Source organism: Nonomuraea sp. NPDC050227, from assembly GCF_044459705.1.
In the GTDB taxonomy this organism is placed as follows: domain Bacteria; phylum Actinomycetota; class Actinomycetes; order Streptosporangiales; family Streptosporangiaceae; genus Nonomuraea.
Genome location: NZ_JBITJF010000004.1, coordinates 662052 through 716773 on the forward strand (window position 1 = coordinate 662052; position 54722 = coordinate 716773).

At 74.6% G+C, this 54722-nt stretch carries 53 protein-coding genes (1 of these 53 only partly in view); 20 read left to right on the forward strand and 33 right to left on the reverse strand.

Features of this window, described 5'->3' with window-relative positions:
- Nucleotides 1-246: 246 nt before the first annotated feature.
- Both ACIBK9_RS20015 and ACIBK9_RS20020 read right to left on the reverse strand, forming a co-directional pair.
- A complete protein-coding gene (locus ACIBK9_RS20015) occupies nt 247-1074 on the reverse strand; it encodes an alpha/beta fold hydrolase (RefSeq protein ID WP_397160044.1) in 828 nt (275 codons plus the stop codon).
- On the reverse strand, nt 1071-2477 hold the full coding sequence (locus tag ACIBK9_RS20020) for a hypothetical protein (RefSeq protein WP_397160046.1): 1407 nt from the start codon (nt 2475-2477) through the stop codon (nt 1071-1073). Before ACIBK9_RS20020 ends, ACIBK9_RS20015 begins: the two co-directional genes overlap by 4 nt.
- Nucleotides 2478-2569: 92 nt before the next feature.
- Between ACIBK9_RS20020 and ACIBK9_RS20025 the strand changes: the two genes are divergently transcribed.
- Complete coding sequence (locus ACIBK9_RS20025) at nt 2570-3688, forward strand: LysR family transcriptional regulator (protein ID WP_397160048.1); 1119 nt, start codon at nt 2570-2572, stop codon at nt 3686-3688.
- A 19-nt stretch (nt 3689-3707) separates the two neighbouring features.
- On the opposite strand, the gene ACIBK9_RS20030 is transcribed toward ACIBK9_RS20025, so the two are convergent.
- Together ACIBK9_RS20030 and ACIBK9_RS20035 are read right to left on the reverse strand one after the other, a co-directional pair.
- Nucleotides 3708-4766 carry a spore photoproduct lyase family protein gene (locus tag ACIBK9_RS20030; protein ID WP_397160050.1) on the reverse strand — a complete coding sequence of 353 codons (1059 nt, stop codon included), beginning with the start codon at nt 4764-4766 and terminating at the stop codon, nt 3708-3710.
- Nucleotides 4763-5515, reverse strand: a complete 753-nt coding sequence (locus tag ACIBK9_RS20035) for a DNA-formamidopyrimidine glycosylase family protein (protein WP_397160051.1) — start codon at nt 5513-5515, stop codon at nt 4763-4765. Before ACIBK9_RS20035 ends, ACIBK9_RS20030 begins: the two co-directional genes overlap by 4 nt.
- A gap of 178 nt (nt 5516-5693) precedes the next feature.
- Between ACIBK9_RS20035 and ACIBK9_RS20040 the strand changes: the two genes are divergently transcribed.
- The 3 genes from ACIBK9_RS20040 to ACIBK9_RS20050 are packed head-to-tail and all read left to right on the forward strand — an operon-like array spanning nt 5694 to nt 13905.
- Entirely contained in the window at nt 5694-6152 is a 459-nt protein-coding gene (locus tag ACIBK9_RS20040; RefSeq protein WP_397160053.1) for a hypothetical protein, read from the forward strand.
- 21 nt (nt 6153-6173) lie between these two features.
- Entirely contained in the window at nt 6174-9644 is a 3471-nt protein-coding gene (locus ACIBK9_RS20045) for a hypothetical protein (RefSeq protein WP_397160055.1), read from the forward strand.
- A 1-nt stretch (nt 9645) separates the two neighbouring features.
- Nucleotides 9646-13905, forward strand: coding sequence for a hypothetical protein (locus ACIBK9_RS20050; protein WP_397160057.1), 4260 nt, complete (start codon nt 9646-9648; stop codon nt 13903-13905).
- Nucleotides 13906-14030: 125 nt separating this feature from the next.
- Here the strand turns inward: ACIBK9_RS20050 and ACIBK9_RS20055 are convergent, their stop codons facing one another.
- On the reverse strand, nt 14031-14867 hold the full coding sequence (locus tag ACIBK9_RS20055; protein ID WP_397160059.1) for an IclR family transcriptional regulator: 837 nt from the start codon (nt 14865-14867) through the stop codon (nt 14031-14033).
- A gap of 344 nt (nt 14868-15211) precedes the next feature.
- Between ACIBK9_RS20055 and ACIBK9_RS20060 the strand changes: the two genes are divergently transcribed.
- Nucleotides 15212-17221, forward strand: a complete 2010-nt coding sequence (locus tag ACIBK9_RS20060; protein ID WP_397160061.1) for an acyltransferase domain-containing protein — start codon at nt 15212-15214, stop codon at nt 17219-17221.
- Between the two features lie 124 nt (nt 17222-17345).
- Nucleotides 17346-17672, forward strand: a complete 327-nt coding sequence (locus tag ACIBK9_RS20065; RefSeq protein WP_352327231.1) for a hypothetical protein — start codon at nt 17346-17348, stop codon at nt 17670-17672.
- Between the two features lie 85 nt (nt 17673-17757).
- Here ACIBK9_RS20065 and ACIBK9_RS20070 read toward each other — a convergent pair whose 3' ends face one another.
- Entirely contained in the window at nt 17758-17883 is a 126-nt protein-coding gene (locus ACIBK9_RS20070; protein ID WP_397160064.1) for a hypothetical protein, read from the reverse strand.
- 72 nt (nt 17884-17955) lie between these two features.
- Between ACIBK9_RS20070 and ACIBK9_RS20075 the strand changes: the two genes are divergently transcribed.
- Together ACIBK9_RS20075 and ACIBK9_RS20080 are read left to right on the forward strand one after the other, a co-directional pair.
- Entirely contained in the window at nt 17956-18618 is a 663-nt protein-coding gene (locus tag ACIBK9_RS20075; protein WP_397160066.1) for an RNA polymerase sigma factor, read from the forward strand.
- Nucleotides 18615-19184 (forward strand): hypothetical protein, encoded by a 570-nt coding sequence (locus ACIBK9_RS20080; RefSeq protein ID WP_397160068.1) that lies wholly within the window; start codon nt 18615-18617, stop codon nt 19182-19184. The genes ACIBK9_RS20075 and ACIBK9_RS20080 overlap by 4 nt, the downstream gene beginning before the upstream one ends.
- Before the next feature lie 41 nt (nt 19185-19225).
- Here ACIBK9_RS20080 and ACIBK9_RS20085 read toward each other — a convergent pair whose 3' ends face one another.
- Nucleotides 19226-19717: a winged helix-turn-helix transcriptional regulator gene (locus ACIBK9_RS20085; RefSeq protein WP_397160070.1), complete on the reverse strand. Its 492-nt coding sequence runs from the start codon at nt 19715-19717 to the stop codon at nt 19226-19228.
- A gap of 93 nt (nt 19718-19810) precedes the next feature.
- Here ACIBK9_RS20085 and ACIBK9_RS20090 point away from each other — a divergent pair, with 93 nt between their 5' ends.
- A complete protein-coding gene (locus ACIBK9_RS20090; protein ID WP_397160072.1) occupies nt 19811-20308 on the forward strand; it encodes a hypothetical protein in 498 nt (165 codons plus the stop codon).
- A 67-nt stretch (nt 20309-20375) separates the two neighbouring features.
- Here ACIBK9_RS20090 and ACIBK9_RS20095 read toward each other — a convergent pair whose 3' ends face one another.
- The 3 genes from ACIBK9_RS20095 to ACIBK9_RS20105 form a co-directional block, all read right to left on the reverse strand.
- Nucleotides 20376-20975: an LGFP repeat-containing protein gene (locus ACIBK9_RS20095; protein WP_397160074.1), complete on the reverse strand. Its 600-nt coding sequence runs from the start codon at nt 20973-20975 to the stop codon at nt 20376-20378.
- A 77-nt stretch (nt 20976-21052) separates the two neighbouring features.
- Nucleotides 21053-21472 (reverse strand): DUF6294 family protein, encoded by a 420-nt coding sequence (locus tag ACIBK9_RS20100; protein ID WP_397160076.1) that lies wholly within the window; start codon nt 21470-21472, stop codon nt 21053-21055.
- A complete protein-coding gene (locus ACIBK9_RS20105; protein WP_397160078.1) occupies nt 21469-21957 on the reverse strand; it encodes a cupin domain-containing protein in 489 nt (162 codons plus the stop codon). The genes ACIBK9_RS20100 and ACIBK9_RS20105 overlap by 4 nt, the downstream gene beginning before the upstream one ends.
- 104 nt (nt 21958-22061) lie before the next feature.
- Between ACIBK9_RS20105 and ACIBK9_RS20110 the strand changes: the two genes are divergently transcribed.
- Nucleotides 22062-22685 (forward strand): TetR/AcrR family transcriptional regulator, encoded by a 624-nt coding sequence (locus tag ACIBK9_RS20110; RefSeq protein WP_397160080.1) that lies wholly within the window; start codon nt 22062-22064, stop codon nt 22683-22685.
- Between the two features lie 116 nt (nt 22686-22801).
- Here the strand turns inward: ACIBK9_RS20110 and ACIBK9_RS20115 are convergent, their stop codons facing one another.
- Nucleotides 22802-23203, reverse strand: a complete 402-nt coding sequence (locus ACIBK9_RS20115) for a DUF6223 family protein (protein WP_397160082.1) — start codon at nt 23201-23203, stop codon at nt 22802-22804.
- 213 nt (nt 23204-23416) lie between these two features.
- On the opposite strand from ACIBK9_RS20115, the gene ACIBK9_RS20120 reads away from it, so the two are divergent.
- Nucleotides 23417-24541 carry a sensor histidine kinase gene (locus ACIBK9_RS20120; RefSeq protein WP_397160084.1) on the forward strand — a complete coding sequence of 375 codons (1125 nt, stop codon included), beginning with the start codon at nt 23417-23419 and terminating at the stop codon, nt 24539-24541.
- Entirely contained in the window at nt 24538-25200 is a 663-nt protein-coding gene (locus ACIBK9_RS20125) for a response regulator transcription factor (RefSeq protein ID WP_357971711.1), read from the forward strand. Before ACIBK9_RS20120 ends, ACIBK9_RS20125 begins: the two co-directional genes overlap by 4 nt.
- Before the next feature lie 11 nt (nt 25201-25211).
- Here the strand turns inward: ACIBK9_RS20125 and ACIBK9_RS20130 are convergent, their stop codons facing one another.
- Together ACIBK9_RS20130 and ACIBK9_RS20135 are read right to left on the reverse strand one after the other, a co-directional pair.
- On the reverse strand, nt 25212-25883 hold the full coding sequence (locus ACIBK9_RS20130; RefSeq protein ID WP_397160086.1) for a CBS domain-containing protein: 672 nt from the start codon (nt 25881-25883) through the stop codon (nt 25212-25214).
- A 107-nt stretch (nt 25884-25990) separates the two neighbouring features.
- Complete coding sequence (locus tag ACIBK9_RS20135) at nt 25991-26845, reverse strand: universal stress protein (protein WP_358293618.1); 855 nt, start codon at nt 26843-26845, stop codon at nt 25991-25993.
- A 201-nt stretch (nt 26846-27046) separates the two neighbouring features.
- On the opposite strand from ACIBK9_RS20135, the gene ACIBK9_RS20140 reads away from it, so the two are divergent.
- Nucleotides 27047-27922 (forward strand): universal stress protein, encoded by an 876-nt coding sequence (locus ACIBK9_RS20140; RefSeq protein WP_397160089.1) that lies wholly within the window; start codon nt 27047-27049, stop codon nt 27920-27922.
- Nucleotides 27923-27938: 16 nt separating this feature from the next.
- On the opposite strand, the gene ACIBK9_RS20145 is transcribed toward ACIBK9_RS20140, so the two are convergent.
- Together ACIBK9_RS20145 and ACIBK9_RS20150 are read right to left on the reverse strand one after the other, a co-directional pair.
- Entirely contained in the window at nt 27939-28544 is a 606-nt protein-coding gene (locus ACIBK9_RS20145) for a hypothetical protein (RefSeq protein WP_397160091.1), read from the reverse strand.
- A gap of 224 nt (nt 28545-28768) precedes the next feature.
- Nucleotides 28769-29647, reverse strand: a complete 879-nt coding sequence (locus tag ACIBK9_RS20150; RefSeq protein ID WP_397160093.1) for a GerMN domain-containing protein — start codon at nt 29645-29647, stop codon at nt 28769-28771.
- A gap of 248 nt (nt 29648-29895) precedes the next feature.
- On the opposite strand from ACIBK9_RS20150, the gene ACIBK9_RS20155 reads away from it, so the two are divergent.
- From ACIBK9_RS20155 to ACIBK9_RS20170, 4 genes are all read left to right on the forward strand, one after another.
- A complete protein-coding gene (locus ACIBK9_RS20155; protein ID WP_397160095.1) occupies nt 29896-30870 on the forward strand; it encodes an Acg family FMN-binding oxidoreductase in 975 nt (324 codons plus the stop codon).
- A gap of 28 nt (nt 30871-30898) precedes the next feature.
- Nucleotides 30899-31693, forward strand: a complete 795-nt coding sequence (gene ppk2, locus ACIBK9_RS20160) for a polyphosphate kinase 2 (RefSeq protein ID WP_397160097.1) — start codon at nt 30899-30901, stop codon at nt 31691-31693.
- 135 nt (nt 31694-31828) lie between these two features.
- Nucleotides 31829-32500: an NAD(P)-dependent oxidoreductase gene (locus ACIBK9_RS20165; RefSeq protein WP_397160099.1), complete on the forward strand. Its 672-nt coding sequence runs from the start codon at nt 31829-31831 to the stop codon at nt 32498-32500.
- A gap of 77 nt (nt 32501-32577) precedes the next feature.
- On the forward strand, nt 32578-33768 hold the full coding sequence (locus tag ACIBK9_RS20170) for a MarP family serine protease (RefSeq protein WP_397160101.1): 1191 nt from the start codon (nt 32578-32580) through the stop codon (nt 33766-33768).
- Nucleotides 33769-33795: 27 nt separating this feature from the next.
- Here the strand turns inward: ACIBK9_RS20170 and ACIBK9_RS20175 are convergent, their stop codons facing one another.
- From ACIBK9_RS20175 to ACIBK9_RS20230, 12 genes are all read right to left on the reverse strand, one after another.
- Complete coding sequence (locus tag ACIBK9_RS20175; protein WP_397160103.1) at nt 33796-35292, reverse strand: carboxylesterase/lipase family protein; 1497 nt, start codon at nt 35290-35292, stop codon at nt 33796-33798.
- 363 nt (nt 35293-35655) lie between these two features.
- Complete coding sequence (locus tag ACIBK9_RS20180; RefSeq protein ID WP_397160105.1) at nt 35656-36756, reverse strand: alcohol dehydrogenase catalytic domain-containing protein; 1101 nt, start codon at nt 36754-36756, stop codon at nt 35656-35658.
- Entirely contained in the window at nt 36756-37673 is a 918-nt protein-coding gene (locus ACIBK9_RS20185) for a DMT family transporter (protein ID WP_397160107.1), read from the reverse strand. The genes ACIBK9_RS20180 and ACIBK9_RS20185 overlap by 1 nt, the downstream gene beginning before the upstream one ends.
- Before the next feature lie 27 nt (nt 37674-37700).
- On the reverse strand, nt 37701-38312 hold the full coding sequence (locus tag ACIBK9_RS20190; RefSeq protein ID WP_364334559.1) for a glycerol-3-phosphate responsive antiterminator: 612 nt from the start codon (nt 38310-38312) through the stop codon (nt 37701-37703).
- Nucleotides 38313-38322: 10 nt separating this feature from the next.
- Complete coding sequence (locus ACIBK9_RS20195; protein WP_397160109.1) at nt 38323-39876, reverse strand: FAD-binding oxidoreductase; 1554 nt, start codon at nt 39874-39876, stop codon at nt 38323-38325.
- The gene (locus tag ACIBK9_RS20200; protein ID WP_397160111.1) at nt 39873-41546 is read right to left on the reverse strand and encodes a glycerol-3-phosphate dehydrogenase/oxidase; all 1674 of its coding nucleotides are present in this window, start codon (nt 41544-41546) and stop codon (nt 39873-39875) included. The genes ACIBK9_RS20195 and ACIBK9_RS20200 overlap by 4 nt, the downstream gene beginning before the upstream one ends.
- Nucleotides 41543-43069, reverse strand: a complete 1527-nt coding sequence (locus tag ACIBK9_RS20205; protein ID WP_397160113.1) for an FGGY family carbohydrate kinase — start codon at nt 43067-43069, stop codon at nt 41543-41545. Before ACIBK9_RS20205 ends, ACIBK9_RS20200 begins: the two co-directional genes overlap by 4 nt.
- Nucleotides 43066-44502 carry an MFS transporter gene (locus tag ACIBK9_RS20210; RefSeq protein ID WP_397160115.1) on the reverse strand — a complete coding sequence of 479 codons (1437 nt, stop codon included), beginning with the start codon at nt 44500-44502 and terminating at the stop codon, nt 43066-43068. The genes ACIBK9_RS20205 and ACIBK9_RS20210 overlap by 4 nt, the downstream gene beginning before the upstream one ends.
- 197 nt (nt 44503-44699) lie before the next feature.
- Nucleotides 44700-45197, reverse strand: a complete 498-nt coding sequence (locus ACIBK9_RS20215; RefSeq protein ID WP_397160117.1) for a hypothetical protein — start codon at nt 45195-45197, stop codon at nt 44700-44702.
- A gap of 105 nt (nt 45198-45302) precedes the next feature.
- Nucleotides 45303-45836, reverse strand: a complete 534-nt coding sequence (locus tag ACIBK9_RS20220; protein WP_397160119.1) for a GNAT family N-acetyltransferase — start codon at nt 45834-45836, stop codon at nt 45303-45305.
- Nucleotides 45837-45846: 10 nt separating this feature from the next.
- Nucleotides 45847-46440: a hypothetical protein gene (locus ACIBK9_RS20225; RefSeq protein ID WP_397160121.1), complete on the reverse strand. Its 594-nt coding sequence runs from the start codon at nt 46438-46440 to the stop codon at nt 45847-45849.
- Nucleotides 46441-46515: 75 nt separating this feature from the next.
- Entirely contained in the window at nt 46516-47475 is a 960-nt protein-coding gene (locus ACIBK9_RS20230; protein ID WP_397160123.1) for an alpha/beta hydrolase family protein, read from the reverse strand.
- 469 nt (nt 47476-47944) lie between these two features.
- On the opposite strand from ACIBK9_RS20230, the gene ACIBK9_RS20235 reads away from it, so the two are divergent.
- Nucleotides 47945-48481, forward strand: a complete 537-nt coding sequence (locus ACIBK9_RS20235; RefSeq protein WP_397160125.1) for a hypothetical protein — start codon at nt 47945-47947, stop codon at nt 48479-48481.
- A gap of 35 nt (nt 48482-48516) precedes the next feature.
- Here the strand turns inward: ACIBK9_RS20235 and ACIBK9_RS20240 are convergent, their stop codons facing one another.
- Genes ACIBK9_RS20240 through ACIBK9_RS20260 form a run of 5 tightly spaced genes read right to left on the reverse strand, consistent with a single transcriptional unit; the run spans nt 48517 to nt 52685 of the window.
- Entirely contained in the window at nt 48517-49743 is a 1227-nt protein-coding gene (locus tag ACIBK9_RS20240) for a hypothetical protein (protein WP_397160127.1), read from the reverse strand.
- Nucleotides 49740-50405: an ABC transporter ATP-binding protein gene (locus ACIBK9_RS20245; protein ID WP_397160129.1), complete on the reverse strand. Its 666-nt coding sequence runs from the start codon at nt 50403-50405 to the stop codon at nt 49740-49742. Before ACIBK9_RS20245 ends, ACIBK9_RS20240 begins: the two co-directional genes overlap by 4 nt.
- On the reverse strand, nt 50398-50904 hold the full coding sequence (locus tag ACIBK9_RS20250; RefSeq protein ID WP_358293584.1) for a PadR family transcriptional regulator: 507 nt from the start codon (nt 50902-50904) through the stop codon (nt 50398-50400). Before ACIBK9_RS20250 ends, ACIBK9_RS20245 begins: the two co-directional genes overlap by 8 nt.
- A 51-nt stretch (nt 50905-50955) precedes the next feature.
- The gene (locus tag ACIBK9_RS20255) at nt 50956-51585 is read right to left on the reverse strand and encodes a response regulator (protein ID WP_397160132.1); all 630 of its coding nucleotides are present in this window, start codon (nt 51583-51585) and stop codon (nt 50956-50958) included.
- Complete coding sequence (locus ACIBK9_RS20260) at nt 51582-52685, reverse strand: sensor histidine kinase (RefSeq protein ID WP_397160134.1); 1104 nt, start codon at nt 52683-52685, stop codon at nt 51582-51584. Before ACIBK9_RS20260 ends, ACIBK9_RS20255 begins: the two co-directional genes overlap by 4 nt.
- An 87-nt stretch (nt 52686-52772) precedes the next feature.
- On the opposite strand from ACIBK9_RS20260, the gene ACIBK9_RS20265 reads away from it, so the two are divergent.
- Nucleotides 52773-53477: an ATP-binding cassette domain-containing protein gene (locus ACIBK9_RS20265; RefSeq protein WP_358293579.1), complete on the forward strand. Its 705-nt coding sequence runs from the start codon at nt 52773-52775 to the stop codon at nt 53475-53477.
- Entirely contained in the window at nt 53474-54214 is a 741-nt protein-coding gene (locus ACIBK9_RS20270) for an ABC transporter permease (RefSeq protein WP_397160136.1), read from the forward strand. Before ACIBK9_RS20265 ends, ACIBK9_RS20270 begins: the two co-directional genes overlap by 4 nt.
- An 86-nt stretch (nt 54215-54300) precedes the next feature.
- Here ACIBK9_RS20270 and ACIBK9_RS20275 read toward each other — a convergent pair whose 3' ends face one another.
- Nucleotides 54301-54722 carry the 3' portion of an EamA family transporter gene (locus ACIBK9_RS20275; RefSeq protein WP_397160138.1) on the reverse strand. 415 nt of this gene lie beyond the right edge of the window, so the window shows 422 of its 837 coding nt (coding positions 416-837); its start codon lies off the right edge, out of view; the stop codon is at nt 54301-54303.

Consider the following 54722-nt stretch of genomic DNA (forward strand, 5'->3'; position numbering starts at 1 on the left):
TGGGGGGGGGGGGGGGGGGCGGGGGGGGGGGGGGGGGGGCGGCGGCCCGGCGCGGGGGGGGGGGGGGGGGGGGGGGGGGGGGGGGGGGGGGGCGGCCGGGGGGGGGGCGGGCGCGGGGGGCCCCCCCCCCCCCCGCCCCAGGTCGGTTCGCCGGCGTGACGGCGCCGCCGGGCGGGGAGGCGGTCGGCATGGGGGCATGACGGCGGCGGGCCGGGGGCGGTCGGGCTGCTGTGTCGTCGCCGGGATTCAGCGCAGCCGGTCCAGCACCGCCCGCAGCACGGGGGCGAACGCGTCGGGGTCGTCGGCGAAGCCCGTGTGGTCGCCGGGGAACAGGACGGGGTCGAGCCCGAGCGCCTGCCCCAGGGCCCGGGAGGCGCGGTCGCACAGCTGCCCGGCCGACTCCTCGCCGATGCCGATCACCAGACCGGGCGTCGCGCGCAGCCGGTCCAGGTCGGGCGCCCAGTGCGTGGTGGCGTGCAGCTCGTGGGCGAACCAGCGGCGCTCGTCGGCGACGTCCCGCGGGTCGCGCGGGCCGCCGAACATCATCTCCAGCGCGCCGTCCGGCACCGTGATGCCGGCCTGGCCCATGACCCCCGCCCAGGCCCCGACGACGTCGCCGCTCAGGTAGGCGGCGATGAGCTCGTCGGTCTGGCGGTGCAGCTCGTCGCGGTCCGGCAGCAGCTCGATCAGCGGCGGTTCGTGGGCGACGACGCCGCGCACCTGCTCGGGACGGGCCTGCGCCAGGGTCAGCGCGGTGACGGCCCCGCCGCTGGAGCCGAAGACGACGGCCGGACCGGCGTCCACGTGCGCCAGCAGGCGGGACAGGTCGTCGGCGCGCAGCCGCGGCGTGGAGTCCTGGGCGGGGTCGTCCAGCGGGCTGTGCCTGATGCCGCGCGGGTCGGTGGTCAGCACCGTGTGGTCGCCGGCGATCAGGTCGGCCAGCGCGGCGAAGGAGCCGGCGTCCATCGGCGCGCCGACGAGTGCGACGAGCGGGCCCTGGCCGCGTACCTCGAAGTGCAGGCGGGCGCCCGGGACGTCGAGCGTGGAGACGGTCGTGGAGACGGTCGCGGTCATGATGTCCTCCTGGAAGCGACGGCCCTGACGTGGGCCGCCGGATGGTCGGCCGCGGCCGCGGTCGTGACGACCGCGTCCAGCAGCGGTGGTGCGGCGACGGCCACGAGCAGCGCCAGGGCTGCCGGGATCACCAGGGCGAGGGGCAGCGACGCCGTCGTGGCGACGTACCCGATGAGGGCGGGGCCGACGAGGCCGCCGCCGTAGCTGACGGTGGTCACCGCGGACAGGCCGCGCGCGGCCCCGCCCACGGTGCCGAGCAGGCTGGCCACGACCGGCCAGACCACGGCCACGCCCGCGCCGGACAGCGCCCAACCGGCCATGGCGCAGCCCAGCCGGACGGCCGCCCCCACGGGCAGGACGCCCGCGAGCAGGACGAGCCCGTAACCGGCGGTGGCGGTCGCGCCGGCCAGCCGGATCGTGACGCGGACGCCGAGCCGCGTCCTGACGGCGTCGCCGGCGAACCGGACGAGCGTCATCGCCACGAAGAAGACGGTGTAGACGAGCGACCCGGTGGCCGGGTCGGCGCCCAGGACCCGGGTCGCGTGCACCCCGGCCCAGTCGGTGGCGGCGCCCTCGGCGACGAACGCGGCGGCGCCGATCACGCCCAGCATGGCCAGCACCCCCGGCCTGAGCCGAGCCACCCCCCGCCCCTCCGCTCCGCGCACCCCGCCCGCACCCCCGCGGGCGGCCCCGACGGTGGTCCTGACAGCGCCCCCAACGGTGACCCCGACGGTGGTCCCGGCAGCGCCCCCGACGGTGGCCTCGACGGTGGTCCCGGCCGTGCCCCCGGTGACGGTCTCGCTCGTGGTCCCGGTGGTGGTCCCACCCGTGGTCCCGGTGGTGGTTCCGGCCGTGGCCCGGGTGGCCGCCATGGCGGCGCCCCCGACGGCGGCCATGGCGGCGGTCAGCGCTGTCGCGCCCACCAGCATCAGCACCCGCACGTCGGCCCCCGCACGCAGGGCCGCCGTGACGAGCGCGCCGCCCGCCACCGCGCCGAGCGTCCACGTGCCGTGCACCGTGGCCATGATCGGCCGCCCGAGCCCCCGCTCGACGGCCACCGCCTGGACGCTCAGGGCCACGTTCAGCAGGCCGAAGAGCGCCCCGAGCAGAGCGGCCGAGACCATCAGCGGCCCGGGACCGGCAGCCAGCGCCGGGCCGGCCAGCGCCAGCGCCGCCGCCGGTGCGCAGACCCGCAGCAGCCCGCCTCCGGACCACCGGTCGCACAGCCGTCCGGCCACCGGCATGGCCACGAGGGAGCCGGCGGCCAGCACCATGAGCAGCGCGCCGAGTCCGCCGGGCCCGAGCCCGAGGCGCGCGTCGGTGGCGGGCAGCGTGGCGGCCCACACCGCGTTCGTGACGCCCGTCAGCCCGTAGCAGAGCGTGATCGTTCCTCGTCCGGCCATGTCCTGATCCTTGCGGTGGCGCGGCGTCCGGGTCCAACACCTGTTCGAACGCGATTCACGCGCCGGCAGTGTGAATCAGGTAGGAAGGTGGCATGCCGGACGACGTGGAGATCCGCCTGCTGCGCCACTACGTGGCCGTCGCCGAGGAGTTGCACTTCAGCAGGGCCGCCCAGCGCCTGTACGTGGCGCAGCAGGCGCTCAGCCGCGACGTCCGCAAGCTGGAGGACCGGGTGGGCCGCCGGCTCCTGGAGCGCACCACCCGCAAGGTCGCCCTCACCCCGGAGGGACGCCTGCTGCTGACCCGGGCACGGGAGATCCTCGCCCTGTACGACGCCACCATGCTGGACCTGCGCGGCCGGCCCAGGTCGCTGACGGTCGACGTCGTCGGCGCCGGTCTGACCCCTGCCCTGGTGCTGGCCGCGGCCCGCGCCCACGCGCCGGGGGTGGAGTTCTTCGCCCGCTTCCACAGCGGCACCGAAGCGGCTCCGCCTCTGCTGGCCGACGGCCGCCTGGACGTCACCTTCGGCCGCAGCCCCGAACCCCCCGGCTCCGGAATGCTCAGCTCCGGAACGCTCGGCTCCGAAGCACTCGGCTCAGGAACGCCCGGCCTCGGAGCGTCCGGGCTCGGAGCGGCCGGCCTCGGAGCGGCCGGGCTCGGAGCGTCCGGGCTCGGAGCGCCCGGCGTCAGAGCGCCGGGCCTGGGAGCGTCCGGCCGCGTGCGGTGGCGGCCGGTACGCCACGAGCGCATCGCGGTGCTGCTGCCCGAGCGTCACCCGCTGGCCCGGCTGCCCATGATCCCCCTGGAGTCGTTGCGCGGCGCGAGCCCGTGCATCCGCGCCGGCGACCACGCCACGCCCGGCTGGGAGCACGCCGTCCTGCAGCTGCTGGCCCCCTTCGGCGTCGACGCCGCCCTGGCCCACCCGCACGTGCGCGGCGGCGACGAGCTGGCCCAGCACCTCCGCGACCGCGACGCGCCCATCCTCACGCTCACCACGCAGCCCGACATCCCGGGGGCGGTCCTGCGCCCGCTCGTGGACCCGGTCGCCATGTTCCCCTGGACGATGATCTGGCGCGCCGACGACGACCATCCCGGCCTGCAAGCCCTCCACCAGGCCGTGGACGAGCTGGCCGCCGCCCACGACTGGCTCGGCGTCCCGGACGGCGCGTGGTTCCCCGGACCCGAGGCCGGGCCAGCCCGTCAGAAGGCGTAGCTGTCAGAAGGCGTAGTCGTCAGAAGGCGTAGCGGATGCGGCAGTAGGGGAGCCTGGCGGCGATCAGCCCGGTCAGGGCGGCGACGTAGCGGCCCTTGTGCCCGTTGCGGTAGCGGACGTTCCAGCCGCCCGTCTCCGACCGTTTGGCCTGCTGCAGCTCGGGCCGCCACAACACCTCCTCGGCCTTCGGGTGCCAGCCCAGGTTGACCTGGTGGAGCCGGTCGTTGTGGGTCAGGAAGATCACCTCGGCGGCGAGCTGGGCGCGGGCCTCGGGCGACAGCGCGTCGTCGAGCCGCTCCAGCAGCTCGGCCCAGTCCTCCAGCCAGCCGTCCCGGACCACCACCGGGCTCAGGTTGACGTGCACCTCGTAACCGGCCGCGACGAAGTCGTCGATCGCGTCGATGCGCTCGGCGACCGGCGAGGTGCGGATGTCCAGGAGCTTGGAGTCGGCGGCGGGCATGAGGCTGAACCGCACCCGCGTACGCCCGCGCGGGTCCCAGCCGAGCAGGTCGCGGTTGACGTACTTGGTGGCGAAGCTGGCCTTGGCGTTGGGCAGGTCGCGGAAGAGCTCGACCAGGTCCCGGACGTTGTCGCAGATCGTGGCGTCGAGCGAGCAGTCGGAGTTCTCGCCGATGTCGTACACCCACAGGCGGGGATCGACCTGGTCGGGCCGGGGTTTGACGCCCTGGCGGGAGGCGTGCCGCCGCAGGTAGCCGGTGATCTGGTCGATGTTGGCGAACACCGTGATCGGGTTGCTGTAACCCTTGCGGCGGGGCACGTAGCAGTAGGCGCACGCCATCGCGCAGCCGTTGGCCGTGGAGGGCGCGATGAAGTCGGCCGAGCGGCCGTTGGGCCGGGCGGTCAGCGACTTCTTGACGCCGAGCACGAGCGCCTCGGTCTTGATCCGCACCCAGCGGGCCACGTTCGCCTCGTCGCCGTACAGCTCGGGGATGCGGTGGTGGCTCTCGACCTCGACGATCTCGGCGCCGGGGAACCTGGCGAGGATCTCGCGCCCGCGCGGCAGCGCGGCGGCCGCGGGCTCGGCGTAGATCCGCCGGACGTCGAGGAGGCCGGTCACGGTCGCTCCGGCTGTTCCATGGGGCAACAATATGCGGTCCGCGACGCGAGTTGCCAGGTCAGCACGGGTGCGCCGCAACTTCGGCAGTGCTCGCGCCGGTACACCCAGCGCTCGGAGGGGGCGTCCGGGTCGCTCACCACCTGCCCGGCGTCCCGGCCGAGAGCGAGATACCGGACCGCCGTGTCCCACAGCCGCCCGGCGGACTCGGCGCAGACGCCGCGGGCGTTCGGATGCAGGCCGACGAGGAACAGCAGCTCGGCCCGCCACGCGTTCCCGATGCCCGACCACACCTTCTGGTCCAGCACGGCCGCGCCCACCGGCCCGCCGAACGCGGTCAGCCGGGCCACGGCCTGCTCCGGCACGGCGTCCGCGCGCAGCGGATCGGGCCCGAGCGAGTCCCGCAACGCCGTCACCTGCCCGCGGGTCAGCGCCTCGCACCGCGAAGGCGCGATCAGGTCGTAGGCCACGTTGCCGGTCGCCAGCCGCAACCGGGTGCCGGGCCGCGGCGACGTCCCCGGATCGTCGTACCGCAGGAAGACGCCCCGCATGCCCAGGTGGACGTGCACGGTCGGCGCGTCCGCGAAGTGGTACAGCAGGTGCTTGCCGACCGCCTCCACCTGCGTCAGCACCCGCCCGTCCCACGGCCGCGCGTCGAACCGCCCCTGCGGCCCGGCGGCGAGCACCGTCCGCCCGGCCAGGTCCGCGTGCTGCCCGGCGGCGTGCCGGTGGATGAGATGTCCTTCGGGCATGCCCGGGCCCATACCCCCGTGAGCTGCGCCGACGCGCCGCGCGCGGCCGGTCCACTGAGTGGACCGAACGTTGCCCGCCGCCCTTCCACCCCAACAGCATGGACGCGTTGTAAGTGATCGCTCACATAGAGCGACGATCACTCGGGCGATCAGACCGTCCCACGGAAGGACGAGCACGATGAACGACAGAACAGCGAGAGCCCTGTCCCGGGCCCTCATCGCGACGGTGGTGGCGGGGGCGGCGGTGACGGCGGCCGGCGCGGCCGATGCGAGCAGCGTCCGGGCCGCGGCCGACCCGACGTGCGGGAGCTGGGTCTCCAGCGCCGTCTTCCCCGGCCTGTCGGCCCGGGCCTGCATCTGGGGCACCGGCGCCTCCTGGAAGCAGGCCCAGACCGAGGTCTTCAACGGCACGGGTTTCGCGGTGGAGGTCGAGACCCTGACCGCCACGCTCGACCCGCTCCCCGGCAACGCCCGGTGCACCGCCATCCACCTCCAGAACGGGCAGACCGCGTTCTGCGGCACGCGGAGCGTCCCCGACAACAACCCCTTCCAGTTCGACCGCGCCGTGGGCTCCGTCCAGGTCACCGACCTGGTCCACCGGGAGCAGTTCGCCTTCGCGTCCCCCTTCGTCGGCTGAGCGGGAAAGGGTGGTGAAGCCTTGACCGGTCCCGCGGAGGAGCCGGAGCAGGTCCGCCTGGTCCGCACCGCCGACCTGGCGGATCTGCGCTTCGGTTTTCCCGGCCTGTCGTTCAAGCGCCCGGCGGCCGGCCGGATCCTGGTCAGGACCGTGCCGGAGCGCGAGGGGCTGATCGTCGTCACGTTCGCCGCGCAGCACATCGTGGAGCAGGCGTTCTTCGAATCGGCCGGGGCCGGGCTGCCCGATCCCGTCCCGGTGCGGCCCCGTCCGGCGCCTCCCGTCGTCTCCCGGATCAGCGGGCGCACCACGCTGGTCTTCGTCGTGGGGCCCGAGGACGAGGTGCCGTACACCGCCGAGGGCCTGCTGGAGGCCATGAGACGGCTGCCGCTGCGCACGGTGGGCGACGAAGGCCCGGCCGACCCGCTGCGCGACCCGGCGGGGGATCCGCGGACCGCGATCGAGCTGCCGTACCGGCTGCTGCTGTCACCGCCCCCCGACGTGCGCTGGACCCACCGCACGGCCCCCGCCGACGACGCGGACCGGGTGGAGCTGTGGCACACGCGGGTGCGCGACACACGGGCCAGGGCCGTGTGGACCAGGGACTTCCCCGGCGACACGCCGGTCGATCCGCCGCCCGACCCGCTTCCCACGTCGCTGACGCCCGCCGACCGGGCCGCGCTCGTCCACCTCACCAGCGACCGCGGGCTGTTCACCGAGCCGGGGCACCAGCCGTACGTGCCGGTGCCCGTCGAGGTCGGCCACCTGATCCTGTCCGCCCTGGGCGGCTGGCTCGAGGCCCTGGGCAGCTGGGACCCCCGCCCGGCGATCACCAACGTCAGCCAGTGGCGGCACCGCGCGGCCATGGGCCGCGACCACTACGTGCGGGTGCTCTACTCGGGCTACCTGTGCCCCTTCGGGCACCGCGCGGACCTGGTGGAGGTGACCGAGCGAAAGTTCGACCCAGATCGCCCGGAACATCCCGCCTACCTGGCCCAGCGCATCTTCATCACCTGCCGCGAACCGGTCCGGGACTTCCCGCCCGGCACGGCCCGCCGCGACGACGACGGCGAACGGCTCGACGCCCTGTTCCCGTTCCGGCGGGTCGAGCTGCTGACCCTGGTCACCCCCGACCTCTCCCCGCCCGCCGACGTCCTGCCGGTGGGCGAAGGGCAGCACGCCTTCTTCCCCGCCGTCCGCGACCAGGACCCGTACCTGTTCAAGGTGCGCGCGACCGACCTGGCCGGACGGGAGACCGAGTTCAGCACCCCGCTGCTGTTCCTCACCGAGAACTTCAACAAGGGCGCCGACCTGGTGGCGGCGGCAGCGGCGTACAACGCCCTGGACCCCGGTCCGGGAGAGGCCCCGCCGGACCGGCTGAGCGCCGCCCTGCACGGCGCCCGGGTCGCCGTCGCCGCGCCCGCCGCGCCCGGCGACACCACCGTCGAGGCCGCGACCCTCGTCTGGGGGGCCGCCCTGCCGACGGACCGCGACGACCGGCTCCACCAGCGGATCCCCGGCTTCCTCCCGGTGCTGCGCTGGGCCTCGGCGGTGGTCCCGGCCGTGAGCAGGCTCACCGGCGCGGCCGGGCCCCGCCCGGTCCGGTACGCCCGGCGCTACCGGGTGGCCGCCTTCGACCGGACGCCCGACAGGCCCGGCGACCCCGTCAACCCCGGCGAGGTCTTCCTGGAGCTGGTCGCCGGCACGTCCCCGCTGGTCATGGACTTCGACGACCAGCGGGACCGCGCCGGCGGCCTGGCCGCGCCCACGTTCACCGTCGCGGGCCTGTCCCGCCTGACCGGGCCCGTCAGCGCCGCCAGAACACCCGCCGCCGCGGCGGCCGACCCGCTCGGGACGGCCGCCGACGGCACCTTCCGGCCCTCGGACTTCTTCGACGCGATCGGCGCGAAACTGTTCGGCGTCATCCCCCTGTCCGCCCTGGTCAAGGCGGCCGGCCTGGACGAGGAGCTGAAGGCGCCGCGGTTCGTCACGCAGACCGTCAACGCCGCCACCGCCTTCCTCGCCGACCTGCGCCGCGCCGAACGCCAGCTCACCGGCGTGGCCGCGCGCTTCCCGGCGGTGGCCGCCGCGGCCGGGCGGGTACGGACCACCGCGCTGACCCTCGCCGCCACCGTCGAGGCGTTCATCGCGGGGACGGCCGACCTCGGCCAGGTGGACGCGGCCTTCCGCGACTTCGGCGCCGCCCTCGACGCGCTCGGCGCCGGCCTTCCCGCCGACGTGGACCACGCCGTCGTCACGCTGCTCGGCCACCTGCGACAGGCCCTCGCCATCTGGGACGACGCCCCCGCCGGGGTGCTGCCGCTGCGGCAGGCGATCGAGAGCGCCAGGGCGGGACTGCGGCTGCCGGAGTCCGTCGCCGCCCGGCTGGAGTGGACGCCCGACATCCAGCCCTGGTCGTTGCGCGAGGGCGAGCAGCCGGTCTTCGTCCCGCACGACGGCCACGGCGACCCGGCGCGCGAGGGCCGCTTCTCCGTGGTCGTGGACCTGCGCGCCGGGCTGCGGCCCGACACCCGCCCGGCCGCCGACGTGACGTGCACGCTGGAGGAGTTCGACCTGGTGCTGCTGCCGGGCGTGCTGGAGGCGATGCGGCTGGACTTCCGGCGGGTCAGGTTCACCATGCGGGCCGGCGAGAAGCCCGACGTCGAGGTGGCGTTCCGGAACGTCGAGTTCATCGGGGCGCTGTCGTTCGTCGAGACGCTGCGCCGGATCATCCCGCTCGACGGGTTCAGCGACCCGCCGACGCTCGACGTCTCCCCGCGCGGCGTGCTGGCGAGGTACGGGATGCCGCTGCCGAACCTGGCGATCGGCGTCTTCAGCCTGGAGAACATCTCCCTGAACGCCTACCTGGACCTGCCGTTCGCGGGCACCCGGCCGCTGGAGATCGGGTTCGCGTTCTGCCGCAGGGACGCGCCGTTCCGGCTCACCGTCTCGCTGTTCGGCGGCGGCGGCTGGTTCGGGATCGTGCTGTCGCCCGACGGGGTCCGCGCGCTGGACGCCGGCCTGGAGTTCGGGGCCGCGGCGTCCGTCGACTTCGGGGTGGCCAGCGGCAGCGTGTCGGTGATGGCCGGGATCTACTTCCACCTCGACGCCGCGACCGGGCAGGCCGTCCTGTTCGGCTACTTCCGCGCCCGCGGCGAGGTGGACGTCCTCGGCCTGGTCTCCGCCTCCATCGAGCTCTACCTGGAGCTGGGGTACGAGGGCGGCGACGCGGTCGGCCGGGCGCGGATCACGATCACCATCGAGATCGGGTTCTTCGAGGAGTCCGTCGAGATCAGCTGCGAGAAGCGGTTCGGCGGCGCCCGGTCACTGACCGCCGCCGCGGCGCTCGCCGAGGGCGCGGTCGTGGACGGCGAGGAGACGGCCGGTTCCGCCGCGACCTTCGCCCAGATGATGGCGCCGTACCGGGATCCGGTCACCGGCGCGCGACGGGACCCGGTCGCCGAGTACTGCGGCGCCTTCGCGGCGGTGGCCTGACATGAGCGAACGGACCGGACAGAGTACGGGGGAGCGCATGGGCACGTTCAAGGTTCTGTGGACGGCGTTGCCGGCCGGGGCGGCCGGGCCGGGCGAGGTGCGGCTGTCGGTCGCCGTCGGGCCCCGGCTGGAGGCGCCGCGCGGCCGGCTCGACGACGTCGCGGAGTTCACCGACTGGCCGGGGACGCTGCGCGAGACGGTCCTGCCGGCCCTGCGGGTCGTGTGGGACGGGCACGCCGCCCCGGTCGTCCCGCGCCCCGACCCGAGATCCCCGGCCCCCGACTCCGACCTGTGGGGGAGACTCTTCCCGGCCGCCTCGCCGGTGCGGTCGCGCTCCCTGGCCGCCGCCGGGGCTCTCGGCGCGGCGGTCACGGGCGGCTCGCCGGGCGTGCGGGTGTTGCGGTCGTTCCCCGCGGCGCTGGTCCACGAGCGCATCGCCACGCTGTACGACCAGATCGGCCAGGCCGTGATCAGCGACCGCCTCACGCCTCCGGGAAACGGCGAGGCCGCCCTCGGGGACGGCCGCCCGCGACGTCCCTGGCGTCAGCCGTACACCGGTCTGGTCCGCGAACTCCCGGTGGCCGGCGAGATGAGCAGGTTCAGCGGCGACCCCCAGGCCGCCTACCGGGCCATCGACGGCATGATCGGCGGGAGCCCGAGCTCCGCCGCCGAGCTCGGCCCGGCCACCCTCGACCGGACGAGCGCGGCCTACCGGGGCGACGAGACGAGGTTCGCGCTGGCCGAGGCCGTCAGGTTCTACGACCGGCCCAAGCCCCCCGGCAACGGCGGCGGCCCGGCGGGCGCGGGAGCCGGGCGGCCCCGGCCGGAGCCGCCCGACGTGGAGTTCCACGGCGTCTGCGGCTTCCTGGCCGACTATCCGGAGCTGTGCCGCCGGCTCGGGCTCGTCCTCGACCTCGTCGTCCCCGTGCCCCCGGGGCTCGCCGCCGCCGGACGGCTCCGGGTGGCGTTCGAGGACGTGCCCCCGCCTTTCGACACCGACCGGCTGCGGCCGTGGACGCTCTACGACTTCGCGCCGGAGGAGCGCTTCACCGCCGCGTCGCCGCCCGGGCACCCCGTCCAGGGCGGCTGGCTCGGCCTCGGCGGCGACGACTGGACGGTCACCGACGCCGACGTCGACGGCGCGGCCATCAAGGCGGCCGACTTCACCGCGCTGATCGAGCGCATGCACGGGCTGAGCGGGCCGAGCGGCCAGCCGAGCGCCCAGCACCTGGGCACCGGCACGACGGCGCTCCAGGGCGCCGGGCTCACCGTCTTCCATCGCGGACGGGACGCCTGGCTGGCCGCCCAGATCGGCGACGACGCCGCCCACCAGCGGGGATCGGACGACGCGGTGCCCGAGCTGCACGCCGGGCACCTGGTCCGCGGGTTCCGCGTGGACGCCGGGATCGTCGGCCCGGACGGCGCCGTCACCGGCTGGCTCTCCCTGTGCCGCCGCCGGGGCTCCTACCTCATCCGCCGCGGCGGGCAGCCGCCGTACTGGATCGAGGGGATCGCCGACGACGAGGGCGCGGTCCGGGCGAGCGCCGTCACCCGCGACGCCACCAGGACCGACGAGCTGTACGTGCACCAGGCGCTGTTCGGCTGGGACGGCTGGAGCCTGGCCGCCCCGCTGCCCGGCCGCACGCTGGACAGGTTCGGCCGGCCGGTCGTCGCCGATCCGGAGGTGGACGCGAACTTCCCGCTCGACACCAAGTTCACGCCGGTGCCCGGCTCGCTGCCGGCGCTCCGGTACGGGCGCACCTACCGGCTGCGGGCCCGCGTCGTGGACCTGGCGGGCAACGCCCTGGACCCGGAGGCGCAGGCGCCCGCGTCCGCGCTGTCGCGGGCGATCACGTACTCGCGGTGGGAGCCGGTGCCGCCGCCCGTCATCGTCGAGCGCAGGCCGTTCAACGAGGGCGAGTCGAGCCAGTGCCTGGTCATCCGGAGCACCGTCACGGCCGCCGGACGGGACGTGCCCGCCTGGGAGTGGGCCCTGGACCGCCAGAACGTCCCCGGCCACACCGACCACCCGCCCGCCGCCGACGGGCTGAGCCGCCGGTACGTCTACTACGACGAGCGGTTCGTCGCCCCGCCCAAGACGTCGCTGCAGATGGCCGAGCGGCACGGCCGGTTCGACGACGCCATCGGCGGCGACCGGCCGCAGGAGGTGCGCAGACGGTTCTTCACGGCCGCCGCCCGCGAGGCCGGCACGTTCCTCGACACCGTGGTCAGCTACGCCGACGACCCGCGCCGCACCCGCGACCTGCTGTTCTTCGGCGAGATCGCGGTCGCCAAGCACGACGCCGCCGACCCCGAGCCGGTCACCCAGCTGCCCGTGACGCGTGGCGCCGGGCTGAAGCGCGGCGAGTTCGTCGTGCACACCGCCGCCGAGCTGATCCTGCCGTACCTGCCCGACGTCCTGGCCAGGGGCGTCACGCTGTACGGCCTGCCGGGCGCGCCGCCCATGTACCCCGTCTCCTTCTACGACGGCTTCCACGACGTCTGGCCGGACGCGGCGCCGTTCACCCTGCGGATCGAGGAGGGGGACGGGCCGCCGCGATGGCAGGACGTCCCGCGCCGGCTCACCGTCCACCTGCCCAAGGCCGAGACGGCGACCGTACGGCTCAGCTGCCGGCTCACCGCGGCCGATCTCGCCCTGCTGCCCGTCTGGCAGCGCCTGCTCGTCTCGGACTTCTGGCGCGACCTGACCGACGCCGAGCGGGAGCTGATCGCCGAGGAGACCGTGGCCGGGCTGAACTGGCTGCTCACCCCGTACACGGAGCTGCGCCTCGTGCACGCCGTCGAACGCCCGCTGTCACCGCCCGCGCTCGCCGGGCTGGACTTCGCCCGCGACCCCGAACAGACCTTCGCCGACCTGCGGGGCACCCTGCGCGCACACCCCCGCAGCACCGGGCACGTCGACATCGACGCCACCTGGACGCGCTGGATCGACGACGTCACCGAACCGGCCCCCCGCCGGATCAGGGAGCACGCCCACGTCGGCCGGGTCGAGCTGGCCCCCGCCGACCGCGAGGAGGTGCGCCTGCCGCACTCGGCCACCCCGGTCCGCCACGACTTCGGCGACACGCTGCACCGCAACGTCGCCTACCGGCCGACCGCCACCACCCGGTTCCGCGAGTACTTCCACCCGTCGATCACCGCCGATCCCGGCCTCGTCACCAGCGCCGGCGAGCCGAGCGCCGGACCGTCCGGGCGGGGCTGGCCGGTGCCCGCGAGCAGGCGGCCGGAGCCGCCGAAGCCGTCGTACCTGCTGCCCACCTTCCGATGGAGCCGGCAGGAGGACCGCCGCGAGCGGCGTCTGGTGTCGGTACGCGACGGGGCCGGCGTCCGGGTCCACCTCGACCGGCCGTGGTTCTCCTCCGGCGACGACGAGTTGCTGGCGGTCGTCCTCGACCCGCCCGGGGGCGACGCGCTGCCCGGCCGGCTGGCGACCCGGTGGGGCACCGACCCCGTCTGGTCGGACGCGACCGTGCTGCCCCCGCCCGCTCCCGGCAACTTCCCCGGCCCCGTCACCGCCGTCGGGCTGCGACTGGCCGAGTCGGGGGAGGGGCGCGAGCTGATGGGGGCCGTCGTGGCGTACGAGCCGTCGTACGACGCGGCCAAACGCCTGTGGTTCGCCGACGTGGACGTGGACCTGGGCACGGCCGGCCAGGCGTCGGCCTGCTTCCCGTACCTGCGCCTGGCCCTGGCCCGCTACCAGCCGCACGCGCTGGCCGGGCTGGAGCTGTCGCCGGTGGTGCAGGCCGAGTTCGCGCAGCTCGTGCCGCGCCGGACGCTGACGGTCGAGGAGGTGTCCGGCGGGGGGCTGCGCGTCGTCCTCGCCGGGCCCGCCGCCGCCACCGAGCTCGGCGCGTCGGCCGGTGCCGGGCTGCCCGGGGTCGCGGCGAGCCACCGCGTCACCGCGACCGTCCAGCGGCGGCCCTTCACCAGCGCGGAGGAGCTCGACTGGACGGACACGCCGATCAAGGCCGAACTGGCCTGCGGCACGGCCGGGGCCGGCTACCAGTGGTCGGCGGTGATCCCGCCGGCGGTGCTGGACATCGTCTGGCAGTACCGCCTCCTGGTCGAGGAGCGCGAACGCTACCGCACCGACCCCGGCACGGCCGACGAGACGGTCGTCATCGACGCGGCCGGGGGTGGTGCGCCGGAGCGGATCCCGGTGGGCGAGCGGCTCGCGCACGCCGACAGCGTCCCGCTGCGCGCCCGGCTGGGGCGGCTGGTCATCGACTTCGACGCCTAGCCGGACCGCCCGGCCGTGACCGGCGGCGACGGCCGCCGGTCATGGCCTCTTGGGTGCATGGCTCATGGCCTTGGGACGGTGGGCGACCTACCGGTCGGGTGGCGGGCCTATCGGTCGGTGGCGATCTACCGGCCGGGTGGCGGGCCTTCCGGGGCGGCCAGCAGGCTCAGGGCACGGCCCGCTCCCGGCACCCGGGCCAGATTGGCGCTGATGCACGCCGCGGTCTCGCGTACGGCGTCGGCCAGCAAGGGCAGCCGGTTCGTGCCGACCACCACGACGGCCGCCGCGGCCACCACGGCCCCCGTCGGCGCGCGCACGGGGGCGGCCACACAGCCCAGGGGCGGCAGGGCCGCCTCGAAGTCGAAGGCCACCCGCCGCTCGCGGGCGTCGCCGACCCGCCGCGCCCACTCGGCCGGGGAGTGCCCCTCCGGCAGGCTCCGACCGGGATCGGGACGGCGGCCCGACACCGGGTTGCCCACCGCCAGCACGACCTCGGCGGCGCTGGCCACCGGCAGCACCAGGCCGGGACGCATGCGGAAGACCTCGTCCACGGCCGGGTCGCCGATCCCCGAGACGACGATGACGTCGTCGCCGTCCCTGACCGCGATGGTCACCGCGCATCCGGCGGCGGCCAGCCGGCGCAGCGGCCGCACGGCGGCCGTGCTCAGCACCTGGGCCGGTGACCAGCGCTGACCCCAGCGGAACATCCGCGTGCCGATGCGGTAGCGGCCGCCGTCCTCGCGGTGGACCAGGCCGAGGTCGGTGAGCCGGCACAACAACCGGTGGGCGGTCGCCTTGGGCAGGCCGGTGGCCACGGCGAGCTGCGTCAGCCCGGCCTCCTCCACCCGCGCGAGCTCCTCCAGCACCGCGAACGCGCCGTGCAGCACCCCGCGCCCGGCGGCGGGCCCGGCTCGTCCGTCGTCACCGTGGCCGCCGCCGAGCTCGTCCGGGCAGAATTCCATCGCGCACCCCCCGGGTCGCACTGACCCACCCGTTCGTATCACCAGGACGGACGCGCTCCCCAGAATCCCGGCCGCCATAAGTGACTAACCAATCACTCAAAGTGATGCCGCGAGCCGGGTGCACACTTCGGGGGCCCGATCGCAAGAGGTGCGGACGGCTATAGGCGAGTTTCTCCGTCGATAGGGTGACGTGTCGCAATGACACGACTACTTATCGTGTGCGAGCGGTATCAGTCGTTCGGCCGGACGGACACCGGCGACGGGCACGATCAGTTCGCCAAGAACGCGCCCTTCGCCGGTCCTTTCCCGTGCGCCGCAAAGCCCCGCCTCCAGGAAGGGACTACATGCGCAGCAAAGTCGTCGCGGTCTTCCCGGGCAGCGTAGCCATGCCCGCCGCCGGGGTGCTGGCGCCCCTGGCCGCCCGTACGCCGGCCGTCCCGGAGCTCCTGGCGGAGATCGACGCGGCCGCCGCCGAGTACGGCTCGCCACCGCTCAGCCACTACCTCCTCACCCCGGACGCCCCCCGCCCGCCCGGCCCCGAGAGCCATTACCTGGCCCTGATGGCGGTGTCGTTAGCCACTTTCGACACCCTCGTACGGGAGGGGCTCCAGCCGTACGCGCTGGTGGGCCACGGCCTCGGGGAGCTGTGGGCCCTGGTCGCCGCCGGGGTGCTGAGCGCGGGCGACGGGGCGCGCCTGGCCTGCGCGCGCAGCCGCGCACTGACCGGCCTGGGCTGGCCGGGCGCGATGATGTCCCTCGACGTCTCGGCCGTGCAGGCCCGGCACCTGGTCGCGCTGCTCGACCATCCCCATCTCGTGGTCGGCTGCGACGACACGCCGCGGCGGTGCATCCTGTCGGGGCCGCGCGAGCTGATGCCGCAGGCGGCCCGGATCGCCGGACATCTGGGCTGGGCGAGCGCCGTTCTCCGGGTTCCGCACCCCGCCCACACGCCCGCGGTCGCCGCCGCGGCCGCCGACCTGAAAGGGCGCATGCCCGGCGTCAGGACGGCTCCGGCGCGCTGGCCGGTGTTCTCGCCGACGCTGGGACGTCTGCTCACCCCCGACGACGATCCCGTCGCCGTCACCGCCGACGCCATGGTCGTCGCCGTGCACTTCCACCAGGCCGTCCGGGGACTGGCCGCCCGTGGCGCGGAGGTCTTCCTGGAGTGCGGGGCGGGCGAGGACGCGGTCGCGCTGGTCCGCGCCATCGTCCCCGCCGCCACCGCCGTCTCCCCGCTCGCCGCCGACGGCCCCTGGCGGCCAGGCGAGCCCCTCCACCCCGCCGCCGCCCTGAACACCCCCGCACCGGCACCGAACGGCTCCGCCCCCACACCGGCTCCGGCCGCGCACGGCGGCCCTTCCCTGCTCCTCGACCAGATAGAACCGCCGTGGCGCGACGAACCCGCCGAACTCGCCCAGCGCGACGGCCCCCCAGAGCGGGCCCCGCGCGACGAACCCCCAGAGCCGACCCTGCGTGACGAACACCCAGGGCCGGCCCCGCGCTACAGGCCCGCAGAGCTCGCCCGGCGCGGCGAAGCGGCGGAACGGCGCGCGTGGCCGCAGGCCGGTGCCGGGCTCGTGCCCGCCCCGGCCCGTCCAGGGGACGCCGATCAGGAGACGGGCCGATCGGGGAGGGCCGGTGGTGCGGCTCTCGGTCAGGAGGCAGGCTGGTCGGTGGCCGGTCGCGCGGCTCTGGGGCGGGAGGCGGGTCGGTTGGGGGTGGCTGGTGGCGCGGGGCTCGGGGAGGGGGCGCGTCCGCGGCTCGCGCCCGCGCCGCCACTCGCGCCGCCGCTCTTCCCGTCCGTCGACCGGATGTTGCCCCCGGCGACGCTTCTGCTGTGCGGCGGGGCCGACGTCCCGGCGTTGCGGGCCTTGACCGACGATCGGGACGACGTCGTGGTGGCCGACGCCGACACCATCGACTGGACCTGGCTCCCCCTGACGCCCCGGCACCTGCGGGTGGTCGCCCGTCCCGGCCCCGACGCCGGACCGGTGCGCGAGGCGATGATCGCCACCGCGGCGCGCTTCCCGCACCTCCACAGCATCGCCGCCCTCGTCATGGACGCACTGCGCCAGGAGGTGGTGCCGCACCCGATCGCCGGCCTGTTCACGGGGGCGATCCAGCCGCTGGCCGCCGAACTGGCCGGTTGTGCCTGCGTCGCGGTGGCGACCGCGGACGTCGACCTGCCCGCCGCGCTCGACGTCCTGGCCGCCGAACTGGAGGCGGAGCCCCCGCTGCTGGCCGCCTTCTACCAGGGCCCCCAACGGCTCCTGTACGAGCTCACCCCGGCCTTCGGCGACCAGCCGTGGCAGGGGAACGGACGATCGTGGCCCTCGCCGACCAACACGGCATGAACGCCCCGCCCCGCCGACATCCCGGGGAAGCGACTCCTGACGAGACCGCGCCTTCCGCCGCCGCCACTCTTTGCGTACGCTGCATGACGGTAAGTGACAGGCAAGCATTCGTTCAGGAGGGGCATTGCGCAAGACAAGGCATGTCGCGGCGGTCGTCGCCGGGTCCGTCGCCCTGCTGTCGCTGGGGTTCACCGCGCCCGCGTCGGCCGCCACGGTCCTCGACTGCGACACCTTCGTCCACAACAACGACAACTACCTCGGCATCGCGATGTGCAGCAACCCGACGGGCCAGACCTGGCGGTTCCGGGCCGTGATCACCTGCGGCTGGGCGCCCGACGTCGTCGGCGACTGGGTCGATCTCCCGCCGGGTCGTTCGGGCCAGTCGCAGGGCGTCTGCGGCCGGCTCGGCACGGGCGTCGGCGCCGTGGGCGTCGACGAGCGCCGCGTCTGACCCGGAAGGCGACGAAACGCCGGTGAAGGCCCTCGGTCATGGTCGGGAGCCCTTCACCGGTGGAGCCGGCCGTCGACGGCGACCGTCAGGATCGGCCGATGCCCTCTCCGTGCGGCGTGCGGGCATCGGTCCGTTCCTCCAGGTGGCCGTCGAACGGCGTCGATCGGGGGTCGCGGGCCGGCGGGGGCTCGGCGGTGGCGGTCAGGACCACGCGGCCGAGGATGTGGCAGGTGTTCGGGAACTCGGGGTGGTGGGCGGACAGTACTGATATGTGGATATGTCGATGCGTGCCCGGATCCGAGCTGGGGATCGGGCGGCCTTCTCGCGACTCTTCGACGAGTACGCCAAGGCCGTCTACAACCATGCCTTCCGCCTGACGGCCAACTGGAGCGAGGCGGAGGACGTCATGGCGTTGACGTTCCTGGAAGCCTGGCGATTACGCGCGAAGATCGATCCCGAGGGCGGCTCGCTGCGGCCGTGGCTGCTCGGCATCGCGACCAACGTCTCCCGTAACGTCCGCAGGGCCGCCCGCCGCCATGACGACGCCCTGGCCAGGATCCCCAAGGGCGAGTCGGTGCCGGACTTCGCCGAGGAGGTGGTCGGGCGCATCGACGACGCCGAACGGCTGGCCGCCGTCAGGCGGGCGTTCGGCAGGCTCCGCAAGCAGGAGCAGGACGTGTTCGCGCTGTGCGTCTGGGCCGCGCTGGACTACGCCCAGGCCGCCGAGGCGCTGGGCGTGCCGGTGGGCACCGTGCGGTCCCGCCTGTCGCGGGCTCGCAGGAAGCTCGCCGAGTTCGCGGAACGCGACGGACTCACGGAACACGGGGAACGCGGGGAACCTGGGGAACCCGGGGAACGCGGAGAAATCGCAGGATTCGGGGAACTCGCCGGGACGAGCCGACAGGTAACAGGTGACCGAGGCCCTGCCAAGGAGGAGATCCGATGAACGTGCCGGTTGAGCGTGATCTTCCCGAGGGCCGTCGCCAACTGCTCAAGGAGTTCGTGATGACCGAGATCGAGAAGGCGCCCCGTACTCGTCCGTCCCGGGTCGGGCTGCTGGCTCCCGTCGGGGCGCTGGCGGCCGCCGTGGCCGTCGCCGTCCCGCTGCTGTTCGGGGGGCCGGCGTACGCGGTGTCCAGGGCGTCCGACGGGTTGATCGACATCAGCATCAGCGAGGCGCAGGACCCCGAGGGGCTGCAGGCCGAGCTGCGGGGCCTGGGGGCGAACGTGGTGGTCAGCTACGTGCCCGACGGCAAGAAGTGCGGCCCGGAGCCGCGCGCGGCCCGTTTCCTGAGCCAGGAGGAGGCGCCGCTGTCGGTGTTCCCGCCGCCCGAGGGGCATGAGGCCGGCTTCGTCATCGACCCCAAGGTGATCAAGGAGGGGCAGACGGGCGTGCTGGAGTTCAGTGTCAGCGAGGAGAGGAACGTCGCCGGGATCTGGGCGCGCGTCGCCGAGGGGCCGGTGGTCGACTGCGAACTGGTCGACACCACGGATGCGCCGCTGTCGCACTGACGCCACCGTCCTCGCGGGAGGGACAGTGCGATCCTGGGATCTCAGGAGCTCTCCACGAAGCGCGCGCCTGGCCCGGGCGTGCGGCAGACGTCTTCCGGGGCGAGGTGGCGGTGCCCCGCGGCGCACTCGAGGACGACCTTGACCGGCTCGTCGCAGGAGCTCGCATCGTCGACGGGCCGGTGCCGGACGATGACCGACGGGCCCTGCGGATCGGCGAGGTAGGTGTCGCCCCATTCCAGGAGCGCCACGAGCGTGGGTCGCAACGCCCGGCCCTGCTCGGTGAGCTCGTAGGCGAAGCGCTGCCGATCCCCGGGATCCTGGTAGGGCGCGCGGCGCATCACTCCCGCGGTCACCAAGGTCTCGAGCCGGGTCGCCAGGAGATTTCTGGCGATCCCGAGGCGGGACTGGAACTCTCCGAACCGGCGCGCGCCGTCCAGCGCTTCACGAACGATCAGCAGCGACCAGCGCTCCCCGACCACCGAGAGGGCGCGCGCCACCGAGCAGTTCACCGGGTCGATTCGCCGCGTCTCCATGGGGTGAGTGTACCCATCTGGGTTTACAAGCTGTACTCAGCCCTCGTAGACTCCGGCCTGAGTTGAAGAATTAAACTCAGAAGGAGAGCGACCATGCCCATGCTCGACGTGTACATTCCCGACGGCGCGCTCCAGCCGGACGCCGAGGCGGCCCTGCTGAACCGCATCACCGAGATCCTCATCCGCAACGAGGGATTCGACCCCGCCGACCCGGTGAGCCGTTCCGTCTCCTGGCTCTGGCTGCACCGACCGGCCGGCGTCTACGTCGGCGGAGAACCCGCGGACGCACCTCGCTACAAGGTCGTCCCGTCCGTCCCCGAGGGCCAGCTCGACGCGCAGCAGCGGGCGAGCGTCATCGCCGAGGTCACCGAGGCGATCCTCGACGCGGAGAACGGCGCCTGGCCGCGTGACGCCAGCCGGATCTGGGTGTTCCCCACCGAGATTCCCGAGGGGCACTGGGGCGGCTGGGGCCAGATCAGGCCGCTCGCCACGATCCTCGCCCGGCTCACCGGCGACCACACCGAACGGGCCCGTACGCTCGCGCGTGAGCGGATCGCCGCCACCCGAGCCGAACACGCCCGCCTGCCCTGATGAGCGGCGAACGGACGTTCGGCGCGGGCGCGGGCGACGCTTCCGGCCGTCCCCGCGGCGAGGCTGGTCAGTGGGCGAGGCCGATGGAGGTGGGGATGCTCCAGGGGCCGCAGTCGGAGCCGAAGGTCGCACGGTCGCAGCCCTGGACGACGAAGGCGAACGTGTTGACCTCGTGGCCGTTGGTCGTGGTGCCGACGCCGTCCCGTACGTAGGGGGCCATCACGTACTGGCCGCTCCAGGCGGTCAGCCGGCCCGTCCGGACCTGGGTGGCCTTGCCGCCGTCCTTGCTCCAGCGGACGTTGAAGAAGTCCCAGTCGCGGCCGAGGCCGCTCCACTTGAAGACGAGGTTCTGGCCCTTCCGGTAGACGCGGACCAGGGCGCCGTCGCCGAGGTTCGGCGACCAGACGATCTTGCCGTTGGTGAAGCGTTGCCAGGAGCCCTTCTTGTCCGGGTATCCGTACTCCTTGGTGGTGGGGCAGCCGTACACGCTGCGCTCGCCGCCGTTGGAGCGCCACAGGCCGCCGATGAGACTGCCGGACGGCGCCACCAGCGCCGGGTCGCACGCGCTGCCGGCCGCCGCCGCGGGCGCCGGTGTGGCGAGGCAGAAGGTCGCCGCGAGCAGGGCGGCGGCCGTGCCGGTTCGGGATGGTGAGGCTGCGCGGCTCATGGGCGTCCTCTCGTCGAAGGTGTCGGCGCGCGTGCGGTGGGGCCTGGTGGGGCCTGGTGCGGGAGCGTTCGGGCGGCTCAGCAGTGCTTGCTCAGTGACATGCGCTTGACCAGGTCGAACAGGTCGGGGTCGAACTGGCCCTTGGCGATCCAGCGATAGGTCCGGCGGTCGTGCAGGTTCTTGACGAACTTGGTGCTGGTGCTGCCGTACACGCGGATGTCGCCGAGCAGGGCGCCGGCGCCGTCCTTCAGGTGCGCCCACATCAGCCAGGCGTCGTCGTCGCCGAGGCTGGAGACGGTGGCGTCCAGGCGCGCCGTGCCGTTGGAGTACAGGGTCCAGGTGGCGCCGGGCTCGATCGTGCATTGGCCCGCCGAGAGGTAGCCGCGCCAGACGTACGTCTTCTGCTCCAGGGCGGACGCGCCGGCCGTCGCGGTGACGGACGACGTGAGGACGACGGCGGACACGAGCACGCCGGCGGTCTTGCGGACGCCATTCATGAGGACTCCTCGGGGCGTGGGGGGTGTGCCGGGGGGCGGACGGCGGTGTCCGGGGGCGGGCCGATGACCTGGTAGCCGTGACGGGCGGCGACCTCGGCCAGATGGCCGGGATCGACGTCCCCGGCCGCGACCTCGGCGGCGAAGTGTTCGAATCCGGCGGGCCAGGTGAGCTGGAGCAGACGCAGAGGAGCGTCCTGGACGTTGGCGAAGGCGTGCGGCACCCGGCGGGGGAGCAGGACGAAGGCCCCGGCGGCGACCTGCCATGACCGCTCGCCGCAGTGCATCCGCGCCGTCCCCGACAGCACGTAGAACGCCTCGTCGTCGTCCCGGTGCACGTGCAGGGGCGTGGCGAAGCCCGGCGGGCATTCCTGCTCGATGACGGTGAGCCGGTCGCCGGTCTCCGGCCCGCCCGCCTTCACGGTCATGGTGGTGCCGAGGAACGGGTGGACGGCGCCGCCGCCGGCCGGCAGATGGAGCGCGCTCATGGCCGTCTCCGCAGCGTGTGGAGCCGGATCGCGATGGACGTCATGCCTCACCACCCTTTGTAGCTTCACTCTAAAGTGCTACTCTAAAGTGGTACTCTAAATCGATGGATGACGTCAAGAGCCCCAAGCGGCGCTCGGCCCAGACCAGAAGCCGGATCGTGAACGCCGCCCAGGGGCTGTTCGTCGTGCGGGGCTACGCCGGCACGACCTTCCAGCAGGTCGCCGACGCGGCCGAGGTCTCGGTGCAGACGGTGTACTTCCACTACGGCACCAAGAGCGGGCTGCTCAAGCACGTGGTCGACGTCGCCTCGGCCGGTGACGACGAGCCCGTGCCGCTGCTGGAACGTCCGTGGTTCGCGGCCTTGCAGGCGTCGCGGGACCCGAGGGAGGTCGTGCGGGGGTGGGTGCACCAGAGCGGCGTCATCCTCGGCCGCGTCGCCCCCGTCCTGGCCGTGGTCCGCGACGCGGCGGCCACGGACGCCGACATGGCCGCCCAGTGGGCCGTCAACAGCGAGCAGCGGCACACCGCCCACGGGCAGGTCGTCGCCATCCTCGACCGCCTGCACGCCCTGCGGCCCGGCCTGACCGCCGAGCGGGCCACCGACATCACCGTCGGGCTGCTGTCACCGGACCTGTTCCTGGTGATGACCCGCGAGTGCGGCTGGACGCCGGCGCAGTGGGAGAACTGGAGCGCCGACCAGCTCTCCCACGCCCTCCTGCCCTCCTGACGCCCCGGCGGATCGTCCCGGCGGGCCGGCGTCCTGATGGGCGGACGGGCGGACGGGCGTCGCGGATGGGCGGATGGGCGGATGGTCAGTCGGTCGGGACTCGCGCTGTTCGGCGGTCAGGTCGTGCGGCGGGCGCGGTTCAGGACGAGGACGCCGAGGACGACGGCGGCCAGGCCGAGGATCAGGTCCAGATAGCCGCCGACGATGCCGTAGCCGGTGCCCGGACCGCCCTTGGCGGCGCCGATGACCCAGCCGCCGATGACGATGCCGGTCACCCCCGCGGCCAGGGCGACGACGGCCCCCCGCTTCCCGGTCGCGGCCACGGTCGCGGTGCCGGTGCCGGTGCCGGCGGTGGCGCGGCGGCGGAGGCGGCCGGTGGCGCGGGCCAGGCCGAGGCCGCCGACGGCGACGCCGGCCAGGCCCAGCCCGGCGGCGATCAGGGACCACATCCGGCCGGTGGTCATGGCGTACGCGGCGACGGGGTCGGCCTGGGCCGCGAGCAGGTGGTCGATGAACATGGGGTTCCTTTCGGCTGGACGTCGACGTGGAAAGCATGACCGCCGGGCCCGCCGCCGGTCGTCCGGCGGGAGCGGGCTTGTCGGGGTGCCGCCGGCGCCGCAGCCGGCTACCGCACGGGCGGCAGGCAGGCGCGGGCGTACCGCGTCCGCGGTAGGCGGCGGGTGATCCTCCTGCCGGAGTCGTACGGCCGGACATGCGGCTATGGTGCGCGTATGAGCACAAGGCGGCTCGGCGTCGGAGCCGGGGTGATCGACTGGCTGGTCGCGGCCGGCGTGGCGGCGGCGCTGGTGATCACCGGGTTGTCCGGGCAGCCTTCCGCCACCCACCTCGCGCCGCTCGGCTACGCGCTGCTGGCGGCCGGCGGGCTGGCGCTGGTCGCGCGCCGCCGGGCACCGGTGCCCGTCCTGGCCGTGACGGGGTTGTGCGCGGTGGGGTACCAGGCGGCCGGGTTCGACGTGCCGGCGGTGGCGTACCTGTTCGCGGTGTACGCGGCGATGCGGGCCGGAAGGCGGCTGGTCACCGTGGCCGCGAGCGTGATCGTGCTGGCCCTGCTGCCCCTGGCCGCGCTGGCTTCCGGGCTGCACGACACGGGCGAGGCGTTCGCGCAGGCCAGGGGCGCGCTGGAGCTGGCCTGGCTGGTCGCGGCCGGCGCCGCGGGGGAGGCGTTGCGGCAGGCGGAGGGACGGGCGGAGGAGGCCGAGCGCACCCGGGAGGAGACCGCGCGGCGGCGTGCCGACGAGGAGCGGCTGCGCATCGCGCGGGACCTGCACGATTCGCTCACCCACCAGATCTCGGTCATCAAGGTGCAGGCCGAGGTGGCCGTGCACGTTGCCCGCAGGAAGGGGGAGCAGGTGCCGCAGGCCCTGCTGGTGATCCAGGAGGCCGGACGCGAGGCGACCAGGGAGCTGCGCGCGACCCTGGAGGCGCTGCGCGACGACACGACTCCGCCGCACGGCCTGGACCGGGTCCCCGAGCTGCTGGAACGGGCCAGGACCACCGGCCTCGACGCGACGCTGACGATCGAGGGACAACGACGCGACGTGCCGGCCGCGGTGGACCGGACCGCGTACCGGATCGTCCAGGAGTCCCTGACCAACATCGCCCGGCACGCCGCCGCCGCGACCGCGGAGGTCCGCATCGACTACCGTCTCGACGCGCTGGCGATCCGCGTGGACGACGACGGCACGGCCACGCCGGACGCCGCCCCCGTGCCCGGCGTCGGCCTGATCGGCATGCGTGAACGCGTCACCGCGCTCGGCGGCAGCCTGCGGGCGGCTCCGCGCGGCGCGGGCGGCTTCACCGTCCAGGCCGAGCTGCCGATGGACCGCACGCCGTGATCCGGGTCCTGCTGGTGGACGACCAGCCGCTGCTGCGCGGCGGGTTCCGCGCGCTGCTCGACCTGGAGGACGACATCGAGGTGGTCGCCGAGGCCGCCGACGGGGCGCAGGGCCTGGCCCTGGCCAGGGAGCACCTGCCGGACGTCGCGCTCATCGACATCCAGATGCCGGTCGTGGACGGCATCGAGGCGACCCGCCGCATCGCCGCCGACCCGGCCCTGGCCGGCGTGCGCGTCGTCATCCTGACCAACTACGGCCTGGACGAGTACGTCTTCAACGCGCTGCGCGCCGGCGCGGCCGGGTTCCTCGTCAAGGACGTCGTGCCGGAGGACTTCCTGCACGCCGTGCGCGTCGCGGCCCGCGGCGACGCGCTGCTCGCGCCGTCGATCACCCGCATGCTGATCGACCGGTACGTCACCCGGCCGCCCGCCGCCACCGCCGGCGAGGAGCTGCGGGAGCTGACCAACCGCGAGCGCGAGGCCGTCGCCCTGGTCGCGCGGGGGATGTCCAACGACGAGATCGCCGCCCACATGGCGATCAGCTCGATGACCGCCAAGACCCACGTCAACCGGGCGATGGCCAAGCTGCGCGTGCGCGACCGCGCCCAGCTCGTGGTCCTGGCCTACGAGTCGGGCCTGGTGACGCCGCGCACCTCCTGACGGGCCGGGAGTCAGGCGGGCACGTCGTCCAGCCGCCAGCACAGCTCGTCCACCACGCCGACGACGCCGTTGACGCCGCGGGTCCGGCGGACGGCGTGCGCGGCCTCGGACCGGCGGTCCATCCGGCCCGACAGCGTGACCACGCCCTGCCGCACCGAGACCCGCACGTTCCCGGTGTCCATCCACAACGCCCGGCGCAGGACGTCGTCGCGGACGACGGCGGCGATCTCCTCGTCGCCGCGCAGGAACATCCTGACCAGGTCGCCGCGGCTGAGGATGCCCACCAGGCGGCCGTTGTGGTCGACCACGGGGATCCGGCGCACGTCGCGGGCGTTCATCAGCCGGGCGGCGGTGACCGCCGACCTCTCGGCGGTGATCGTGACCGGCGGGCTCGTCATCAGGTCCGCGGCCGTGACCGCGGTGGCCTTCCTGCCGCCGGGCCGGTGGCGCACCCGGGACAGCAGCGGCGGCCGGTAGCCCTCGCCGGGGAACTGCTCGCGGAACTCCTCCTTGCACAGCAGGTCGGACTCGGAGACGACGCCGATGACGTGCCGGTCGTCGTCGAGCACCGGCACGGCGCCGATCCCGCGGCCGGCCAGCGCCTCGGCGATCTCCTTGAACGGGGTGGCGGCGCCCACGGAGACGACCTCGCGGGTCATCACGTCCTCGACGGTCAGGTTCATCGTTCACCTCGGGGGTTCTCGGTCCTGACTCCATCCCATCCGGCGACGCGGCCCCGCCGTAGGGGCGTTGGTCCCTGGACGGCGGGCCGGGAGTCCCCGCCGCCGCTTCAAGATCGCTCGCGCACCACCGCGACGGTGCAGCGCGCGTGGTGCAGGACGCCGCGCATCACCGAGCCGAGCACGAACGAGCCCAGCCCGCTCCTGCCCTGCGAGCCGAGCACCAGCAGGTCGGCCCGGTCGCCCGCGGCGACGAGCGTCTTGACGGGATGGCCGCACTGGACGTCCGCGATCACCCTGACGTCGGGATGCCGTTCCTGCCACGGGGTGAGCTGCTCCCTGGTGACGCGCAGGTGGCTCTCCCGCAGCGCCTCGATGTCGCAGGAGAAGTCGGGGGCCAGCGCGAACGGCAGCGGCCAGGCGTGCACCGCCCGCAGGCTGCCGCCGCGCAGCTCGGCCTGCCGGAAGGCGTAGTCGAGGGCCGGTTCGCAGGCGGGGGAGCCGTCCACGCCGACGACGACCTCGTCGTGGGAGGCGGCGTCCCCGTCGCGGACGACGACCACCGGGCCGGGCGCCTGACCGGCCACGCTCATGCTGACCGAGCCGAGCACGGCACCGGCGAAGCCGCCCGCCCCCCTGCGCCCCACCACCAGCTCGGCGGCCTCGGCCGCCTGCTCCCGGAGGGCGACCGACGCCTTCCCGGTCATGACCCGGGTGCTCACCTCGACCGTGGGCCGGCGTTCGCCGACGATCTCCTGCGCCTTGGCCAGGATCTCCCGCGCGCGCTCGGTCATCGAGCTCTCCCACTCGACGGCGGCGATCTGCGGAACCTGGTACGGCCAGGTCTCCACCACGGACACGATCCGCAGCGCGGCCCCCGCCCTGAAGGCGTCGTCGGCAGCCCACGCCACGGCGTCGAACCCGGACGGCGATCCGTCGACACCCACCACGACCAGCTCAGACATCGCTCAATACCTCCCCTACTCATTCAGCCGTCCGGGAGGTGAGCGGACAGGATCGCCAGCCCCAAAACTTGGAGAAATCTGACGGCGGAGGCGATCCGGGGCGGCTCCGGACGGCTTCCGGCCCGCGAACTTGGGGTTTCTTCGCCCGCTCCTGACTTTGGGCAGGCGGGGACCGAGGAAGATCCACGGCCGGGAGGCAGCATGCCGGGACGGATCATGGTCGGCGTGGACGGGTCCGCGCCGTCGGACGCCGCGTTGGGCTGGGCCGCCGACGACGCGGCGCGTACGGGCGCGGAGCTGCACATCGTGCACGCCCTGGACCGGCAGCCGTACAGCGTCGGCAGGTTTCCCGACTTCGGGCAGTGGAACAACCTGCTGTTGGCGGCGTCCAGGGTGCTGGAGCGGGCCGAGGCGGCCGTCCGGGCGCGGCAGCCGTCCGTGCCGGTGCACGCCGAGATCGTGGAGGGGACGCCCGCGGCCGTCCTGCAGGATCAGGCGCGGCGGGCGGACGAGCTGGTCATCGGCAACCGGGGGCTGGGCGGGTTCGCCGGCGCGCTGCTCGGATCGGTGACCACGCAGGTGGCCGGTCAGGTGCGGTGTCCCGTGGTGGTGGTGCGCGCGGACCCGCCGGAGCGGGTCGGCGAGGTCGGCGTCGGGATCGACGACTCCGGCGTCTGCGAGCCGGCCATCGGCTACGCCTTCGAGCAGGCCAGGCTGCGCGGCGCCACGCTGCGCCTGATCCACGCCTGGCAGATCCCCGTGCACGCCTTCGCGCCGGAGATCGCCTACGACGTGGACGAGGTCCGGGCCGCCCAGCGCGCGGTGATCCGGACCAGGACGGCCGGATGGCGGGAGAGGCATCCCGAGGTGACGATCGTGGAGGACGTGCAGAGCGCCCATCCGGTCGAGGCGATCACCGGCGCGCCCTGCGACCTGCTGGTGGTCGGCTCCCGCGGCCGGGGCGCGTTCGGCTCGCTGCTGCTCGGCTCGGTCAGCAGAGGGGTGCTGCACCACGCGCGCTGCCCGGTCGCGGTGATCCGTCCCGCCGACGACGCCGGGGGCCGCGAGCCGCGGTGAAGGACGGGCGGCGCGATCAGGGGCTGCGCCGCCGTCCCCAGTCCTCGCCGGCCCGCGCCCACTGGACCTCCCATTCCCGGTACCGCCGCCGATCCGTCCACCACCGGAACGCCGCGAACCCGCCCGCGGCGGCCAGGGCGATCACGGACATGAGCAGGAGGCCGGTCACCACGCCCCTCGTCCGCAGGACGGTACGGGCGGTGGGCGGCGGCACGGGCCGGCCGGCGGCGTCGATCCACAACGGGACCGTCGAACCGGCCCTGGCCACCCCGGGGACCGGCACCGGGCCGCTGCGCGCCGCGCCCGAGGACGTCGTCCAGCTCGCCATCGCCCGCTGCTCGCCCACCGGCATCTCGGTGAGGGCGACGCGGGCGGCCGGCGCGTCGGCCAGCAGCGTCGCCCTGACCTGGTGCCGCCCCACGGCGTGCGCGCTCTCCTCGTGGAGCGCGCCCTCGTAGGCCAGCCGGCCCACGAGGACGGCGGGCCAGACGCCCGCCAGCACCACGAGCCCGGTCACCAGCACCGCGAGCGCCTCCAGCCGGTCGGAACGGCGGCGCAGGGGATTGCCGTCGGGACGGTACAGGCGTACGCGCCGGGCCAGAAGGTCGATCAACGCTTTCAACGGACACCTCCTTGAAGCACTGTGCGGGCGCCCCGGCGGGGACGGCAGGGGCGGGCGGCTCTTGACGGGAGGACCTTCGTCCCGAGTCCGTCAGGACGGACGGGGCGGCCCCGCGTACGGATCACGGAGGACAAGGCGTGGTCACCCCGCCATCATGAACGAACCAAGAAGATCAACATGGCCGTTCTCCTGGGAAGACGTGCCAAGCGGCACCCCGGCCGGCCTCAGCCGGGCGCCAGCGAACGGGGGATCGAGTCCGACGGCCCGGCGGGATGCCCGGTACGCCCCGCCGCGTCATAGATCTTGACCCACCGGATCGCCGGGAACTGCTTGAGCGTCGGCCTGATCTGGTCGGCGATGGTGAAGGCCGATCCGCCGCCGTCGACCGGGCCGGTCAGGTGGACCCTGGCGATCCCGTCCGCGACGGTCAGCCTGCCGAAGCCGGTGGCCTTGGAGCTGACGAAGCGCAGGCCGCGCGCCCGTTCGGCCTCGGTCGGGCCGGCGAACAGCCGTTGCAGCGCGCCGTAGGCGGTCGCCGGCGGGGCCACCGGGCGGGTCACGGCCGCCGTGCGCGGGCTCCGGGCGGTGGTGTCGAGGAAGTGGTCGCGTACGGACACGGTCCGGTAGGACGTGGTGAGGTCGACGACGACCCGGCTCGGCCGGGTGAGCGTGCGGACCTGGTAGGGCACGCGCCTGGCCAGCCCGACGCCGAAGGTGAGCGCGGCCTCGAAGTCCCCGGTGTTGACGACCTGGACGACGCCGGGCAGCGCGTAGGTGCGGCGGGTGGGGCCGTAGGTGACCCGGCCCCGGCGGTCGTGGCCGTCGGCCTGGTCGAAGCGGACCTGGAGGAGGGCGTCGCCGACCGCGCCGACCGTCCGTCCGGAGCCGTCGGCGACCAGCCGGGACACGTAGCGCACGTCGTGCCGGGCCGGGACCGGGCCGCGGAACTCGAAGACCAGCCGGTCCAGGCCGGGCAGGTGCGCGGCCCGGATGCCGACCAGGACGGGGACGGCGGCCTGCCGCGCCGCCCGCGCGGGTAAGGCCGGCACGCCGGTGACGGTCACCGCCAGGGCGGCGGCGAGGAGGGAACGGATCGGGACCATGATCATCATCTCTTTCCCGTGAACGATCCTGGTCCCAGACTGACGCGCGCGATCGCGGGGCGACACCGCCGGACGTCCTGAACTCCGTGGCCCTCCGGCACTCGCGCCGGCCCCGGAAGTGTCCTTGGACCCTCGTGGCGCGGGTCCTCCGGCCCTGTGCCTGGCGTCCTGGGAGGTCTCATCCTGGCGGGGTAGGCCGGACAGAGAAGACCGAACATTTCGACGCGGTCGTCTTCTGGAGGTGGACCATGAGCACGTGCTCGCCGAGACAGGCCATGGACGCGGCGGTCGAGGCCGCTCGATGGGCCCCTTCCGTGCACAACACCCAGCCGTGGACCTTCTCGGTCTCCGACGTGGAGATCGGGTTGAAGGCCGACACCGGCAGGCAGCTCAAGGCCGGTGACGTGACCGGGCGGGAGCTGGTGATCAGTTGTGGCGCGGCGCTGTTCACGATGTGCGTCGCGATGCGGCGCGCGGGGTTCGAGCCGGTCGTCCGGGTCCTGCCGGATCCCGATCGGCCCGGGTTGCTGGCGACGGTCCGGCCGGGCCGGGAGAGCGAGCCGGACGAGGTGACGCGGGTGCTCGCGGGCGAGATCGAGCGGCGTCACACGCATCGGGCGGGTTTCGCCGACGTCCCGGTCCCTGACGCGTTCGTGGAGTCGCTGGTGAGGGCGGCGATGGGCGAGGGGGTCCGGTTGACGCCCGTCCGGTCGGCGGAGGCGGTGGAGGTGCTGGCCGCGCTGACCCGGGCGGCGCAGGGCGTGCAGGAGCAGGATCAGCGGTTCGGGCTGGAGGTCGTGCGGTGGGCCAGGCCGCCGGGCAGCACGCGGGCCGACGGTGTGCCGGCCGGGAGCTACCCGCGAGAGGGCGCGCCGACGGAGGCGGTCTTCCCCCAGCGTCACTACGCGTGGCGGCAGGGCTGGGGCGCGCCGGGCGGCCAGGACGAGACGGCCGTCGGGGTGGTCGCCGTGCTGACCACGCGGGCGGACGACCGGCGGGACTGGCTGGCCACCGGCCAGGCGCTGCAGCGGGTGCTGCTGCAGGCGTCGGCGCACGGGGTCAGCGCCGCCTTCCACACGCAGGCCCTGGAGCTGGAGCTGTTGCGGGAGTTCCTGCGGCTGGAGCTGTTCTCCGGGGAGCATCCGCAGATGATCATGCGGCTGGGGGTCACCTTCGAGGAGAAGGGCACGCCCCGGCGTCCGCTCTCCGACGTCCTGGGGTGAGCGCGGCGCCCTTCTAGAATCCGCAGGCATGGGGACTGACAGGCTGCGCCGCAAGCCGTACGAGAAGGAACTCCGCCGCCTCCAGGAAGAGCTGGTGGAGTTGCAGGAGTGGGTGCGGGCCGAGGGGCGGCGCGTCGTGGTGATCTTCGAGGGGCGCGACGCCGCGGGCAAGGGCAGCACGATCAAGCGGGTCACCGAGTACCTGAACCCGCGGGTGGCCAGGATCGCCGCGCTGCCCGTCCCGACCGACCGGCAGCGGTCGCAGTGGTACTTCCAGCGGTACGTCGAGCACCTGCCGGCCGCGGGGGAGATCGTGCTGTTCGACCGGAGCTGGTACAACCGGGCCGGGGTCGAGCGGGTGATGGGGTTCTGCACGCAGGAGGAGTACACGCGCTTCCTGCACCAATGTCCGATCTTCGAGAGGCTGCTGGTCGAGGACGGGATCCTGCTGCGCAAGTACTGGTTCTCGGTGAGCGACGCCGAGCAGGAGCGGCGCTTCCACGACCGGCTGGCGGACCCGATGCGCCGGTGGAAGTTGTCGGCGATGGACCTGGAGTCGATCACCAGGTGGGAGGAGTACTCCCGGGCCAAGGACGAGATGCTGGTGCACACCGACATCCCCGAGGCGCCCTGGTACGAGGTGGAGAGCGAGGACAAGCGGCGGGCCAGGATCAACATGATCGCGCACCTGCTGTCCACGATCCCCTACCGGCGGGTCGAGCGGGCGCCGCTGGAGATCCCGCCGCGACCGCCCGCCACCGGCTACCGGCGCCCCCCGCGCCGCGCCGGAGGGTACGTCCCCGACGTCACGGCCGACCTCTGAGCGGGCCTGGCCGGAAGCCGGTGGGCATGTCGCGTCCGGGGCCGAGGCTTTGCGGGGATGTCACCTTTGCCGGGCCGGCTCCGTCTTACCGGTGACTGTTCGCGCCGGACCCCTTCAGAACCCTCGGAGTGATTCGTGAAACTCACCGTCTTCGGCGCCGGCGGCGGCGTCGGCCGGCAACTGCTCGCCCAGTCACTGGCCCAGGGGCACGACGTCACGGCGGTCGTGCGCGACCCGGCCAGGCTGGACGGGCTGCCGGTCCGGGTCGTGCCCGTCGCCGACCTGACCACGGCCGAGGCAGGCGACCTGCGGCCCGCCGTCGAGGGCGCCGATGCCGTCCTGTCGGCGCTCGGCCCGCCGAACAACGCCGCGGCCGGGGTGGCGTCCCGGGGCACCAAGGCCATCCTCGCGGCCATGGAGGCCGCCGGAGCCCGCCGGCTGGTCGTGGTGAGCGCCGCCCCGGTGGGCACCACCCCCTCGCCGGGCCGCCCCAACCCGCCCCGGCACGACCCGGGCGACGGGCCGTTCCTGCGATACGTGGTGTATCCGCTGGTCAAGGCCGCGCTGCGCCCGCAGTACCTGGACCTGGCCGTCATGGAGGACGCCGTGCGCGACAGCGGCCTGGACTGGACGCTGGTCCGGCCGGTGCAGCTCACCGACAAGCCCTTGACCGGCGCCTACCGGACGGCGGTGGGCCAGAACGTGCCCGGCGGCCGGTACGTCTCCCGCGCCGACGTCGCCCACGCCATGCTCGCCGCGCTCGGCCGTCCGGAGACGGTCCGGCAGGTCATCGGCATGGCTGACTGACCCGCTCGCCGATCAAGGAAATCCGGCGTACCGGACTTGATCCTCCCTTGTGGGGGAAAAGATGATTGTCTTTGCTTGTGTCCGGTGATCTGCTCGACGTCGTCCTGGTCGTTCTGGTGGTCGGGTTCGGCGTGGCGGGGTTCCGGCAGGGGTTCGTCGTCGGGGTGACGAGCTCGATCGGGTTCGTCGCCGGATGCGTGCTGGGCATCGCCGTCGCCCCCGCCGTGACGAACGCGCTCGTGACCGGCGACATCGCGCAGACGGCCTTCGCGGTCGTCATCGTGTTCCTGATCGCGCTGGCCGGCCAGTTCGCCGCGTCCACCCTGGGGGTGCGGTTACGCACGTACCTGCCCGGCGAACCGGCCCGGATCCTGGACTCCCTGGGCGGCGGGCTGGTCAACGCCACGTTCGTGCTGCTGGTCGCCTGGCTCGTGGGCAGCCTGCTGGTGTCCAGCCCGTGGACGCTGGTGGTGGAGCAGATCCGCGGCTCGGCGCTGCTGTCCACGCTCGACGCGGCGGCGCCCGAGGCGGCGCGGAACTGGCAGCGGCCCTTCAAGCGGTTCATCGACCGGTCCGACTTCCCGCCGGTGCTCGACACCATCGCCGGGATGAGCCCCGTCCGGGTGCCGCCGCCGGACGTGGCCGTGCTGCGCAGCCCGGCGCTGCGGCAGGCCAGGACGGGCATCCTGCAGGTCCAGGGGACCGCCTCCTCCTGCGGCAAGCGCATCACCGGCACCGGCTTCACGTACGCGCCCGACCACATCATGACCAACGCGCACGTCGTGGCCGGGGTGGACACGGACCTGCAGGTGGTCGACCACCAGCAGCGGCCGCACCCGGCGCAGGTCGTCTGGTACAACCCCCGGCGGGACGTCGCGGTCCTGTACGTCCCCGGCCTCGGGCTGCCCCCGCTCTCCTTCGACACCCGGGCCAGGGAGGGCCAGGACGCGCTGGTCGCCGGCTACCCGAACGGCGGCGGCTTCACGCCGGAGCCCGCCCGCGTCGCCGCGCGGCAGCGGGCCGGCAGCCCCGACATCTACCACGCCTCGCAGGTGACCAGGGACGTCTACCTGGTCCGGGGCAAGATCCAGCAGGGCAACTCCGGCGGCCCGCTGCTCGCCGTGGACGGCCGCGTGCTGGGCGTGATCTTCGCCGCCGTCGCCGGCCAGGTGGAGACCGGCTACGCGCTGACCGCCGGCGAGGTCGCGCCCGACGCCCGCCAGGCCGCCACGGCCACGAACCCCGTCAGCACCCAGTCCTGCGACTGACCCCGGCCCGCCCGCGGTGACCGGTGCTCACGCCGGCCCGGACGCCGCCAGCGGGAGCGGGTCGAAGGCGTGCCCGGCCCACAACCGGCGCGACGCCTCCTCCGGGTACGCCGCCGTGCCCGGCTCGGCGTCGATGATCCAGGTCAGCCGCTCGCGCGGCTCGTACGCCGGCCAGCCCGGGTCTCCGGTCGCGGCGAAGGCGGTCCACGCCGCCCGCACCCGGGCCGACAGCTCGGCGGCCTCCGGCGGCGGCTCCTGGCCGAGCAGCAGCCCGGCCGCGCCCGCGGTCAGGTTGCCGAACGTCAGCGGCAGGCCCAGCCCGTGGCACGCGCCGAGCATCCCGCCCATGCCGGGGGCGGGCCAGGTCAGCTCGTACAGGTGAGCCCGGCCGCGCCCGCCGTGGGCCTCGGCCAGCCGTACGGACGGCATCCGGAACAGCCAGTCGGAGTGGACCAGCTCGTACAGCCGCTCGTCGCCGGCCTCCGGGTGGGCGGCCCGGTAGGCCGCCGGGTCGGGGGCCAGCGCCCGCAGCGCGGCGGCCGCCTGCTCGGCGGTGACCTGGCCGAGCTCGCCGCCGAGCGCCATGAACAGCCGGTACTCGTCGCGGTTGTGCCCCACGAGCAGGTCCACCCCGCCTGCCGGCGACCGCCAGGGCGTCGCGGGCAGCACCTCGCCGTCCACGACCGGCGCGAACGGCGTGCGGACGTGCGCGGCCAGGCCCCAGCGCGGACTGCCGCCCATGCCGGCCGCCACCGCGTCGCCGGCCTCGATCAGCCGTTCCTGCGGCAGGCGCGCCAGCTCGTCCGCGTGCGGGGCCGCTCCCAGCTCGGCGGCCACCGCGGCGGCGAGATCGGCGGCCAGCTCGGGGGTGAAGAACAGGCCCGGCACGCTCTGCGCGATCGCCCGGCGGAACAGGCCGGCCGCGCCGGGCATCGTCATCAGCGCCGCGATGCTCCCGGCTCCGGCGGACTCGCCGAAGACGGTGACCAGGTCGGGGTCGCCGCCGAAGGCCGCGGCGTTCTCGCGCACCCAGCGCAGGGCGGCCACCTGGTCCAGCAGGCCGCGGTTGGCGGGCGCGCCGCGGAAGTGCCCGAAGCCCTCGGCGGAGACCCGGTAGTTGACGGTGACCACGACGACGCCGTCCCGGGCGAGCACGCCGCCGTCGAAGAGCGGGTCGCCGGACCAGCCGTACATGTAGCCGCCGCCGTGGATCCACACCATCACCGGCAGCCGGGTCGCGCCCAGGTCGGGGGTCCACACGTTGGCGGTCAGCCAGTTCCCGTCGGTGCCGGCGTCGCCGGCGGCGCCCAGCAGCCTGGACTGCGGCGGCGGCGGGCCGAACGCGGCGGCCTCGCGCACGCCGTCCCACGCCTCGGGCGGCGCCGGGGCGGCCAGCCGCAGGCCGCCCACCGGTGGGCGCGCGTACGGCACGCCGCGGAAGACGGCCACGCCGCCCTCGATCCGGCCGCGCAGCCGGCCCGTGCGGACGGTGACCTGCGGGTGAGCGGTTCCGGCGGCGCTCATGGCACGCTCCTCGTCCGGGGGACGGCTCCGACGGCCGTGCGCGGCCATCCTCACCCCGGACGGGGGCCGGCCGCATCCCGTTTTCCGACGGCCGGGCCACGGCGATGGCATGGGACGGCCAGGTGGGGGTATGCGGTCCGGATCTCCCACCCCAGAAGGAGCCGCCGGAATGTCTGGCCGCATCGCCGGCCCGTGGGGTTCGCGCACGCCGTACGGGCCGCGCGAGGACGGCGCACATGGACGGCAACACCCGGCGACTGCGAGGACGAGACCGCCACCCAGCTGACCTGGGCCCGCGGCCGGATGAAGCAGGCGGCCCGCAGACGCTGGTCGTCGCGTCCGGGTAGCGTCCGGCCCCGGCGGTCAGCCGTCGAAGACGATCAGCTGGCGCAGGGCGGCGCCGTCGGCGAGCTGGTCCATCGCCTCGTTGACGGCCGCCAGGCCGATCCGGGCCGAGACCAGCCGCTCCACCGGCAGCCGGCCCTCGCGCCACATCCGGGCGAACACCGGGATGTCGCGGGCCGGCAGCGCCGAGCCCAGGTAGCTGCCGATGACGCTGCGCCCGCCGGCCACCAGCGCGAGCGGCGAGATCGAGGCGCGGGCGCCGGGCGCGGGCAGGCCCACGCTGACGGTGCGGCCGCCGGGGGCCGTCGCGGTCACCGCGGTCTCGAACGCCCGCGCGCTGCCCGCCGCCTCCACCACGACGTCCGCCTCGGCGGGCAGCTCGTCCGGGCCGTACACCTCGTGCGCGCCCAGCTCGCGGGCCATGGCGAGCTTGGCCGGGTTGGCGTCCACGCCGATCACCCGGACGTCGTCGAGGGCCAGCGCGGTGAGCAGCGCCGCCATGCCCACGCCGCCCAGCCCGACGACCGTGACCGTCTGCCCGGGGCGCGGCCGGCCCGCGTTGAGCACCGCGCCGCCGCCGGTCAGCACGGCGCAGCCGAGCAGGGCGGCGACCTCGGCCGGCACGTCGGGATCGACCGGGACGACCGAGCGCCGGTCGACCACCACGTGCGTGGCGAACGCCGACACCCCGAGGTGGTGCAGCACCGCGACGCCGTCCCTGTGCTGGCGGACCGCGCCGCTCAGCAGGGTGCCGTCGTTGTTGGCGGCGCTGCCCGGCAGGCAGGGCGTCACGCCCTCGGTGGCGCAGCCGGCGCAGCCGCCGCACCTGGGCAGGAAGGTCATCACGACGCGCCGCCCGGGGGCGAGGTCGTCCACGCCCGGCCCGGTCCGCTCCACCACGCCCGCCGCCTCGTGGCCGAGCAGCATGGGCGTGGGACGCACCCGGTTGCCGTCCACCACCGACAGGTCGGAGTGGCACACGCCGGCCACCTCCACCCGCACCAGCAGCTCGCCCGGCCCCGGCGGATCGAGTTCGAGGTCGCAGACCGTCAGGGGCCGCGACTCCGCGTAGGGCCGGGACCGGCCGATGTCCTCCAGGACCGCGCCGCGAATGCGCATCAGTTCGCCCTTCTTCGTGTCGAGAGGTTGGCCAGCAGCACCCCGCAGCCGCCCAGGACGAGCCCGGCCACGGCGAGCGGGGGCAGCGGCTGCCCGGCCAGCGACCAGGCCAGCACGGCGGTCACGGCCGGGGTCAGGAAGAACACCGTGCTCACCCGGCTGGCCGGGGAGCGCAGCAACATCCGGTTGAGCAGGATGAACGCCGCGATGGAGTTGACCAGCGCCATCCAGCCGACCGACAGCCCGAACGCCGTCCAGTCCGACACCCGGACCGGGCCGAGCGCCAGGCAGGCCAGCCCGGCGGCGGGGGCGCTGACCAGCAGCTGCACCGCGGTGCCGCTCAGCGCGTCCATGCGGGGGGCGTACCGCTGCTGGTAGAGGGTGCCCGCGCTGAGCCCGGCCAGCCCCAGCAGGCACAGCGCCACCCCGGACGCGGACAGGCTGATCCGGTCGGCCACCGCCAGGACCACCCCGGCCAGGCCGAGCGCGAACCCGGCCCACTGCCCGGCGCCGACCCGCTCGCCCAGCACCCGGCCGACCAGCAGGATGACCACCGGGTTCAGCCCCTGCACCAGGGACACGACCGCGGCCGGCAGGCCCGCGCCGAGCGCGCTGTAGAAGGCGCCGAACTGCACGGCCTGCATCAGCAGCCCGGCCACGGCCACGTGCGCCAGGTCCCGCCCCCGGGGCCACGGGACCCGCCTGACCAGCGCGTACGCCCCCAGCAACACCCCGGCGACGGCGAACCTGCCGAACATCAGCAACAGCGGCGGCGCCGCCCTGACCCCCGGGATCCCCGCGATGAACGCGCTGCTCCACAGGACGACGAACACCCCGGGCGCCACCGGCCACCGCCTCCCGGCGCGCCGGACGGGCGCCGTGGCGGCGGCGGTCTCCCGCACGCGGGCAGGCGTCATCGCAAGGTCCTTCCGGATGAAGACGGATCAGGAGGCGCGCAGGGCCGAGCGGCGCAGCCCCCACAGCTCCTCGTCGGAGGTGCACACGCCGACGGCCCCGTGCCGCAGCGCCTCCACCACGTCGTCCGCGCTCTGCACGAACCCCGCGGCCAGGCACGGCACGCCCACCGCCCGCACCTGCCGCTCGACGTGCCGCAGCACCATGGCCGGCATGAGCTGCACCAGGTCGGGCCGCGACCGGGTGATGGACTGCAGGCTGCGCCGCAGGTTCGACCGGTCGGTGACGAACACCTTCTGCATGGTCAGCAGCCCGAGCCCGGTGGCCCGCTCGATCATCGCCTGCCGCGTGGAGACGACCCCGACCGCGCCGATGCCCTGCAGGTAGGCCAGCGCCCCGGGATCGTGCCCCAGGCCGGGGGTGGAGTCGATGTTGACGAATGCGATCTTCCGGGCGGCCACCGTGCGCTGGACCGTGGCCGCCAGGTCGCCGAGCGGGATCGAGGCCAGGATGCCGATCGGCGTGGCGGAGGAGGTGAACCGCTCGACCATCTCCACCCCCACCAGCGACGCGGCGACGGGATGCTCGGCCAGGGCGGCGAGCAGGCGCTGATCCAGCGGACCCTTGTGTCGAGAGTTCACCGCATCCACCTTAGTGCGCCGTGTTTTCGAAGGGTGCGGGCAGCCCCAGCTTGCCGGGGTTCATGATGCCCCGGGGGTCCAGCGCCTGCTTGACCGCCACCAGCGTGGGGTAGCCGCTGCCCAGTGCGTCCCGCATGTACGGCGAGCGCAGCAGGCCGACGCCGTGGTGGTGGCTGATCGCCGCGCCGTGCCTGACGAGCACCTCGGCGGCGGCGTCCCAGGCGGCCCGGTACCAGGCGCGCCGCTGGTCGCGCTCGACGTCGCCGCGCAGCGAGAAGTACAGGCAGGCGCCGTCGGTGTAGGCGTGCGACTGGTGGGCCGAGGCGCGCAGCGTGCCGGGGACGGCCTCGATGGCGGCCACGACCTCGTCGTACAGGGCGGGCAGCGCGGCCCACGGCCCGGCGATCTCGCAGGTGTCGGAGACGAACCCCGGCCCCCGGACGAAGCCGTCGGCGGCCTTGCCGACGATCATGCGCTCGTCCAGCCAGCGGGCGAAGACGGCCGCGCCGTCCAGTTTCACCGACGCGCGTTCGGCGCAGACCTCGTCGGCGATCTTCATGACTGCGTCGACCAGCACCGGGTCGCCCTCGTCGGCGACGAGCAGCAGGTTGGTGCCGGGCTCGCCGAAGTGGGTGCCGCTCTCGTGCGCGTCGTACAGGCGCAGCGCGGCCGGGGTGGCGCCGCGCTGCAGGATCTCCCGGCACGCGTCGAGCCCGGCGGCGAAGGTGTCGAAGCCGTAGGCGATGCCCACCGCGTAGTCGGGCAGCCGGTGCGTACGCAGCCGCAGCCGGGTGATGACGCCGAGCGTGCCCTCCGAGCCGATGAACAGCTGCCGCAGGTCGGGGCCCACCGCGGCGCGCGGGTAGGTGCCGTAGCTGGCGGTGGTGCCGTCGGGCAGCACCACGTCCAGCCCGACCACCATGTCCTCGATCTTGCCGTAGCGGGTGGAGAGCTGGCCCGCGCCGCGGCAGGCGGCCCAGCCGCCGACGGTGGAGATGGCGAACGCCGACGGCCAGTGGCCGGTGGTGGCGCCGTGCGTCTCCTGCAGCTCCTTCTCGAACAGGTCGCCGAACATGCCGGCCTGCACCTCGACGATCATGGATTCGGCGTCGAAGGACAGGATGCGGTTGAGCCGGCACACGTCCAGCACGACGCCGCCGTGCACGGGCAGCGCGGCGCCCAGCACGTTGCTGCGCCCGGCCGAGACGGTCAGCGGGATGCGGTGCTCGTGGCAGATCCGCACCACGGCGGCCACCTGCTCCTCCTCGTCCACCTCGACCACGACCGCCTCCGGCGTGGCCGGACGGCCGTCGGTCTCGCCGATGGAGGTGCCCGCCCACCAGTCGCGGGTGCGCAGGATCACCTCGTCCCGGTCGGTGTGCACGGCGGCGCCGAGCGCGCGCAGCTCGGCCACCACGCTCTCGGGGACCGGCACGACCTGGCCCTGCAGGCTGGCCGGGCCCTTCCCCGGCGGGCAGTCGGCGGCCCAGCGCGGCGGCGTGGGCGCGCCCACGACGTAGTCGCCGCGGTTGAACGGGTGGGTGACGGTCTGCCTGCTGATCATGAAAGTCCCTCCATCAGAACGCTCTTCTCGCGGTCCACGCCGCGTACGTAGTCCTCGACCTGCCGGGCCACCTCGTCGTCGGAGAGGCCGAGCTCGCGCTGGAGCAGCCGGCCCACCTCGGGAGCCGCCTCGACCGACAGGTCGCGGGCGAAGACCCGCATCCGGGTGCGCCGCGACAACACGTCGTCCACGTTCCTGGCCAGCTCGCAGCGGGCCGCGTAGACCACCTCGGCCCGCAGGTACTCGCTGCCCTCGACGACCGGCCCGGCCAGCGACGGGTCCTCGGTGATCAGGTCGGCGACGAACCTGGCCTCGGTGCCGTACCGCTCGCCCAGGTGGGCGCCGAGCCCGCCGGTCGCGGTGGTCGCCTCGGCGTCGTAGCCCGCGCCGCCGAGCAGCGGCAGCCGCGCGGTGCGGCAGCGGGCCTTGCGGCCGAGCACCTTCAGCGCCTCGTCCACGGCCAGCTCGCCCATGTGCCTGCTGGTGGTCAGCTTGCCGCCGGTGACCGTGACCAGGCCGAAGCCGTCGGTGATGATCCGGTGGTCGCGGCTCATGTCGAGCGTGGCGCCCTCCTTCTCGCCGACCAGCGGGCGCAGCCCGGCGATCGAGCCGATCACGTCGTCCGGGGTGAGGTTGGCGTCGAAGGCGGTGTTGGTGCCGTCGAGCAGGTACTGCATCTCCTCGCGGGTGCACAGCACCTCGTCGGGCGAGCCGTCGTAGTCGGTGTCGGTGGTGCCGACCACGACCACGTCGCCCCAGCGGGTGCAGGTGGCACGGCGGGCCCGGCCGGGCACCGGGACGGTGACCGTGCCGTCCACCGGCAGCCGCGTCCACGGCACCACGATGTGCACGCCCTTGGCCGGACGCACCCGCGGCCGGTGCGCCGGATCGGACAGCGCGTCCAGGGTGTCGGTCCACACGCCGGTGGCGTTGACGACGACCCCGGCGCGCACCTCGACCGTGCGGCCGTCCACCTCGACGCGGGCGCCGCGCACCCGGCCGCCCTCCTTGACCAGCTCGCGGCAGGTGGCGCCGTTCAGCACGGTGGCGCCGAAGTGGGCGGCGGTCCTGGCGATGGTCAGGGTCAGGCGGGCGTCGTCGGTGCGGCTGTCGTAGTAGAGCAGGCCGCCCTTGAGCCGGTCGGCGCGCAGCCGCGGCGCCCTGGCCAGCACCTCGGCCACGCTGAGCCGCTGGTGCAGCCGGCCGATGCGCCAGCCGCCCGCCAGGTCGTAGGTCCACAGCAGGCCCTCGAAGGCCTTGGCGATGCGGGCGTCGAAGACGCCGTCCTGGGCGAGGATCGGCAGCACGAACGGCAGCCGCCGCACCAGGTGGGGCGCGTTGCGGCGGAACCGCTGGCGCTCCAGCAGCGAGCGGCGCACCAGCGGCAGGTTGCCCTGCTCGATGTAGCGCAGGCCGCCGTGGACCATCTTGGAGGACTTGGAGGAGGTGCCCGAGGCGAAGTCGTCGCGTTCCACCAGCGCCACGCTGAGGCCGCGGGTGGCGGCGTCCAGCGCGGCGTAGCAGCCGGTCACGCCGCCGCCGACGACGAGCACGTCCACCGGCCTTCCGGCCAGCCGCTCGATCTGCGCCTGACGGTCCAGCCGCAGCGGGGTGCGCCGGATGGCGCTCCTGGTCTCCGATCTGGGCTTGCGTTCTGGAAGCCGGATCACGAGGGGAATTCCTCCTGTTGGTACGAGATGTGCCGGGAGAGCAGGTCACGCCAGGCGGCGCGGGCCTCCTCGCGGGCGGCGTCGGGCAACGTGGGCTCGAAGACGGGGACGTCGCCGAGCCCGGCGAGGGCGGCGGGCAGGTCGGGCCAGAGCCCCGCGCGCACGCCCCCGAGGTAGGCGGCGCCGCGCAGGCTGGCCGTCTCGTTGGCGCGGGCGCGGCGGACCGGCCGCCCGACGAGGTCGGCCTGGCTCGCCATCAGCACGTCGCTGCTGGCCAGGCCGCCGCCGCAGAACAGATCGGTGACCGGCGCGCCGAGCGCCTGCTCCACCCCGTCCAGCAGGTCGCACACCGAGTGCGCGATGCCCTCCAGGACGCCCCGGGCCAGCTCGGCCCGGGTGGTGGACAGGCTGAGCCCGGTCAGGACGCCGGTGGCCTCGGGCGACCAGACCGGGGTGCGCATCCCGGCCAGCGCGGGCAGGAACCGCACCCGGCTCGGCCCGGGATGCTCGCGGGCCAGCGCGGTCAGCTGGGCGGGGGAGTCGAACAGCCCGATCTCCTCGCACAACCAGCGCACCGCCGAGCCGGTCGTGGCGGCGTAGCCCTCCAGGCTGAACACCGCCGCGCCGCGTGAACGCCAGCCGACCAGCGTCAGCACCCCCGGCACCGCCCGGCGATGAGCGGGCGGCCGGTCGCCGGCCACGGCGTCCAGGAACGTTCCCGTGCCGTGCACGCACATCGCCTGGCCCGGCCGGTGCGCGCCGAGCGCGATCATCGCGGCGTGCTGGTCGCCCATCACCGACAACACCGGCAGCCGCACGCCGAGCACCGACGGGTCGGTGTGGCCGTAGTCGCCGTCCTCGTCCAGGATCTGCGGCAGCACGTCGCGGGGGCAGCCGAGGAAGTCCCGCCACGGCTCGTACCAGTCGCCGGTGCGCAGGTCATAGGCGCCGGCGGCGACCGCGTTGGTGGCGGACATGACGTGCCGCGCGCCGCCGGTCAGCCGCCACACCAGCCAGGTGTCGACCGATCCGAAGGCCACCCGTCCCGCCTCGTGCGCCCGGCGCACGTCCGGGTCGTCGCGCAGCACGTCGGCGGCCCACAGCAGCGGCGCGCGCGAGCCGACCGGCCGGCCGGTGTGCTCGACCAGGCGGGCGTCCCAGCCGGGCTCCCATTGGCGCAGCCGGGCGGCGTAGCGGCGGTCCTGCCAGACCACGGCGGGGGTGAGCGGCTCGCCGGTGACGGTGTCCCACAGCAGCACGGTGGCGCGCTGGGTGGCGATCGACACGCCGGTGACCTCGACGTCGTGCGCCCGCGCCCACTCCAGGGCCTGCGCGCAGACCTCGGCGGTCTTCGCCCAGATCTCCATGGCGTCCTGCTCGACCCGCAGATGGTCGGGGGAGTGGACCGAGATGGGCCGGTAGGCGGGCGGGGCCGCCGAGCCGTCGTCCAGGACGACGGCGGCGCGCGTGCCCGTGGTGCCCTCGTCGACGCTGAGGATCCCGCGCCGGGTGCGGCCGGTCATCGGCGCTCGTCCCTCTTCCGCAGCGCGATCTCCTCCTCCTCCAGGTTGACCGCCACGCGGGTGGGGTCCCACTTGATCAGCAGGCAGGTGACCAGGCCGACCAGCGGCACCACCGAGAGCACCATGAGGCTGGCGCCGACCCCGATGCCCGCCTGCAACTGCGGGAACAGGTACAGGCCGGCGACCGAGCCGAGGCTGCCGAGCATGCCGGTCACGCCGGTGCCCAGGGTGCGGATGTCGCTGCGGTAGGACAGCGCGGCGATCGACTTGCCGTTCGGGCCGGGCCCGGCGGAGTGGAAGAAGATGAACAGCACGGGCAGCAGCGCGGCCAGCGCGACCGGCAGCTCCTTGAACGTCGCGCCCATCACCAGCAGCGCCACGAACACCACCGCGTACCCGGCCATCGAGCTGACCCGCAGGCCGAGGCGGCGGCCCGTGTAGGCCGCCAGGCAGCCGCCGACGATGCCGACCGCGTTGAACGCCATCGACCCGATCGTGGCCTTCTCGAACTCCTTGCCGAACAGCTCCAGGCTGATCACCGGCAGGTACCAGCCGACCGCGAAGTACTGCATGGCCTGGGTGAGCGAGATGACCGTGGACAACACCGTGCGCGGCAGGTACGGCCTGCGGAACAGCACGCCCGCGTCCCCGAACCCCACCTGCCGTCCCTGCTCGGCCGCGACGCCGTCCCGCCCGGCGTCCTCCTGGACGGCGAAGCCGTACATGCGGCGCAGGGCCGCGGCGGAGTCGCGCAGCCGTCCCTTGGCGGCCAGCCACGTCGGGCTCTCCACCAGGAAAGCGAGTTGCAGCACCAGCAGCACGACGGCGAAGACGGCCGAGGAGCCCACCGACCAGCGCCAGATGTCCGCGCCCACGTCGAAACGGTAGAACACCAGCGTGAGCAGCAGGTTCGTGGTGGTGGCGGTGTACCAGACGCCTTGCCAGAAGTTGAGCCTGCCCTTGAGCGCGGACGGCGTGTACTCGGCCAGCAGCGCCATGGCCACCGCGAAGTCGATGCCGTACGCGATGCCGACCAGGCCGCGGCCGGCGAAGACGGTCTGGAAGTCGGAGCCGGCGGCGGTCAGCAGCGCGCCGAGCGCGAACACCACCTTGGTCAGCAGCAGCGGCTTGACCCGGCCGATCCGGGCGGCCAGCCAGCCGCCGAACGGGTTGGAGATGATGGCGATGGCCGGCGCCATGGCGGTGAGCACGCCCACCTGGCCCGGCGACAGGCCGAGCTGCTTGACCATGGGGGACAGGCCGGCGCCCAGGGCCGCGTTGGAGTAGGCGTCCAGGAACAGGCCCGCCAGGGCGAGGAACCAGATCCAGTTGGCCCGGCCGGCCAGCCTCGTCAGGGTGTTGATGACGTCGGCCGCGTCTCCGGCGTTGCGGATCTGCGTGACCGAGGTGTTCTGCACGGGGGCGTCGCTCATGCCCAGCCGCCTTTCAGGGGGGTGTGATCCCTTGCCAGCGGTCCGGATACGACAAAGGCACAGACGAAGACCACTGACAGGGATCTCTTCGTCTGTGCCTGCCGATTGACGGGACACTATGTGCCGGTTGTCCGGTATGTCAAGCGGTCGCGGTCGTATCGCCGCAGCTCGCACGCCCTGCCCGGCGGACCGGCCGGTCAGGAATACCTGATCTCCCACCAGCCGCGGGTGCACGACCACTTGCCCGCGGCCTTCACGCACGCCCGGAACTTGCGGCCGTTCGGGGCGTCCACCGCGTACGACGTGACGCTGCGGCGTCCGCCGCCCCGGACGACCGCGTGGCAGGCGTGGTAGGTGCGGCCTCCGTCGTCGGTCCAGTCGATGGAGATGCGGTCGCCGGAGCGCAGGCTGGTGCCCCAGGCCCACCACACGTTCCGGCCGCGGTAGACGCCGTCGGCCTCGTACAGGTAGACCATGCCGCGGCGGCCCTTCGCCTTCGCCATGCGGTGCCAGGTGTTCCTGGGCACGTCCCGGCTCACCCGCAGCCGCGCGCCGCACGAGTAGTTGATCGGCCCGGCGGCCTGCGTCCGCGACACCTGCCGGGCGTCCTGGACGGTGGCGCCGGCGGGCGAGGCGACGGTCAGGAGGCCGCCGGCCACCACCGCGGCGAGCGCCAGAGCTGGAAAGTTGCGCATGTGCTCCCCCTTGGTGCGAAATCGTGTGATCGCAACGTAGGGGCGCCGGTGTTGAGGATCCGTTGAGCCCGTGTTGATCTCCGCCGGGGTCCGCGCCGCCGCTGGTCAGCCGCCCGGAGGGGCCGGGGTCCGGTCCAGGTCGGCGCGGACGATGCCGTACATCACGCCGTCACGCCACTCGCCGGCGCGGAAGCCGCAGCCGCGCAGCACGCCCTCCCGGGTGAAACCGGCCTTCTCCAGCGCCCGCTGCTCGGCCACGTTGCCGAGCTCGGTGGTCGCCTGCACCCGGTTGACCGGTGAGTGGTCGAACAGGTAGCGCGCCAGCAGCCGCTGCGCCCGCGTCCCGTGCCCCTTGCCGCGGAAGCCGGGCGCCACGATGAGGCCCATCTCCCAGCAGTACGACACCCGGGAGGTGAGCTGCCTGCGCCACGACACGAGGCCCGCCCGGTCCTCGCCGGAGGCGATCACGAGCATGCCGCCGTCCTCGCCGAGCATCCCGTTCTCCTCCCAGAGGCGGCGCAGGCGGTGGGGGTCCTGCCAGCCGTACCACTGGTACTCGCCGCTGCTGTCCGGGTCGCCGATCAGGCGGGTCAGGAACGCCAGGTCGTCCTCGCGGACGGCGCGCAGTTCGATCGTCATGATCGCGACACTATGGGACGGACGTGACGTCGGCGCGGGCCCGGCCTCCGGCCCGCAGCGCCAGGGCCAGCGCCGCCAGCAGCGCCGCGCCCGTGAACGGCAGCCAGGACAGCCCGGACGGCGGCCCGAACGTCCCGCCCGCCCCCGCGCGGTCGAGCACGGCGGCCACCGCGAGCGCGGGCAGCGCCTGGGCCGCTCCCGAGACGAGCGCGAGGACGGCGAGCCAGGCGACCCGCGCCGCGTTGCCGCGGCGGTACGGCTCGCCCTCGAACACCGACGTCAGCAGCCCTCCGACCAGGAGGGCGGCGACGAGCGCGCACAGGCCGCCGACCAGCACGTCCGCCCGGAAGAGCACCTGCTCGGCCGCCGTCGAGTCCCAGACCCGCAGCGACAGCTCCCCGCCTCCCAGGGAGAGGCCGCGGGGCAGCTTCACCCCGCTCAGCCCGAGCCGCTCGGCGGCCTCAAAGCGGGGGAGGACGCGAACGACCATCTCCCCGCCGGCCTGCGTGGCGCCGTTGACGGCGTAGGCGACCCCCCACACCCCCGCGACGGCCCCGGCGAACCTGACCACGTAGAGGGCCAGCCGCACGAACAGACGATCCATGGACGCTCCAAGGAGACGGACCGATGGTTGTTCATCATGCCCGCCGGAACGGCCCCGCGTACAGACGGCCCCGGCTCACTCGCAGGTCTTGTCCTCCGGGCTGCAGAACCTGACCTCGGGGACGTCGGCCGACGGCTCGTCCAGCAGGGGCCGGGGCTGACCGCGCAGGTGCCGGTCGAAGAAGGCGGTGACGTAGGCGCGGGTGAGGCCGAGTGCGCGGGCGCCGGGCACGGCGGCGCCGTCCTCGATGCCGACCTGGTCCATCAGGACGCCCAGGTCGGTGAAGGACGTGTGCGCGGCCCCCGTCAGCAGCAGCCAGCGCTTCCATCCGGTCAGCCGCGCCCAGACGCGCTCCCACGTGGCGGCCGGCTCGCCCGTGCCCGGCGTGTACGTGGCCGGCTTGCCCAGGAACAGGAACGGCCGGGACGTCCCGGCCTCCGGGAGCGTCGTCTCCACGCTGCCGTCGAGGTCGATGCCGGCGCGCAGCCGGGTGTCGGCCGCGATCGAGGCGACGGTGGCGGCGCCGCCCGCCGAGTGACCGGCCATGGCGATCCTGGACGGGTCGATCAGGCGGGACCCCTTCCACGGCGCGTGCGCGCCGGTGAGCCGGTCGAGCACGAAGGACACGTCGGCCGCCCGGCTCTTCTCCAGCTTCGCCCACCAGGCCGGGCCCTTGTCGTCGATCTCGCAGGTGACGCAGGTGGTGACCCGGCCGTCCGGGAAGGAGGTGGCGACGTTCTCGTAGGTGTGGTCGATGGCGGCCACCGCGTACCCGTGGCTGGCCAGCTCCTCGGCCAGGGCCGTGAGCTCCGTGCGGGGCTTGCTGTGCCCGGGGGACAGGACGACGAGGGGCAGGCTGCGGGGGCGTCCGGCGGGGCGGGCGTCGGTGAAGGCGTTGGTCCGGGTCCTGCTCAGGGTGTCGGCCGGGAGGTCGGTGATCCCGCCGTCCTTGAGCAGCAGCTCCGACGCCTTCGCCGTCATGTACGGGGCGCGGTGGCGGCCCGGCGACCTCGCCGGGTACCAGAGCGAGACCATCAGCTCGCGCGCCTTGACCGAGGGGACCCACGGGTCGGGTCGCGAGGTGTCCTTCAGGTACAGGGACGTGGTGCCGACCGGCCGGGGAGCCGGTCGGGGCCGGCAGGTACGTCGCGGGCGCGGGCGCCGCCGCTGATGCCGACGCCACGGACGCCGCCGCCGGCGTGCCGTGGACCAGCCCGGCGGCCAGGACGGCGGCGAGCCCGGCGACGGCCGCGGTCCCGCCGGGCCGGTTCGTTCTGAGGTGCTTGATCAGGCGTCGCAATATACTCCGAGAGTATATACGCGGTGTATAAGAGACCGGAGTGCGGCGGGGAGGACCCCCGTCGCGGGTCAGTCGGTGGGTGGGGCGGCGCGGAAGCGGCGGCGACCAGGATCCCGGCCGTGTGCTGGCCGACGCTGATTGGACTCTCCCCCACGGGGAGACCCCACGCTTGGGGAATTCCACCCAGATCTACCCGGAGGATCCATGACCCCGCGACTGGTCCATTGCCATCCCGTCACCTGTCTCAACGTCACGGGCATGGGAGAGCCCGGCGGCGCCGAACACCTGTCGGCCATCGGCGCCCTGTACGCCGTGGCCTCCGCCATGGGCGGCGCCGCCGGGCCGCTGGAGGGGCGGTGGTGGGTGGAGGACACGTCGCTGCCGCCGCTGGAGACCCCGCGCGACCAGTGGCGGTGGCACCTGCTGCTGCCGTTGCCGGGGATGCCCGAGCCGGGGGCGGCCGAGGCGGCGCGTGAGCGGGCCCGCCCGTCGGGGGCCGCCGTGGACCGGGTCCAGGTCGTCACCTTCACCGAGGGCCAGTGCGTGGAGCTGCTGCACGAGGGGCCCTACAGCGAGGAGAAGAGGTCGCTGGAGGTGATGGAGGCGTTCATGGCCGAGCACGGGCTGGTGCCCAACGGGCTGCACCACGAGATCTACCTGACCGAGTTCACCGACCCCGACCCGAAGACGCTGCTCAGGCAGCCGGTCGCCCCCAGGCCGGAGCAGGCGGCTCACCGGTAGACGGCCAGGGGGCAGGCGGTGTCAGCGGACGCCGGTCACGTCCGCGTGCCGGACCGCAGCGCGCCCCGCAGCAGGGGGCGGGCCGCCAGGGCGACGACCACGGCGGCCAGCACCCCGGCGCCCGCCATGAGGACGGCCCTGGTCAGCGCCCACGGCAGCGACTCGACGCGGTAGACGCTCACCAGGGGGAGCACCACCACGGCGACCCCCGACACGGCCGCCACCACGCAGACCGGCAGCGCCGCGACGACCGCCTGTCGCACGAGCACCCCGCCCAGCGCCCGTTCCGGCACCCCGGCGGCGGCCAGCGCGGCGAACGAGCGGCGATGGTCGATCAGCTCCTCCGCCTGGTGCGCCACCAGGGCGATCGACGAGGTCGCCAGGGCCAGCAGGAGCGCGACGTCCACCAGCGCGTGGGCCTGGGAGTAGCCGACGGAGGCCTGCTGGGCCCCGACCGCCGCGCCGAAGAACACCGTCAGGCTCACCACCGACAGGGCCCTGGCCCACGCCCGGGGGTCGGCCTCGACCAGCCGCGCGGCCAGCAGCGTCTCCGGCGACCGGGCCCGCCGGCCGGCCCTGCGGGCGTAGGCCCTGATCAGCCAGGTCGTGGCCAGGGTCGCGCCGATCAGCAGCAGGACCAGCCCGGACGCCATGGCGGTCGCCGCCCCGTACTTGCCGACGACGGGGAAGCGGCCCTTGACCGACAGCCCGAGGACGAGCAGGCCCACGCCCGCCGCGAACAGGGCCAGGTCCAGCGCCCGCGGCCCCCGTACGCGGGCGCGGCGGGTCACGCCCAGCGGCGAGGTGACGACGTGCCGGCCGGCGCGGGCCCCCGACAGGACCCCGCCGAGCGTCACCAGCGCGACGACCACGGGGATCTGCGGCAGCGGCCCGCCGAGGTGGGTGACGACGTAGAGCGCGCCGCCGGTCAGCGAACCGGCCAGCGCCAGCAGGCCGCCCTCCAGCGCGCCCAGCCGCCGTACGTCGCCCGGCGTCGCGCCCGCCAGCCGCAGGGCGGCCAGCCGCCGTTCCCTGGTGGCCGAGGCCAGCCGGTTGGCCTGGTGGACCAGGCCGGCGACCGGCACGGCCAGCAGCGCCAGGCCGAGCCCGGTCAGGGAGCCGTCCTCGTCCTGGAAGTCGGCCATGCCGACGGCCGTGCAGACCAGGAACGTGGCCACCGCCGCCCCGGCGGCGACGAGCCGGGCGCGCACGCGTTCGGCCCGCGAGCGTCCCCTGTGCAGCATGCCCAGCACGGTGATCATCGTTCCGCCCCCACCAGGACGGCGCCGTCGCGCAGCGGGATCTCACGGTCGGCGTAGGCGGCCACCCGGTTGTCGTGGGTGACCAGGACGACGGCCGCCCGGCCGGCGCGGGCCGCGCCGAGCAGAGCGCCCATCACCTGCTCGCCGCCGAGCGTGTCCAGGGCCCCGGTGGGCTCGTCGGCGAACACCACGCGCGGGCCGGTCACCAGCGCCCGCGCTATGGCGACCCGCTGCCGCTGCCCACCGGACAGCTCGCCGGTGCGCCGCCCGGCGCAGTCGGACACCTCCAGCCGGGCCAGCCACTCGGCCGCGGCGGTCATCGCCTCCTGCCTGCCGTGCCGGTCGAACAGCAGCGGCAGCGCGACGTTCTCCGCGGCGGTCAGCTCGGGCACCAGCTCGCCGAACTGGAAGACGACCCCGAAGCTCTGGCGTCGCAGCCGGGTCAGGTCGTCCTCGGGCAGCGTGTCGATGCGCGTGCCGTCGAGGACGACCTCGCCGGACTCCGGCCGGACGACCCCGGCCAGGCAGTGCAGCAACGTCGACTTGCCCGCGCCGCTCGGGCCGGTGATCGCCACGATCTCGCCCTCCGCGATCGCGAGCGAGACGCCGTTCAGCGCCCTGGTGCCGCCGAACGACTTGCCCAGGCCCCTGGCCTCAAGCATCGGTGTCCTCCTTCATCCGCGCGAGCGCGGTCTCGATCCAGCGCAGGTCGGCGTCGAGGTGCTGGAGCGCGTAGTCGGCCGCCAGCACCTGGGCGGGCGAGCCGGTCGCCTTCTCGGCGGTCAGCTCCCGCATGCGGGCCAGGTGGGCCTCGCGTTGCCGCAGGAGGTGGCCGTCGGCGGCCTTCCCCGCGACGGCGACCCGGGCGAACAGGGGGCTGGCGACGTACGGCGCCGACGGCTCGACGGCGTTCAGCCACCGCTCCAGCTCCGCCCGGCCGGCCTCGGTGATCGCGAACAGGGTGCGCTCGGGGCCGCCCTCCTGCCGCGTCTCGGCCACCTCCGCCAGTCCGTCGCGTTCCAGGCGTTGCAGCGTGGCGTAGACCTGCCCGTACGCCAGGGGCTTGGCGCCGGCGAGACGGTGATCATGCTCTTTCTTGAGCTCGTACCCGTGCTTCGGCCGCTCGGCGAGGAAGCCGAGCAGCACGTGACCGGTTGACATGATCACGACTATACATTCAATGAATAGTCGCGCAAGCGGGACCGGCGGGCCTCACACGAGGCGGGCCTCGTACGCGGCGATGACCAGGTGCACGCGGGTGCGGGCGCCGAGTTTGGTCAGCAGGCTGCTGACGTGCGTCTTGACCGTGCTCATGCTGACGAACAGGGTGCCGGCGATCTCCGCGTTCGACAGGCCCCTGGCGACCAGGACGAGCACTTCGCGCTCGCGTTCGGTGATGTCCAGGCCGCCGTCCCCGGACGGGGGACGCACGTGGCGCTCGACCAGCCGCCGCGTCGCGGTCGGCGCCAGCAGCGATTCGCCGGACGCGACCACGGCCATGCTCCTGATCAGCTCGGCCGGCGGCGTGTCCTTGAGCAGGAAGCCCGCCGCGCCCGCCCGGAGCGCCCCGTAGACGTAGTCGTCGAGGTCGAAGGTGGTCACGATGAGCACGCGCGTCTCCGGCCGATCCGCGCAGATGCGGCGGGTGGCCTCGATGCCGTCCATCTCCGGCATGCGCACGTCCATCAGCACCAGGTCGGGACGGTCGCGTCCGGCCGCCGTCACCGCCTGCGCGCCCGTGGCGGCCTCGCCGACCGCCTGGAACCCCGGCGTGGAGTCGATCAGCCGCCGGAAGCTCGCCCTGATGAGCGCCTGGTCGTCGGCCACCAGCACCCTGATCACAGCGGCAGCCTCGCCCTCACCCGGAAACCGCGCACGGGACGGACGCCCGCCTCGAACTCGCCCCCGAAGACGCGCACGCGCTCGCGCAACCCGGTCAGGCCGTGCCCGTACGGCCGCGCCCGGCCGCGCGTGCCGTCGTCGGTGACCTCCACGGTCAGCGCGTCCGGGAGGCGTTCGATGCGGACGAGGGCGTGCCGGGCGCCGGCGTGCTTGAGCACGTTGGTCAGCGCCTCCTGGACGATCCGGTAGACCGTCGGCCCCAGCTCGCCGTCCGCGGCGCCGTCGATCGACAGCTCCACCTCCAGGCCCGCCGCCCTGGTGCGGGCGACGAGCGCGTCGAGATCGGCCAGGCCGGGGGCCGGGGCGAGGTCGGCCGCGTCGTCCTCGCGCAGCACGCCGAGCAGCTGCCTGGTCTCCCGCAGGGCCGACCTGCTGGTCTCCTCGATCGAGGCGAGCGTGCGGCTCATCTCCTCCGTCCCGCCCACGTGGCCCGCCACGCCCGCCTGCACCGCGATCGTGCTGAGGCTGTGGCCGATGACGTCGTGCAGCTCCCGGGCGATCCGCAGCCGCTCGGCGACGGCCTCCGCACGGGCCCGCTCCTCCGCCTGCGCGGCCAGCTGCCCGGTGTAGAGCCCGCGCTGGCGTACGGCCGTGCCGGCGGCCCACGCGGCGAGCAGGATCGCCAGCGCCAGCCCGAGCCGGTCGCGGACCGCGGCCGTCAGGGGGACCTCCGCCACGCCCTGCGCGGCGACCGCGCCCGCCACCAGCAGCGGCAGCACGGCCCTGCTCCGCGTGGCCAGCGTGTACAGCACGAGCGGCAGGCAGAGCAGCTCGGCGTGGGGAAGCAGGAACTCCCGCATGCCCAGCCCGCCGAGCAGGACGACCACGAACACCGGCCCCGGCCACAACCGCCTGACCGCCACGGGCAGCCCGGCCGCCAGCGCCGCCGCGAAGTCGAGCACACCGGGCTCGGCCGGGTTCCGCGACGAGGTGAGCCCGGCGTAGCCGAGCGCGACGACCAGCGCGACGACGGCGTCGAGGGAAATCCAGCCCCATGCGGGCACCCGGTTCAGCAGCGGCGGACGGATCTGTTGGCGCACGGTGCGAACCTAACCCGGCGGCCACGCCGCCCGTATCGGTCCCAGGACCGATGCGCGCCGGGCCGGAGGCCGTGGAGGGTGAGGAACATGATCGAAGTCACCGGACTCACCAAACGCTTCGGCCGGACCCCGGCCGTGCAGGACCTCACCTTCACGGTCCGGCCCGGCCGGATCACCGGCTTCCTCGGCCCGAACGGCGCGGGCAAGACCACCACCATGCGCGTGCTCCTCGGCCTCGAACGGCCCACCGCCGGACGGGCCACCGTGAACGGCCTGCCCTACCGCGCGCTGGACCGGCCCCTCACCCAGGTCGGCGCGCTGCTGGACGCCTCCGCCGTGCAGGGCGGGCGGCGCGCGGAACAGCACCTGTGGTGGCTGGCCCGCTCCAACGGCCTCGACCGGGCCCGCATCGGCCCCCTGCTGGAGCTCGTGGGGCTCGGCGGAGCGGCGGGCCGGCGCGTCGGCGGGTTCTCGCTGGGCATGAAGCAGCGGCTCGGCCTCGCCGCGGCGCTGCTCGGCGACCCCGAGGTGCTGGTGCTCGACGAGCCGGCCAACGGGCTCGACCCCGAGGGCATCCGCTGGATGCGCGGCCTGCTCAGGTCGCTGGCCGCCGAGGGCCGCACCGTGCTGGTGTCCAGCCACCTCATCAGCGAGATGGCGGTCACGGCCGACCACCTCGTCGTCCTGGCGGGGGGCAGGCTGCGCGCCGACGCCGCGCTCGGCGAGCTGGTCGGGCCGGGCGGCTCGCTGGAGGAGACGTTCATGGAGCTCGTCGGAAGGGGGGAGCGGTGAACGCGCTCGCGGCCGAGTGGATCAAGTTGCGGACCCTGCGTTCCACCTGGTGGGCGCTCGGCGTCGGGGTGCTGGTGTCGCTCGCGCTCACCGTGCTCGGCGCGGCCACCGTCATCTCGCGCTGGGACCCGGGCCGCACGGGGGACCAGGCGGCCATGGGGGTGGTGGTCGCCGTGTACGTGGGGGTGGTCCTGGCCCAGCTCCCGCTCGGCATGCTGGGGGCGATGACCGCCAGCGGCGAGCACACGTCCGGCATGATCGACGTGACGTTCGTGGCGATGCCGTCGAGGGCGCGCGTGCTGGTGGCCAAGGCGGTCGTCCTGGGCGGCGTCGCGGTGGCCGGCTCGCTGCTCATCGCGGTGCCCGGCTACCTCTACGGGCGGTTCGTCGCCGCGGAGTTCCACCCGTCGCTGCTGCCCGCCGGGGCCTGGACGGTCGTCGCCGGCGGCACGCTCATGATCGTCGTGGCCACTCTGCTCGGGCTGGCGCTCGGCACGGTCCTGCGCAACGGCGCGGTGGCGACGGCGGCGCTGGTGGTGATCGTCCTGGTGGCGCCGTTCGCCGCCCGCGTGCTGCCGGGCGGCGACGTGGTCAACCGGGTCCTGCCCGGGTACCCGGCCCTCCAGCTGATCGAGCAGGTGCCGGACGTCATGCCGACCTGGGCGGCGTTCGCCGTGCTCGGCGCGTGGGCGGTGGTCCCGCTGTCCGTCGCCGTGGTCGCCGCCGCGCGTTCCTGACGCCAGGCGGGCCCGCCGGGCAGGGGCAGGGCAGGGGGCGGGGCCAGGGGGCGGGACAGGGCTCAGTGCGGGGTTCAGGGCAGGGTTCAGGGGAGGGCGAGGAGGCTGACGGCGAGGGCCGCGGCGCCCAGGCCGACGAGCTGGCCGCGGTGGATGCGCTCGGCGAGCACGCCGCGGGCGAGCAGCACCGTGCCGGCCGGGTAGAGGGCGGTGACCACGGCCACCACGGCCAGGTCGCCGCTGCGGGCCGCGAGCAGGAACAGCAGGTTGGCCACCGAGTCGAGCACGCCCGCGGTCGCCGACAGCGCGTACGCGGGCCGCTCGGGGCCCAGCCGGCGGCGCAGCAGCCCGGCCGCGGTCAGGGTGACGGCCGAGGAGACCGCCCGTCCCACGATCAACGGCGCCACCCCGCTGTCGGCCGGCGCCTGGTGCAGGAAGACGAGCTGGAGGGCGATCGCCGACCCGGCGCCGAAGGCCAGCAGCAGCGCCGTTCGCGACGGACGCGCCG

What these genes read in the sequence shown, in the direction of transcription:
- ACIBK9_RS20150 (WP_397160093.1), bottom strand. Translation starts at nt 29,647, where the DNA reads ATGGTCCCGATCCGTTCCCTCCTCGCCGCCGCCCTGGCGGTGACCGTC.
- ppk2 (WP_397160097.1), top strand. Translation starts at nt 30,899, where the DNA reads ATGGGGACTGACAGGCTGCGCCGCAAGCCGTACGAGAAGGAACTCCGC.
- ACIBK9_RS20085 (WP_397160070.1), bottom strand. Translation starts at nt 19,717, where the DNA reads ATGGAGACGCGGCGAATCGACCCGGTGAACTGCTCGGTGGCGCGCGCC.
- ACIBK9_RS20075 (WP_397160066.1), top strand. Translation starts at nt 17,956, where the DNA reads ATGCGTGCCCGGATCCGAGCTGGGGATCGGGCGGCCTTCTCGCGACTC.
- ACIBK9_RS20035 (WP_397160051.1), bottom strand. Translation starts at nt 5,515, where the DNA reads ATGCCCGAAGGACATCTCATCCACCGGCACGCCGCCGGGCAGCACGCG.
- ACIBK9_RS20080 (WP_397160068.1), top strand. Translation starts at nt 18,615, where the DNA reads ATGAACGTGCCGGTTGAGCGTGATCTTCCCGAGGGCCGTCGCCAACTG.
- ACIBK9_RS20105 (WP_397160078.1), bottom strand. Translation starts at nt 21,957, where the DNA reads ATGAGCGCGCTCCATCTGCCGGCCGGCGGCGGCGCCGTCCACCCGTTC.
- ACIBK9_RS20245 (WP_397160129.1), bottom strand. Translation starts at nt 50,405, where the DNA reads ATGCTTGAGGCCAGGGGCCTGGGCAAGTCGTTCGGCGGCACCAGGGCG.
- ACIBK9_RS20155 (WP_397160095.1), top strand. Translation starts at nt 29,896, where the DNA reads ATGAGCACGTGCTCGCCGAGACAGGCCATGGACGCGGCGGTCGAGGCC.
- ACIBK9_RS20230 (WP_397160123.1), bottom strand. Translation starts at nt 47,475, where the DNA reads ATGGTCTCGCTCTGGTACCCGGCGAGGTCGCCGGGCCGCCACCGCGCC.
- ACIBK9_RS20185 (WP_397160107.1), bottom strand. Translation starts at nt 37,673, where the DNA reads ATGACGCCTGCCCGCGTGCGGGAGACCGCCGCCGCCACGGCGCCCGTC.
- ACIBK9_RS20095 (WP_397160074.1), bottom strand. Translation starts at nt 20,975, where the DNA reads ATGAGCCGCGCAGCCTCACCATCCCGAACCGGCACGGCCGCCGCCCTG.
- ACIBK9_RS20090 (WP_397160072.1), top strand. Translation starts at nt 19,811, where the DNA reads ATGCCCATGCTCGACGTGTACATTCCCGACGGCGCGCTCCAGCCGGAC.
- ACIBK9_RS20240 (WP_397160127.1), bottom strand. Translation starts at nt 49,743, where the DNA reads ATGATCACCGTGCTGGGCATGCTGCACAGGGGACGCTCGCGGGCCGAA.
- ACIBK9_RS20130 (WP_397160086.1), bottom strand. Translation starts at nt 25,883, where the DNA reads ATGAACCTGACCGTCGAGGACGTGATGACCCGCGAGGTCGTCTCCGTG.
- ACIBK9_RS20025 (WP_397160048.1), top strand. Translation starts at nt 2,570, where the DNA reads ATGCCGGACGACGTGGAGATCCGCCTGCTGCGCCACTACGTGGCCGTC.
- ACIBK9_RS20055 (WP_397160059.1), bottom strand. Translation starts at nt 14,867, where the DNA reads ATGGAATTCTGCCCGGACGAGCTCGGCGGCGGCCACGGTGACGACGGA.
- ACIBK9_RS20205 (WP_397160113.1), bottom strand. Translation starts at nt 43,069, where the DNA reads ATGACCGGCCGCACCCGGCGCGGGATCCTCAGCGTCGACGAGGGCACC.
- ACIBK9_RS20225 (WP_397160121.1), bottom strand. Translation starts at nt 46,440, where the DNA reads ATGGATCGTCTGTTCGTGCGGCTGGCCCTCTACGTGGTCAGGTTCGCC.
- ACIBK9_RS20250 (WP_358293584.1), bottom strand. Translation starts at nt 50,904, where the DNA reads ATGTCAACCGGTCACGTGCTGCTCGGCTTCCTCGCCGAGCGGCCGAAG.
- ACIBK9_RS20100 (WP_397160076.1), bottom strand. Translation starts at nt 21,472, where the DNA reads ATGAATGGCGTCCGCAAGACCGCCGGCGTGCTCGTGTCCGCCGTCGTC.
- ACIBK9_RS20020 (WP_397160046.1), bottom strand. Translation starts at nt 2,477, where the DNA reads ATGGCCGGACGAGGAACGATCACGCTCTGCTACGGGCTGACGGGCGTC.
- ACIBK9_RS20210 (WP_397160115.1), bottom strand. Translation starts at nt 44,502, where the DNA reads ATGAGCGACGCCCCCGTGCAGAACACCTCGGTCACGCAGATCCGCAAC.
- ACIBK9_RS20140 (WP_397160089.1), top strand. Translation starts at nt 27,047, where the DNA reads ATGCCGGGACGGATCATGGTCGGCGTGGACGGGTCCGCGCCGTCGGAC.
- ACIBK9_RS20265 (WP_358293579.1), top strand. Translation starts at nt 52,773, where the DNA reads ATGATCGAAGTCACCGGACTCACCAAACGCTTCGGCCGGACCCCGGCC.
- ACIBK9_RS20180 (WP_397160105.1), bottom strand. Translation starts at nt 36,756, where the DNA reads ATGCGCATTCGCGGCGCGGTCCTGGAGGACATCGGCCGGTCCCGGCCC.
- ACIBK9_RS20220 (WP_397160119.1), bottom strand. Translation starts at nt 45,836, where the DNA reads ATGACGATCGAACTGCGCGCCGTCCGCGAGGACGACCTGGCGTTCCTG.
- ACIBK9_RS20040 (WP_397160053.1), top strand. Translation starts at nt 5,694, where the DNA reads ATGAACGACAGAACAGCGAGAGCCCTGTCCCGGGCCCTCATCGCGACG.
- ACIBK9_RS20135 (WP_358293618.1), bottom strand. Translation starts at nt 26,845, where the DNA reads ATGTCTGAGCTGGTCGTGGTGGGTGTCGACGGATCGCCGTCCGGGTTC.
- ACIBK9_RS20115 (WP_397160082.1), bottom strand. Translation starts at nt 23,203, where the DNA reads ATGTTCATCGACCACCTGCTCGCGGCCCAGGCCGACCCCGTCGCCGCG.
- ACIBK9_RS20120 (WP_397160084.1), top strand. Translation starts at nt 23,417, where the DNA reads ATGAGCACAAGGCGGCTCGGCGTCGGAGCCGGGGTGATCGACTGGCTG.
- ACIBK9_RS20235 (WP_397160125.1), top strand. Translation starts at nt 47,945, where the DNA reads ATGACCCCGCGACTGGTCCATTGCCATCCCGTCACCTGTCTCAACGTC.
- ACIBK9_RS20015 (WP_397160044.1), bottom strand. Translation starts at nt 1,074, where the DNA reads ATGACCGCGACCGTCTCCACGACCGTCTCCACGCTCGACGTCCCGGGC.
- ACIBK9_RS20060 (WP_397160061.1), top strand. Translation starts at nt 15,212, where the DNA reads ATGCGCAGCAAAGTCGTCGCGGTCTTCCCGGGCAGCGTAGCCATGCCC.
- ACIBK9_RS20050 (WP_397160057.1), top strand. Translation starts at nt 9,646, where the DNA reads ATGAGCGAACGGACCGGACAGAGTACGGGGGAGCGCATGGGCACGTTC.
- ACIBK9_RS20215 (WP_397160117.1), bottom strand. Translation starts at nt 45,197, where the DNA reads ATGCGCAACTTTCCAGCTCTGGCGCTCGCCGCGGTGGTGGCCGGCGGC.
- ACIBK9_RS20195 (WP_397160109.1), bottom strand. Translation starts at nt 39,876, where the DNA reads ATGATCAGCAGGCAGACCGTCACCCACCCGTTCAACCGCGGCGACTAC.
- ACIBK9_RS20175 (WP_397160103.1), bottom strand. Translation starts at nt 35,292, where the DNA reads ATGAGCGCCGCCGGAACCGCTCACCCGCAGGTCACCGTCCGCACGGGC.
- ACIBK9_RS20110 (WP_397160080.1), top strand. Translation starts at nt 22,062, where the DNA reads ATGGATGACGTCAAGAGCCCCAAGCGGCGCTCGGCCCAGACCAGAAGC.